This is a genomic window from Anaerosolibacter sp. (genome assembly GCF_029240175.1).
GTDB lineage: Bacteria > Bacillota > Clostridia > Peptostreptococcales > Thermotaleaceae > Anaerosolibacter.
Genome location: NZ_JARBTM010000021.1, coordinates 1 through 44,586 on the forward strand (window position 1 = coordinate 1; position 44,586 = coordinate 44,586).

Here is a 44,586-nt window from a genome sequence, read left to right on the forward strand (position 1 = left end):
GGGTCACACCTGTTCCCATACCGAACACAGAAGTTAAGCCCTTCAGCGCTGATGGTACTTAGGGGGTAGCCCCTTGGGAGAGTAGGTCGTCGCTGGTTACAGAAGTACATAAAGAACGCAAGACGAAGAAGAGTCGTCTTGCGTTCTTTCTTTTTTGATAAAGGATACGGCATAAATGTCGCAGATCAAGATCGAGATCGAGATTAAGATTAAGATAAGAACCGTACGGGCGGGGAAACCCGCGCCCCTACCGCCTTTACTCGATCTCAGTCTTGATCTCGATCTTGCTACGTAGTAATTATCTTTTTCGTAGTTTCCCAGGTATTTTGTACTTTTGATAAAAATAAGATATAATGTAGAAATAACAAGAATGCATAAAAGGAAGTATAATATGAGGAAAACGATACAAGGTAAAAAAGTATTGGAAGCACCCCTATTGTTTAATCGGTATGTGTGTCCAGGGTGTATGGAGGACACAGGGTTTCGGATCATTAAGAATGAATCTGTGAATGAAGATTATGAAGATATGGCTTGCCCCATTCGATTCTATGCCCTTTGCAGCAAATGTAAGGTGATTGTATCCTATGTAAAAGACTTGAGTGCAAAGAAAAAATAGTTGATGGACTAAAATTTGGTCCATCAACTATTTTTTGCATAATACACAAAAGAATATTCTGAAAAATACACATAAGTATGATAAACTAGATAAACATAAGGGGATATTTCCACAAAGGGGATGGTTTTTTTGGAACATAGAAAGAGAATCACGATTGCACATAACAGAGGTATTCATGCAAGGGTAGCAGCTGCATTGACTTATAAGGGAAGTGAAATCAATAGAAAATATGATGTATATATATGGATACAGAAGACAAATGAGGATATAAAAATCCCTATTACCAGTATGGTGGCATTAACAAGCTTAAGCATAAGGAAGGGTGATGAGATTGTCCTTATTTGTGAAGGAGAAAGGGGACAAGAGGCCCTAGAAGAAATATCAGAATATCTGATAGATCAAATCGACCTTAGCCATGTCAGTGCTGATGAAGTAGATAAGGTAATTGACAAGACCACACTGACCAGCGAAAAAATCTTTGAAAGTTTATCTAACGGTATTATGGTTGTGGATGAAAATAATGTAATTACCATATTTAATAAGGCAGCGGAAAGAATTACGGGGTTAAAGCGGGAAAGTATGATTGGCCATCAAGCCCATAAAGTATTGGAGGATTCAAAACTCCACAGGGTACTTCAAACAGGAGAGGAAATGAAAAGTGATCGACAAGTGATTGGAAAAACGATGATTATCACCAATCGATCTCCTATCATTGTGGAGGGTAAAATCATAGGTGCTGTTGCTGTATTTCAAGATATATCTGAAGTAGAAAGACTATCCCATGAACTGGAGTCCGTAAAGGAAATAAAGGAGAGATTCGGTACCATTTTAGCGCATACCCATGATGCTATTTCTATGATTGATGAGCACGGAAAGATTACCTATGTTAACCCGACATTTGAAAGAATATGGCATGTTGAGAAAGGCTGTATTTTGGGAAAGAATATGGTCGATGTATTGCCCGCGGATGTGACAGGAAGGGTACTAAAGAGCGGAAAAAAGGAATTAGGGGTACCTATTCAAACAGCACACCATACAAAAATTATTACCAATGCCACCCCTATATTTATTGATGGAAAAATGAAAGGGGTCATATCTACAGGGAAAGAAATCACTGAGCTTCAACAAATGATGAAAAAGCTTGAGGAAGCAGAGGAAAAAATAGAGTATTTTCAACAGGAGCTTTCACGAAATCAAAGAATTGAAGAGGCTTTTCATAGCATTATTGGGAGCAGCGGGACATTAAGGGAAGTTTTGACCATGGCTTCAAAGGCAGCCAAAACATCGTCTACCATCTTAATTCGCGGGGAGAGTGGTACAGGAAAAGAACTATTGGCCAGAGCAATACATCAGGCTAGTGAAAAAAAGAATAGGCCATTTATCCGGGTGAACTGTGCAGCTATCCCTGAAAATCTGCTGGAAAGTGAATTGTTTGGTCATGAAAAGGGCGCTTTTACCGGGGCGATAAAAACAAAACTAGGTAAGTTTGAATTGGCCAATCAAGGTACAATTTTCTTGGATGAAATTGGGGATATGAATCGGGATTTACAGGTAAAGCTGCTGCGTGTACTACAGGAACGGGAATTCGAAAGAGTAGGCGGTCTTGAGGTCATCAGAGTAAATGTAAGAGTCATTGCGGCAACCAATAAAAAGTTGGAGGAAATGTTAGCCAAGGGAACATTTCGAGAAGATTTATATTATCGATTGAACGTAATCCCGATCACATTACCGCCCCTGAGGGAAAGAAAAGGGGATATTCCTTTACTGGCAGAGCATTTTATTGAAAAGATTTGTAGTAGAGAAGATGCAGCATTAAAGGAAATTACAAGGGAAGCACTAAATGCTTTAGAGGTCTATGATTGGCCAGGGAATATTAGAGAATTAGAGAACATTATTGAGAGAGGCTTGGCTTTAGGTGAAGGGCCAAAGTTATGTGTGGATACTTTACCTAGCTATATTCGGGGAAAAGAAAGCATCCAATCTCAAGAATTGATTCACCTTATTCATGATGATGTCGTACCTCTGGAGGTGTATGAGAAACAAATCATTCAGCGGGCACTAGAAAAACATAAAACCTTTAATCGAGCAGCAAAGGCATTGGGTATTACCCATAGAACCGTTGCCTTAAAAGCGAGAAAATATCAGTTAATCAAGGAGAGTTGATAAAATTTATCAACTCTTTTCTAATTGTTGATAAAAAATGCTAGGGCGTTGTGAGGGGTCTTCAGCAGGCAAAAACAAATTTAAAAAGACAATGGGAGTATTGGGAATATATCCAAGCCAAAAGAACGCTTAATCTTTTATTTTGGCATAAAGATTGCTTATTTCTAGATTCAGGTATTAGGCTAGGGGGATAAGCATATATTTTTCCAGACAAAGAAATTGTCATACTAACTTACCATGAGGTAAGTAGAATAGAAAAGGGGGATTTTTCTATGAAAAAAATTATTAACCATCCAGAGGCAGTCGTAGAGGAAATGTTGGAAGGCGTTGTAAAAGCACATCCACAGTATGTAAGAAAATTAGAAGGCTTTAATGTCCTTGTCCGTGCCAATGGGCCTGTTAATGGTAAGGTTGCTTTGGTTAGCGGTGGTGGAAGCGGTCATGAACCATCCCATGGTGGTTTTGTAGGTAGAGGTATGCTGGACGGTGCTGTGGCAGGGGCTGTATTTACATCACCTACACCAGATCAGGTTTTTGAAGCTGTAAAGGCTGTGGATGGCGGTGCAGGTGTGCTATTGGTTATTAAGAACTATACTGGTGATATTATGAACTTTGAGATGGCAGCAGAAATGGCAGACATGGAAAGCATTAAGGTGGCTAGTGTCGTTGTAAATGATGACGTGGCTGTAGAGAACAGTACTTGGACCACGGGGCGCAGAGGAATTGCAGGAACAGTTTTTATTCATAAAATTGCAGGAGCTGCAGCTGAAAAGGGAATGGATTTAGATGAGGTAAAAAGAGTAGCAGAGAAAACCATCGCCAATGTTCGTTCCATGGGGATGTCATTAACACCTTGTACAGTACCAGCAGCAGGAAAGCCAAGCTTTGAACTGGCTGAAAATGAAATGGAAGTAGGTTTAGGGATCCATGGAGAACCAGGAACCCATAGAGATGAGATCAAAACTGCTGATGAAATAACAACGCATCTTGTAGAAAAAATCCTAGAAGATATAGACTATTCACAAAGTGAAGTGGCTCTATTAATCAATGGCTTGGGTGGCACACCATTAATGGAATTATATATCATGAATAGAAAAGTAAGTAGCATCTTAGCGGAAAAAGGTATCAAGGTTTATAAAACTTTGGTAGGAAACTTCATGACCTCCCTTGAGATGGCCGGCGCTTCTGTTTCAATACTAAAACTTGATGAAGAATTAAAAGAATTATTGGATGCTACAGCAGATACCCCTGCATTTACACAATTATAATATGTTCATGGATTTAGGAACAGGAGAAATCCCTGTTCCTAAATCCTATCTATTCTAGAATTCTGTAGGCAGGAAGGAGATATATGATGATGACAAGAGATCAATTGCTGAAAGTTATAGAGGAAATTACTATTGTTATTGAAGAAAATAAGGTTCATTTAACGGATTTAGACCAGGCCATAGGGGATGGAGATCACGGAATTAACTTAAACAGAGGCTTTAGAGCTGTAAAGGAAAAGTTAGAGTCTCTAAGAGACAAGGATTGTGGGACCATATTAAAGACTGCTGCCATGAGCTTAATCTCTACTGTAGGAGGTGCATCTGGTCCTCTCTATGGAACGGCATTTATGAAGGCAGGGGCAGTGGTTGCAGGAAAAGAGTACATCTCTGTAGAAGACAGTATCAAAATGTTTGATGAGGCAATTCAAGGAATTATTGCCAGGGGTAAGGCAAGCCGTGGAGATAAGACCATGCTGGATGTGCTGGTTCCGGCCTTTGAGGCATGGAAAGTAGCCTTTGAAGAAGGAGAAAGTACGGAAAAAGCAAGTGAAAAAATGTTAGGGGCAGCCTATCAAGGGCTGGAATATACCAAGACCATCATTGCAAAAAAAGGAAGAGCCAACTACTTAGGGGAAAGAAGTATTGGACATCAGGACCCCGGTGCTACCTCCAGCTGCATCATATTAAAGACGATTGTTGATGTGATGGCAAAGGGGGAATAGGGATGGTAGGAATCGTAATCGTTTCCCATAGCAATAAGGCAGCCCAGGGAATCAAAGAGCTTAGTATTCAGATGATCCAATCACCAGTACAGGTAATTGATGCGGGCGGCATGGTCGATGGAGATATCGGAACAGATGCAAATAGAATTAAAGATGCCATTGAAAAAGCCGATGATGGAGATGGTGTTGTGGTATTGGTAGATTTAGGCAGCGCCATCATGAGTACAGAAATGGCCATAGAGTTTTTAGATAGGGAGCAGAGAGAAAGGGTTGTTATTGCCGATGGACCTATTTTAGAAGGTGCCATTGCAGCTTCCCTTCAGGCGTCTATAGGCGGCACCTTAGTTCAAGTAAAAGGAGCTGCAGAGGAATGCAGAGAGGTTAGCAAGCTATAGAAAGGATGAAATTATGCTGGAGAGAACCATTGAGATACAGAACAGAGAAGGTTTCCATGCTAGACCAGCCACAGTATTAATCAAAGAGGCTAGTAAATATGGCAGCAATATTGAAATTGAGCACAATGGCAGGCTTGTAAGCTGTAAAAGCATTATTTCATTAATGACTTTAAAGGCCAAACAAGGGGATACGGTTAAAGTTTATGTCTATGGAGATGACGAGGGTGAAGCCATGGATAGTATCACCAGTCTATTTAATAATAGGTTTGGAGAAGAGTAGAAAGAAAATTAACAAATAATTATTATTGATACTTTTTACCAAGGGATATTAAACCGAAAAGAAGTAATGGAAAAAAGTATCAAAAGATAGAATGGTGAACATGAAAAATACTGAAAATTACTACAATTAAATATTGGCATGTAAATTGCATCATAAAAGATCAAAGGGGAGGATAGGCATGGGCAATAAATTTTATAGCAAGGTACAAGAAAGTCCTGTGATCGCAGCAGTAAATCATCCAGAGAAATTAGAACCAGCGATCCAATCACCCTGTGAAATCATATTTTTAATGGCAGGTAATATTTTTAATTTAAAAAATATTGTTGATAGGGTTAAACAAAAGAACATGTACATATATATACATATAGACTTAATGGAAGGCTTCTCAAAGGATGCCACAGCCCTAAAATATATCCATGACAATATTCAGCCTGATGGGATCATTACCACAAAGAGTAACCTCATAAAGATTGCCAAGGATATGAATATGTTTGCTATACAAAGGCTGTTCATTTTAGATTCTCTTTCTTTGGAGACGGGAATCAAATCTATTCACCATACAAAGCCTGATGCCATAGAGATTTTACCAGGTATTATGCCCAAGATTATCAAAACCATCCATCAAGAGACGCGAATACCCGTCATTGCAGGGGGCCTTATACAGGATAAGGATGACGTGATAGAAAGCTTAAAGGCTGGTGCCATGGGCATTTCTACAAGCAAAGAAGAAATATGGGCTTTATAGAAAAATTTTTTTAAAAAAGGTAAACGTTTACCTTTTAGATATTCCATTTTATTTTAAGGAGGTGAAAAAAATGAAAAACTTTAGAACTATGGTTGGCGGTGCCATCGCAGGTATGTTTGTCATGAGTGTATGGGGTGCATTTGCTGGGGCATATGGTATTGCTGGTGGTTGGTTTGCAGGTTTTGCCATCATCGGTACTATGTGGTTTATGAATCACTACGTGGGCGTGCTACACAACCCTGACGGAGGCGCATGGGTTGACATGGCATTAGCGATTGGTGTATGTGGTACATTAAGACCAGTATTTTCAGCAGGATCTATTACTCCTCTAGTGGAGTCAATCCCAACATTGGTGATTGTTATCCTAGGTGGTATGGCAGGAGGTATTGTTGCTGCAATGTTCCAAAAAGATTTAGCGAAGAAGGAAGTTGAAGCGAAGGAAGAAGCTTAACCATTTGAAAAAGTAGAAGTCATATAATTTGAAAGGGGGGTAAAAGATGACAGCAGGATTGATGATTTCAACATTTGTGGGAGCGTTCATATTTCCATTCCTAATCAGCATGTGTTGGGGCAAAATGGTAGAGACATGGGGCGCCATAGGCGGGTGGATGGCAGCTGGCTTTATAGTTGGAACAACATGGGCTCTTAACCACGGAGTAGGAATGATATTCCAAACTGGTGGTGCGTGGATTGATATGGCATGGGCAGCAGGATTTGGATTATTAGCAGGAGGTATTTATTCAGGAGCAAGTCTTTCAAAAGCAATGCCAACGATTATTTCTTCAATTGTTGGTGGTACTATAGGAGCTTTTGTATTGGCAACTTTCCTATAAGACAGTTTAATAACGTACAACTATATCTTTGATATTCTGATAAACATCAGTACAATGAATAAAGGGGGCAGAACAAATGGGTAAGTATGTTTTAGCTTTAGACCAAGGAACCACAAGTTCAAGAGCAATTATATTTGATAATAATGGTAAGAGTGTAGGTGTAGCACAAAAAGAATTTACACAGATTTATCCTAAGCCAGGCTGGGTTGAGCATGATCCAATGGAAATCTGGGGAACCCAAAGTGGTGTGGCTAGAGAAGTTTTAGAAACAACAGGAATCAGACCTCAAGATGTTGCTGCCATCGGTATTACCAATCAAAGAGAAACAACAGTTGTTTGGGATAAGAATACTGGAAAGCCTGTTTACAATGCTATCGTATGGCAATGTAGAAGAACCGCTGCCATTTGCGATGATTTAAAAGCAAGAGGCTTAGAGCCTTATATCCGTGAGAATACAGGACTCGTTGTAGATGCTTATTTCTCTGGAACAAAGGTAAAATGGATCCTTGATAATGTAGAGGGTGCAAGAGAAAAGGCTGAGAATGGCGAATTATTATTTGGTAACGTGGACACTTGGTTAATCTGGAACTTGACAAGGGGTAAAGTGCATGTAACAGATTACTCAAATGCTTCTAGAACCATGTTATTTAATATCAAAGAATTAAAGTGGGATGAGAAGATTTTAGCTGAGCTTGGTATTCCAGCAGCTATGTTGCCAGATGTGAAGCCATCTAGTTATCAATATGGCGTGACAGATCCACAAACCTTTGGCGGAGCTGAAATTCCAATCGCAGGAGATGCTGGAGACCAGCAGGCAGCTCTATTTGGTCAGGCGTGTTTTGAGCCAGGTATGGCGAAGAACACTTATGGTACTGGCTGCTTCATGTTGATGAATACAGGTGACAAACTTGTTCCATCTAACAACGGTCTATTGACAACGATTGCTTGGGGAATTGATAACAAGGTTGAATATGCCTTAGAGGGAAGTATCTTCGTTGCAGGAGCTTCTGTTCAATGGCTAAGAGATGAATTAAAACTAATTGATAGCGCAGCTGCCAGTGAAGAGGTAGCCACAGCTGTTGAAGATACAAATGGTGTTTATATGGTTCCAGGCTTTGTTGGAATGGGTGCACCATATTGGGATATGTATGCAAGAGGAACAATTGTAGGATTAACTCGTGGTGCTAACAGAAACCATATCGTTAGAGCTACATTGGAGTCTATTGCATATCAAACAAGAGACGTACTTCAAGCAATGCAAGAAGATTCTGGTATTAATCTTCAAGCATTAAAGGTAGACGGTGGTGCTGTTGCCAATAACTTCTTAATGCAGTTCCAATCTGACATTCTTGGCGTACCAGTAGATCGCCCAGAAGTAACAGAAACAACTGCCCTTGGTGCAGCATATCTTGCTGGATTGGCAGTAGGTTTCTGGAATGATAAGGAAGAGATCGCGAAAAAATGGAATGTGGATAGATCATTCAATCCTGGTATGGAAGAAGAGCTGAAGGAAGGCAAGTATAAAGGTTGGAAGAAGGCTGTTAATAGAGCGCTTAAGTGGGAATTAGAAGATTAATTTTCATCCATCTTGGTGGATGATGGATGCGGGGTTCAGGCCCGTTGTAAAATAGAGGCCTGAATTCCGCAATCCCTAAGATAAGGCTGAGGTTAAGGTTAAGGTTGAAGTGCTTAGGGTATCGTATAGGGAAAACATACGAGGATAACCCTAGCTCTATTAGCCTCAACCTCAACCTTAACCTCATTCCAAAATGCTATTTATATCTTTGTGTAAATATAGTATAATGTATATATAACTTCATATTTGAGGGCTTGAGATCTGGAGAGCCGCATAAATTAACCTATGGAAAGATAGGTCTTAATTTGTGCGGCCTTTTTTATTATATAAGAAAGAATATTAGATTATGATAACGTATTAAATTTTAATAAAGGGGGGCGTTTTGTGTACGATGTAGCGATTATTGGTGCTGGCGTCATCGGGTGTGCAGTGGCCAGGGAGTTATCTCGATATGACTTGAAGGTGGTTTTGATTGAAAAAGATACGGATATCGCAAATGGCACAACAAAAGCAAATAGTGCCATTGTCCATGGAGGTTATGACGCAAAGCCGGGAAGTTTAAAAGCAAGATTTAATGTGGAAGGCAATGCCATGTTTGATGAGATTTGTAAAGAATTAGATGTACCTTTTCAAAGAATAGGTTCTTTGGTATTGGCCTTTGATCATGAGGACGTTCAGGCGATACAGGAATTGTATGACAGAGGTGTAATAAACGGTGTACCTAACATGGAAATGTTAGACAGAGAGCAGATTTTGGCGTTAGAACCAAATCTAAATAAGGATATCATAGCTGCTCTCCATGCGCCAACGGCAGGGATCGTAGGGCCATGGGAGCTGGCTATAGCCATGGCAGAGAATGCTATAGAAAATGGGGTAGAGCTGAAGCTGGAACACAAGGTAACACAGATCGAAAAGCTGGAAAATGGTTATGGGATTTCTACGGACAAGGGAAAGCTGAAAGCTGCTTATGTCATTAACTGTGCAGGGTTATATGCCGATGAGGTGCACAACATGGTGGCTGACCCTAGTTTTCGTATCATACCAAGGAGAGGCCAGTACAATGTATTTGATAGAAGTGTAGGGGATTTTGTAAAGAAAGTGATTTTCCAATGTCCCACAAAAAAAGGAAAAGGCGTATTAATTGCACCAACGGTCCATGGGAATCTGATCGTTGGACCAGATGCAGAGGAGCTTGACTGCAAAGAGAGTATAGAAACCACCATGGAAGGCCTTGGGTTCATTCGAGAGCAGGGGAAGAAATCTACGGAAAAAGTACCTTCCCACGCTATCATCACAGCCTTTGCTGGCCTAAGGGCTACGCCTAGTACGGGGGATTTTATCATTGAAGAGTTGACTGAAGCCAAAGGGTTTATCGATGTTGCTGGTATTGAATCACCAGGCTTGACAGCTGCACCTGCCATAGGGATATATGTTTTAGAATTGCTAAAGAATTCCGGTGTCATACTCAAAGAGAAAGAGTCTTTTAATCCCATTCGAAGAAAGGCGATACGGTTTATGGAGCTTACTGATGAAGAAAAGACAGAGCTCATTAAAAGAGATCCAAGGTTTGGAAGAATCATATGCCGATGTGAGAGTATCACAGAAGGAGAAATTGTAGATATCATTGGAAGAAAAGCAGGGGCATTGACTGTGGACGGCGTAAAAAGAAGGGCAAGGCCTGGAACAGGCAGGTGTCAAGGCGGTTTCTGTGGGCCAAGGGTAATGGAGATTCTTGCTAGGGAGCTCGAAATGGATATTACAGAGGTGCTCAAGGATCGTAGAGGCTCCTATCTATTAACAGGGCCAACAAAGGTAGATACAGGAATTGAAGAGAGCTTCGATGCTGTGGCAGCAGCAAAAGAACTGTAAGGGGGGATGGGTATGTTAAATTATGATATCGTTGTTATTGGAGGAGGCCCTGCAGGCTTAGCAGCAGCCATTGAAGCGAAGAAGAACGGCGTAGACAGTATTCTTGTTATAGAAAGGGATCGGGAACTTGGTGGAATTCTTCAGCAGTGTATACACAATGGGTTTGGGCTTCATATCTTTAAAGAGGAGCTGACAGGACCGGAATATGCCCAACGATTTATCGAACAATTGGAGGACATGGGAATTTCTTATAAATTGGATACCATGGTATTAGATATTAGCGAAGACAAGTCGTTGATGGTGATGAATCGTACCGATGGACTGCTAAAAATACGGGGAAAAGCCATTATTTTAGCCATGGGCTGCAGGGAGAGAACAAGAGGTGCGATTAATATCCCGGGCACAAGACCTGCAGGGGTATTTACTGCAGGGACAGCCCAAAGATTCGTAAATATGGAAGGGTACATGGTAGGTAAGAAGGTGGTGATTCTTGGCTCAGGAGATATCGGCTTGATCATGGCCAGAAGACTTACCTTAGAGGGTGCAGAGGTTAAAGCTGTGGCAGAGTTGATGCCTTACTCTGGCGGCTTAACCAGAAATATTGTACAATGCTTAGATGATTTTGATATTCCTTTGTTTTTGAGTCATACATTGATAGATATAAAGGGGCGGGACAGAGTAGAAGGAATTACCATTGCCAAGGTAGATGAGAACAGAAAGCCTATACCTGGTACAGAACAGCACTATGAATGTGATACCCTTCTGTTATCAGTAGGCCTTATACCAGAGAATGAACTTTCTAAGAGTGCAGGCATTCAGTTGGATTCGATTACAGGGGGACCTGTGGTCAATGAGGCCATGGAGACATCGGTAAAAGGAATCTTTGCCTGTGGCAATGTGGTTCATGTTCACGACTTGGTAGACTGGGTAACAGAGGAAAGCAGAAGAGCTGGAAGAAATGCTGCGAAGTTTATCAAGGATGAATTATGGGATGGGGGCCCTTCCTTTAGAACGGCGGCAGAAAAAGGAATTCGCTATATTGTTCCCCACATGGTAAGGGTAGAAAATGTTGAACAAACAGTGGATTTATTTATGCGGGTAGATGATGTGTATACCAATGTGAATATGGTGGTTAAATTGGATGGTGTAAGGATACGGACCATTACGAAGAAGCATCTTGCCCCAGGTGAAATGGAAAGTATTAAAATTCCAACCAAGTTTCTAAAGGAAAAGAGTGGTGGGCTGCTTACAGTTTGTCTAGAGAAGGAGGGGGCTTAAATGAATAAAAAAGAAATGATTTGTATTGTCTGTCCTATGGGATGCCGCCTGACCTTACAAGAGGATGTAAATGAGGAAAAGGGTTATAAGGTCTCCGGGAACCAATGCCATAGGGGAATCGAATATGGAATTATGGAGCAGGTAAATCCAACGAGAGCCCTTACGTCTACAGTAAAGATCAAGGATTCATCCTTAAATCGATTGCCTGTCCGTACGGATCATCCGATTCCTAAGGCAATGCTTTTTGAATGTATGAAGCTTTTAAATCACATAGAGATTCAAGCACCTATAAAGATGGGAGATATCGTGGTGGAAAATGTTTTAAACACCGGTGCGAATATCATTGCATCAAGAAGTATGGCTTGAGGGGGGAATATGGGTGAAAATAGCAGCGATCACAAACATTGGAACAAAAAAGAAGATAGGACAGAGGGAATTGACAGAGTGGAGATATAATCAATTATTTGACGATATGCTAGACGGTATTTGTATTATCAACGAATTTGGTCATATTGAGTATGTGAATCGATCCTATGAAAGGCTTTTACGGGTAAATCATAGGGGGGAGATGGGTAAAAGCATATTTCATACCCAAAATGATGAAGTGATTCTGACTTCCTATAGGGAAAAGAGGCCGACAAAAGGGAATCTAAATAATTATATCGGTGCCAATCAAATTAGTGTTGCTGCATCCCCAATTTTTCATCATGAAATATTTCGAGGTGTTATTGCCATATATCGTGAATTATGGCCAATGGACAAACTGAAGAAAAAGGATACTTTGATTGAGTTCTCTGTATCCAATGAGGCTCCTGGTGCTGACCTCAATCCGAACTTTAGAGAGATTGTTGGAAAAAGTAAAGTAATGGAAAAGGCATTGCTCATGGCCCAGAAAGCTGCAAAGACATCTGCTACTGTATTGGTAAGAGGCGAAAGCGGTACGGGAAAAGAACTCGTTGCGAGAGCGATCCATTACTCTAGTGAAAGGGTGAGCAAGCCCTTTGTGAAGGTGAACTGTGGTGCCATTCCAGGAACCTTATTAGAATCTGAGCTTTTTGGCCATGAGCAGGGAGCTTTTACAGGTGCGATTCGTAGAAAAAAGGGAAAGTTTGAGCAGGCTGACGGGGGGACAATTTTTCTAGATGAGATTGGAGATATGCCCATGGAAATGCAGGTAAAACTGCTAAGGGTTCTCCAAGAGCGGGAGTTTGAAAGAGTTGGCGGGGAAGAAACCATAAAGTGTGATGTAAGAATTATTGCAGCTACCAATCGTCCTTTAGAGGATCTCATGGAGAAGGGTGAATTTCGAGAGGACTTATATTATCGATTGAATGTGGTGCCTATCCACCTACCGGCCCTAAAGGAAAGAAAGGATGATATTCCTTTACTGATTCAGCACTTCATCGAAAAAATATGCAGGCGGCTTGATAAAGAATCTGTAGGGCTCACAGAAGATACGGAGATTTGTCTATGTAACTATGATTGGCCGGGAAATATTCGTGAATTAGAGAATCTTATGGAACGGCTGATTGTTCTAACAGAAAGAGATGAAATTGACATGGGAGACTTGCCGTCCTATATATCCAATGTTTATCAAAGCAGTTATATTCCTGGGGGCATAAAACCATTGATTGATTTTGATCAAAATGGAGAGGTGGCAACCTTGGAAGAATATGAAAAAGAAATCATTCGTTATGCAATTAGAAAGTTTGGCAGTTTTAATGCAGCAGGGAAAGCCCTGGGTGTGACCCATAAAACAGTGGCCTTCAAGGCGAGAAAATATAATATTATCGAAGAATAAGCATAGAGAATATAAGCCTATCAAAGAATTGATGGGCTTATTTTATTGTCTAAGAAAGTATAGATTCTAATTAGGATCAACCTTAGTAAGAACGAGCAGTATAAGGATCTTGAAATATTCTACAATAAAAAATCAGGGGTGCAGGGGAAGTATTCCCATGCCGTAGTCAGAGGGGTACTCAGGCTGCTTAGCAGCCGTCGAAGGGGAACTAGGTTCCCCTAGCGAAGGCGTCGTTAGATGCATTTTTTATGGGAAAAAACACCAAAATATTATAAAAAAAACCAATGAATTGGGAAAAAATATCAAAACTGCTGGGAACAAAGGAACAAATACACAAAGAAACATAGGCATATACGCAGTAGAAAAAGAGGAAAGTGGCATCTTATGGGTCTAATAATCAGTTTTTGTCAAAAAATCGATAGACTATAAAAGAGATTGCGGGTATTTGGCATATACATTGCTATAGACAAAAGTAACCACAAGGAAGGAGGGAATATATGAATAAGAGAATAATTGTCTTAGTAGCTACGGTTGTTTTAAATATATTTTTATCTTGGGCAATAGAGGGGATAGGATTATCCTCAAAAATGCCCACAATTCTCCTGATTTTGTTGTTGGGACAAAGTATTTTTTATGGGTTATTTTCCTTTGTACAAAGACCTTTGAGACAAACAGAAGGACAAATAAATAATCTAAAGGCTTCCAGTATTGGGAAAGAAGAAAAAACGGATAACAACATCCTGGAGGTTTCTGAAAAAGTAGCAATGAATGCACAAAACCTGATTAATTTATCCCATAAGAATACAGAGGACGCATGTCACCTAGAAAACCTTGCCAAAAATATGCTGGGAAATATTCAACAAATGGTAAAGGTGACAAATGATGTGAATGCTAGTATTCAACAATGGGCAGCAGCATCTCAGATAGGTACAAATCAAGCACAAAATATGTTGATCTCCTCAAATGCCTCCATGAAATTAATTCAAAAAAGCAAGGATACCATCCAGCATTCAAATCATTTTCTTCTGGAGATGGCCAAGGAAATAAGATTATCTGCCATAAATATGGAGGTACTCCAGCCGATTACAAAACAAATGGGTATTTTCCTTGGAAATATAGAGAATATTGCGAAGCAGACGAATTTGTTGGCACTGAATGCTGCCATTGAAGCTGCCAGGGCTGGAGACACTGGAAAAGGATTCTCTGTGGTAGCAGATGAAATTAGGAAGTTATCCGATGAGAGTACGCAACTGACCAATGAAATGAAAGCAGGGGTAGGTTCTATCACAAATACCATTGAAAGTATCAATAAAAGCTTTGAGGGGAATCTAAATAAAATATCAGGTGTGGAAGAAGTTTCTAAAAGGGCAGCTGAAGCCATGGATGAGATTGAACATCAGCTTAAGGATATTTGCCATGCCCTAGAGGTGGTTTTTGAATCTACCGATGGACAGGGAAAGATGGGAGAGCAGATTGCTGTATCCATCAAAGAAGTCTCTGATGCCGCCAGTGACTCCATGGGTGTTAGTAATAAAACCATGGAATCTATCGTAAATCAACTAAAGAATAATAAGGAAATAGCGATCTTGGCACAAGAATTGGGCATCTGCTCCTATGATTTGCAGAAAACGGCTGTCCAATATAAGAGTGATAAGGAAGTTTTTTTTGGAATCAATCCCATTGCTTCTCCAGAGCTGCGTAAGCAATACTTTGATATTATTAACGAAGCTGCCAGGCAGGCAGGATTAAAGGCTAGAACTATTATTGTACAGGATTATAATGCACTGGCAGAGGCTATGGCTAACAATATTATTGATGTAGGCTGGTTTTCCCCTTTCGCCTATGTAAATGCCCGAGGAAAAACCAAAGCAGAGCCCATTGCTATGGCAGTCATCAATGGACAACCCTTCTATCATGGGTGTATTGTTACAAAGAAGAACAATGGTATTCTCAATCTAAAAGATTTAAGCAGTAAGATTTTTGGTTATGTGGATGAAAAATCCACATCAGGGTATGTTTACCCAAGATATATATTAAAAGAAAATCATTTGAATGCTGATAGGATGTTCAAGCAGGTGCAGTATTTAGGAAGTCATAATAAAGTCATTGAAGCGGTATTGCATGGAGATGTGGATGGAGGCGCCACCTACGATGTGGGAATCCAGGTTGCTAAAAATGCAGGTCTACCTACTCAGCAGCTACATATCCTGGCAAAAACAGAGCCTATACCAGCCGATGCAATTGCTGTGAATTCCAAAATGGATAGCCATAAGAAGCAGCAATTAAAAGAAGCATTTTTGAACCTTAAAAACACGGAGAAGGGAAAAACGTTATTTGTCAATTCTATCTTTACAGATTTTATTGAAAACAACGATGGGTATTATGATGTGATTCGAAAGGTGTCTGGCTAATATCATGAAATGAATGACCATGAAGTTAGAGATAGCAAAAAAGGGGCAAGGGTACAGAAACGTCTGTACCCTTGTTTTGGGGAAGAAACATTATATATCGGAAAGAAAATCCTCTGCTTGCTGAATCATGGTATCAATGCTTCCTTTGGCTGTAGAGCCGTAAGATACTTTGGAGGCAATGCAGTTTTCAATCTTTATGATTTCTAGAATATCTTCAGTAAATACAGGGGAAAAGCTAATGAATTCATCTAAGGATAAATCATCTATGGCTTTTCCGTGCTGAATACAGTGGAGCACCATTTTGCCCACAATTTCATGGGAGCTTCGGAAGGGAACGCCCTTCTTTACCAGGTAGTCAGCCACGTCGGTAGCATTCATAAAGCCTTCTTTTGTTGCCTTCTTCATCTGATCCTTTTGGATGGTCGTGGTTTTTAACATTTCATTGAAAATCACCAGACAATCTTTAAGATTTTCCACAGTATCAAACAAGGGAGGCTTATCTTCCTGCATATCCTTATTATAAGCCAATGGCAGTCCCTTCATGATGGTCAATATGTTCATGAGGTTCCCATAGATTCTACCAGTTTTCCCACGGATCAGCTCGGCCACATCAGGGTTTTTCTTTTGGGGCATGATACTGCTCCCCGTACTATAGGCATCATCCATCTCTATGAAGTGAAACTCCGCAGAGCTCCAAAGGATAAGCTCCTCACAAAATCTGCTGAGGTGCATCATCATGATGGAAGCGTCACTGATAAATTCAATGGCAAAATCTCGATCGCTGACGGCGTCCATGGAATTTTGGCATATATCACTGAATCCCAATTGCTGGGCTAGGAATTGTCGATCTGTTTCATAGGTAGTACCTGCCAAGGCACCAGCGCCAAGGGGCATGATATTTACCCGCTCATAACAGTCATGGAGTCTAGCCAAATCTCGCTTAAAAATTTGAAAATATGCCATCATATGGTATCCAAAAGTAACTGGCTGGGCTCTTTGAAGATGCGTATACCCAGGCATTACAGTATCTTTATGGATAGTACCAAGATCCTTTAAAGTTGTTAACAAGTTCTTGAGTAATCCACAGATTTCTTCAATTTCTTCTCGAAGATAGAGGCGGATATCCACAGCTACTTGGTCATTTCTGCTTCTAGCTGTATGGAGTTTCTTGCCAACATCTCCGATACGATCAATCAGAAGTTTTTCAATGTTCATATGAATATCTTCATATTCGATTTGAAAGGTAACCAACCCGCCCTCGATATCCCCAAGGATGGCTTGAAGACCATCGATAATGAGTTGAGATTCTTCAGTGGTGATAATGTTACATTTGCCCAGCATCTTTGCGTGGGCCATGCTGCCTAGGATATCATGTTTATACAACTTTTGGTCAAATTCGATGGAGGCATTGAAGCTGTCTACAAGGGAAGCGGTGCTTTTGGCAAATCTTCCGCCCCATAGCTTCATATGGCTTTTTTCTCTTTCTTTGCCTTCTTTTCATTTTCGAACTTCATAAGAGATCGAATGGTCAACGGAAGGGCAAATAGATTAATGAAACCCTCAGCATCTTTTTGATTGTAAACATGATCCTCACCGAATGTAACAAACTCTTCGTTGTATAGAGAATATGGCGAAGCTGTGGCTACAGCTTTACATGTACCTTTATATAATTTTAATTTTACTTTACCTGTAACATATTCTTGGGTGCTGTCTACAAACTGATCTAATGCATCTTTAAGGGGTGTGAACCATAGACCATCGTAAACCAATTGGGCATACTTTTCTGATACAGTCTTTTTGAAGCTCATGGTGGATCGGTCCAAAGTTAACTTTTCCAATGATTTGTGGGCTTCATATAGGATGGTACCACCAGGCGTTTCATAAACACCTCTGGACTTCATACCTACCAATCGATTTTCAACAATATCAATAATCCCCACACCATGGGCGCCGCCAATTTTGTTTAAAGCATGGATCATCTCTACAGGATCATAAGCAATGCCATTTACAGCTGTAGGGATGCCTTTTTCAAATTCAACTTCTACGTAAGCGGGTGTATCAGGTGCTTTTTCTGGGGCTACACCCATCATATAAATACTGCTGTCGTGCTCATTCCAAGGACTTTCTAAATTCCCGCCCTCGTGGCTCAAATGCCATATGTTTCGATCACGACTGTACGGATCTTTCTTGGTAACAGGGATCGGAATATTATGCTTCACAGCATAATCAATACAATCCTCTCTGGATTTCAGGTTCCAGATTCTCCAAGGTGCAATGACCTTTAAGAAAGGATTTAACGCCTTAATGGTTGCTTCAAAACGAACTTGATCATTTCCCTTACCTGTTGCGCCGTGGGCAATGGCTACAGCGCCTTCTTTCTCTGCAATTTCAACCAATTTCTTAGCGATCAATGGTCTTGCAAAGGATGTACCCAATAGATAATCATCTTCATAAACAGCGCCAGCCTTTAAGGTTGGGAAAACATAGTCTGTAATAAATTCTTTCGTCACGTCTACCACATAGGCTTTAGAAGCCCCTGTGGAAAGAGCTTTTTTCTCTACTGCTGCTAGATCCTCTTCTTGCCCAACATCCACGCATACCGCGATAACTTCATAGCCATAGTTTTCCTCTAACCATTTAAGTATAACGGAAGTGTCCAGTCCTCCGGAGTATGCCAATACTACTTTTTGTTTTTCCATAATCCTAACCTCCTAAATATGAAAATTTCTTAATTCCTATTATAGCAAAACTGTATGATTATGCAATATAAATATGCAAAATAATTTATAAAAATACAAAAATTTTTTCGGGATAATTTATTTAGTGAGACCTTAGGTTGGATAGATTATACGTACACATAGGATAAACATGGACAAGGATACTAAATGAAGGTAGAATCAAGAAAAATATAAGAAAGGGAAAATTTAAAGAATTATAATAAATATACATATATGCGTATATAAAAACAAAACCCTTAAGTATTTGATCTGTTCCACGTAGAATGACCATTCTTAAGGGTTATTGCAAATAAAATTATTTAATTTCTTTCAACACCGCCAATAGATAATCCCATGTACGTTCAGTAGAAGAGATACTAAGATGCTCATTGGGTGTATGCACATCATACATATTTGGGCCAAAGGAGATCATATCCAAATGCTCCATTTTTTCTTTAAAGAGACCGCACTCTACACCAGCGTGGATTGCGATGATTTTGGCTTCTTTGCCATACTTTTCTTCATATACTTTCTGAAATAGAGGACGAATCTTGGAATCAGGATTGTAGGACCATTCAGGATAATCTGAATCGGCTTTTAATTCACAATCCAGGATTTTGGCAACCATTTTGGCTTCATTTAATATCTTATATTTTAAGCTTTTGACGGAGCTTCGGATTGCGCTTTCAAATCGTATTACCTCTTGATCCGTTGTGACTACGCCTAAGTTGGTGGAGCTTTCCACAAGGCCTGGGATATCCATACTCATTGTTTGAACACCATTGGGAATCAGTACCAATGAGGCAATGGCTTTATAGGTTGTATCAGGAGAGAAAACTCTTTGTATAGCACGATTCAATTCATCTAGTTGTATAAAAACATCAGGATCTGAAGTCCTCAGTTCATTTTTTAGAAGGAGACCCCATTCTTCAACCTTAGCTTTTAATACCTCTTCAGTACCTGGAGCCACAGCGAAAAGTACGTCACATTCTCTAGGGATAGCATTCATTTTTGATCCGCCATTGATATCAATGATTTGAAAGCTGCAAACCGTGGATAAGTCATTTAAAATTCTACCCATAAGCTTGTTGGCATTGCCGCGGCCCTTATCGATCTCCATGCCAGAATGGCCGCCTTTCAAACCTCGGATACGAATGGCATAAATAACTGCATTTTCTTGGATATCTTCCCAGACAATCGGTAGAATATGCTTGGTTCTAACCCCTCCTGCACAGCTTACCAGTAGATGGCCCTCTTCTTCAGAATCAATATTGATGAGGATACTGCCTTTTAGATGGGATGGATCTATGGCCATGGCACCGCCCATGCCAGTTTCCTCTTCGGTAGTAATCAAAACTTCTAAGGCAGGATGAGGAATATCCGTGGCAGCTAAAATAGCCAATGCATAAGCGATGGCGATACCGTTATCCGCACCTAGTGTGGTATTGGTAGCGTAAAGCATATCATCGATGATTCTTAATTGAAGGGGATCATTTTCAAAATCATGGACAGTATCTTTGTTCTTTTCGCACACCATGTCCATATGCCCTTGGATAATTACTGTAGGGGCATTTTCATAGCCAGGGGAAGCTGCTTTTTTTATGATAATGTTCATGGCAGCATCTTGGATTACTTCAAGATGATGTTGTTTTGCAAAAGCCACCAAATAATCACTGATTGCTTTTTCATTGCCAGAGCCATGGGGGATTTTAGATATTTCTTCAAAGTAATAAAAAACAGACTGGGGTTTCAATTGATGAATAGATAGACTCACGAAAATCATCCTTTCCAATGGTATAGGTTTAGAAGCCATACAACGAATATTGTCTTTTAATATGTACAGTTAAATAAAATAATATATGTAAAGTAAATTATGTGCTTCCAACAATAGTCATTCTACAAAATTTTAGCGTTTCCTTCTGTGGAAAAAATATTTGATCGTTAAATTTGCAAGGAAAAGAAAAAAACGAGAGAAATCTGAAGTATACTAGATAAAATGTTTCAATTGTTTTTAGAAAACAACATCTTTAACTGTTACTTTTCTTATGGATAGAAACGTATAGCATTCGTATAAAATGGGAAATATGGATGGTGAGCTGGAGATGAGGGTATTGTGAGGAGATATGCCATAAGATGTCACCTGTGCAAGTGAATGCACTTTGTAATGCAGATTTGAGAATGTATTACAGCACTCTTGTATACATTGACATTACTATGTTTTTATAATAAAATGAGCTTATAAGGAATGCGTTTGCCTACCAGCCTGGATAACACTACTGGTAGGTAAAATATTATGATGTACATGGAGGGTATTATGGGAAGGGATCTGCTGAACGAGGATAATGTAGGGAGATTGTCCTTGACATCGAAGATATTTAACGTCATTAGAGATGATATATTACATGGAAAATATGCTGAGGGAGAAAAGCTGGTTGAAGCAAAATTAGCTGAGGAACTTGGCGTCAGCCGTACGCCGGTAAGAGAAGCATTAAAACAGCTGGAGTTAGACGGGATTGTAGAAAATATTCCAAATCGTGGTGTGATGGTGAAGGGAATTACAAAGCAGGATATACAAGATATTTTTACCATTCGTAGAGCCATTGAAGGAATTGCTGCTACTTGGGCTGTGGATCGAATTACGGATCAAGAGTTGGAGGATTTAAAGGAAATCTATGAATTGATGGAGTTCTATACCTTTAAAAAAGACTTGGATAAATTTGCAGAGCAGAATACGAGGTTTCACGAAACGATCTATAAGGCAACAAAGAGTAGATATCTAGAGCAGGTGCTAAAGGATTTTCAATATTACATGAAGCAGTCTAGGAAAAAGTCTCTTGAGATTGAAGGCAGGATGCAGCATGCATTGCAGGAGCATAAGGAAATTTTAGATGCATTTTTAAGCAGAGATAAGGAAAGAGCTGAAAAAGCCCTTACCATGCATGTAACCAACTCAAAAAGAAATGTAGAAAACATGGCTACATAATAAGATAAACATAAAAAGCGTGTATAGATAGCTTGACTATTTATATACGCTTTTGTTCTGTTTGTGATTGTGGCAAGAATACTGTAAAAATGGTACCTACATCCTCGTAGCTTTCTACCGTGATTTTGGCTTTATTTTTTTCAATGATTTGTTTAACAATGCTCAGGCCATAGCCATGACCATCACCAGCTTTGGTGGTGTATCTAGGTTGGAAAATTTTATCATACATGGATGATGACAAAATGGGATAGGAATTTCCAATGGCAATACAATACATTTGATCATGATCGGAAATATCGATGGTTAGGATTTTTTCCTCCTGCTTACTATGCTCCAGCTCATAGATGGCATTGTCCAAAAGATTGAATAGTATTTTACATAACTCGATGGGATCCATCTTTAGATTTTCTAAGGAGGTGGAGATATCCATCTCTACAATGATGCCTTTGCTTTCTGCAATGGCGCACTTTCTGCTTAAGGTAGCAGCAATCTCGATATTTTTAATTTTGGAAATCGAAAAAACTTCATCTACCCGCTGGGATACATCAAAGACATATTCTAAAGCTCTTTTCGTTTGTCCAACCTGCAGCATTCCTGCAATCAAGTTAAGATGATTATTAAAATCATGTTTTTGTCCATGGAGGGCATCAATAACTTCTTGGGAGTGGTTTAGCTTTATGATAGACTCCCTCTCGATATGAAGAAAACGCAAGATAAAATAAATGGAGAAAAAAGCACTAACTGCCAAAATATTCAAAATAATAGCCACGGGATAAGAGTATTTATCAAAGGCAAGCAGCCCTTCTACCATGTTGATAAACATTTGATTGGTTAGTAAAATTACAGCTAGGCTTTGTATAAGTATGAGAATGATTAAAATGTATGCCTTGGTATATAATTTCATGGTATATCCCTACAATCTATGTACATTTTTAAAGTGATTCATATTGATCACGGTAAACTTTAAAACATAGCAGAGGACAAAAGTAATGATGAGAGGAAGATACACAAAACAACCTAATATAAGGGTACCCCCTGTTTTAGCCATTAATGAAGCAAGGTCTGTATTGAGAAAATTTAATATGGGAAAAAGGAAAAAGCTTTCACCCAATAACATCAGAGATAAACCGATAATCTGTGAAAGGATACTATCCAAGAATTTTTGTTTTCCAAGGAAAACAATAAGAAGGGCAAAAATACCAAGGATGATAAAGGTATGGGTGCCAAATGGAATCTCATATAGCTTATAAAGGGACCGCGTACCATAGGTGACCAATGTGTATAGAAAAGATAATACGCCCATATGCCGTAGGTTAAGCCGAATGCCCAAAGCACCTAGACCCGCTCCTAGGATTAAAAATCCTTCTATGAAAAAGAGAACCAATGTTTCTATTATTGCCATAAAATTTTTCCCTCCAAAATAAAATGTATTAAAGTAATAAACAGAAAAATAGCAAAGTATTCAATAGCTTTGCTATTTTTCTATTTACTACATATCTTTTAGTTGTTCTGGTAGTTCAGGCTGATAGCCTAAAATAGTACATGCAGATGCTGCGCTGGTAAATGCGAAGAAAGTAAGAATGGCTACGGATAATTGTAATAATTTTCTCATCATAAGTAGTTTCCTCCTTTCAAAAATAATCTGCTAAATACTGCATCAAAAGCATTGTAGAGCCTATAGCCAAATTTGGTCAGGGATATACTCTGCCAAAGGATGCCAATGGATGAAGTAAAAATCAGATGGTGAATCGTACCAAAATATAAATACCAGCTTAAATTCATAGCAAACCCAAATATTAATACCCAATAAGAACGAGTTCTTAAACGCTTTCTTTTGGTAACAGAAGTAATAGGCTTAGCAGGTGTATCGGCAGGTGCATAGGTATAAACTGCCCACAAGGCAAAGATAAAGATTCCAAGGGTGATAAGCCCCATACCAATTGGATCAACGGCAAGAAGCTTTGAAAACAAGGCGAGGAAATTGGCTGTAACCGCACTAAAAACAATACAATTAACCATAGATGCACAATGGGCACCGCCAGAAAAATTTCTAAAGGTAGAAATCGCTATAAGAAGTACAAGAACAGACGAAAAAATACCTAGGATTTGAGCAAGAATGAGAGAAGCACAAAAACCCAAAACATAAGTATAGGCCAAATAAATACCATATTTTAAAATAGCTTCTTGGCCTTGGTCAATAGCCAAATTATTCTTATACATATTCAGCGTATGATGAATTATCTTCTCCATAGGTCCAAGTCTCCTTTTGTTTATGAAAGCTTTTACAGAAGGAACAACGGATATGAGAATGACTAAATTTAACATGATACAACTTGCACAATATAATGTTCGACATAGGATGTAAAAAACCTTCTAGGTATTCAGGACTAATTATATAAATAGGGATAAAACAGGACTGGACGAATGCAGGAAATTGACGAATGATGTAGAATTGTAAAGGGTGAATCTACAAACCACAAAAGGAGAAATGTAAATGAGGACACTACGAAGCAAACTCATCATTATTACACTCATCATGATTCTTTTACCATTTGTTGCATCCAATATTATCAGTCATTATTTTATTTCTAAGGATTTTCAGAATTATATTGAGGAAAATGGAAAGACTGTTGCCAATGCCATTGCGGGAAATGTAAACGCTTTCATAGATAAAGCATACAGTACAACCGAGGAAATTGCCCATCACGGCAGTGTAACAAGCTTTGTTGGAGAAGAGCAGGTAAAGGTTCTCACCGATGTGATTCAGAGACATCCCTACTTCGATCTCCTATATATCCAGGGTACCGATGGTATGCAGACTGCCCGCTCAACGGGTAATCTAGGGGACCGTTCAAACCGATGGTGGTTTATTCAGATCATGGAAGATAAAAAACCCTTTGTCAGTAAATCCTATTATTCTCTATCAGGGAATACGGCAGTGACCTCTGTCATTCTGCCCATTTATCAGAATGGTCAATTCATGGGGGTTATGGGTTCCGATATCAAGTTAGATGCCCTCCAAGGGATGGTTGAAAAATTTAGTACGGGGCAAGATCAATATGTGTATGTGATTGATGGGGAAGGAACCGTAATTGCCCACCCAGAGCAAGCCCAAGTAAAGGAACTCTATAATTATAAGACAATGAAAAAGACAGTACAAATGAAAGATAGCAGTGGAAGTGTATTAAAGGATGAGAAAGGGAACGAAAAGACAGAGGAACAGGATATTGAAGTACCGGAAAAATTAAAGGAAATAACGGAAAAAGCATTGGGCGGAGAAACTGGTGTAGAAGAATATGTGGATGGAGCCGGAGATACTGTCATCAGTGCATATCAAACCATTCAGCTTCCTGGGGAATCCGATCCTTGGGCTGTAATCACTGTGCAGAAGAAATCCAGTGCCATGGCATTTGTGAAGGATATCCAGAAAAGAAATATACTTGTTGCAACAGGCCTTATTTTCCTCGTTGTTATAGGGACCTACTTCACATCCGGTGCGATTACCAAGCCGATTCAGCAGTTAATGATATTAATGGATAGTGCTTCCCATGGGGATCTAACAGTACAAAGTCGATATAGCAGTAAAGATGAATTGGGAAAACTAAGCCACAGCTTTAATACCATGATACAAGGAATGACCAACTTGATTCAAAGCATAGGTGTAACCTCTCAACAGGTATCAGCAACCTCTGATATGGTAAGTGCTACAACCAAGGAGACTGCTAGATCTATTGAGGAGGTATCGAGAACCATTTCAGAAGTTGCCAGGGGTGCAAACGATCAGGCAAGGGATGCAGAGGCTGGTGCTATGGCAGCCCATACCCTGTCAAAAGAGCTGGAGATCATGGCGCAGCATATTGAGGAAAGTAAGGATTCTTCCAACCATGTTTATACTGTAAATCATAAGGGGCTAGAGGCTGTTAAAGTATTGGAAGGTAAGACGGAGGAAAGCAATAAAGTATCCAATAAGGTTTCGGATGTGGTTAGCAGTTTGAGCAATAAAGCAAATACGATCGGCAATATTGTAGAGACCATCACGGCAATATCCGAGCAGACCAATCTCTTAGCCCTTAACGCAGCCATAGAAGCCGCTAGGGCGGGAGAAGCAGGAAGAGGTTTTGCCGTCGTAGCAGAGGAAGTGAGAAAGCTGGCAGAAAGTACTGCACAATCCAGCAATAGTGTAAAGGATATCATCTTGACCATTCAGGAAGATGTAAAGCTTGCCCAAGAAACAATGAAGACTGCAGAAATTGTTGTTCACGCACAAAATGAGGCAGTACGCCACACAAAGGAGACCTTCGGTGATATTGACCAGGGAATTGAGCATGTGGTAGATCAGATTAACAAGATTACAGCGAGTCTAGAACGTGTGATGGAAAGCAGAAGCAACGTATTGGCAGTGATTGAAAATGTATCTGCTGTATCGGAAGAAACGGCAGCAGCATCTCAGGAGGTATCAGCAGCCACTGAGGAGCAAAACAATGCTACGGGCCAAATGAGCCTACTGGCTGAAGAAATGAACCAAATGTCTAAAAAATTAGATGATGCCATTAGAGCATTTAAACTAAGCTAAAGTGCAAACTAGCCCGGTGTGACCGGGCTAGTTTATATTTATATAGGAACGGTTAATGGATATAAAACCAAGGTATCCACATACAATATAGATTGTGGTAGAATAAATATAAAATGTTGTACTTCAAGGATAGAAAGGAAGAAGAAAAGACGATGGCAGAGACAAGGCGTCAGCAGATTATCGAAATGCTGAAGAAGCGTGGAGAACCTATAACAGGGTCAGAGCTTTCAAAAAATTTTCAGGTAAGCCGTCAGGTAATCGTCCAAGATATAGCTTTGATTCGAGCCCAAGGATATCAAGTTTTGGCAACTCCTAACGGTTATATGATTCCAGGAGAAAAAGAAAGTACAGGCTACCTAAAAAGTATTCTGTGTAAACATGGTGGGTATGATGAAATGGAACAAGAACTGACCATCATGGTGGATGCAGGTATCAAGATTATCGATGTAATTGTTCATCATCCCCTATATGGAAAGATTCGAAAATCTCTCAATATTGGTTCCCGCATGGATGTGGAGGATTTTATGAGAAACGTACGAAAAGACAAAGCAGAGCCTTTATCGGCATTAACAGGGGGAGAACATATGCATACCTTGGAGATCCCCAGTGACCGCGCTTTTCAACGGATGATAGAGGGATTAAAGGAAAAAGGGTTTTTTGTGAAAGAAATAGAAAAAGAGCTATAAATAAATGTACAAATCTTAATGGTTGCATAAAGCAAAAAGATTTGTTATATTTTTTTTATCAGGTGACAAGACAGATGTAATAACAGGTTAAATGTGTTAAATATCAAACAATATACGTCAAGAAAATACTTTCTTAGGGAAATGGAAAACCTATAAAAGATAAGACGAAATGACAGGAAAAAGGAGAAAGCCATGATGAATGAAAAAGAAATGATTCAAGAAATTGAAAGGCTAAAGAAAGAAAAAAATGCAATTATCCTTGCCCATAATTATCAAATCCCAGAAATCCAAGATATTGCGGATATCGTAGGAGATTCATTAAAACTTAGCCAGGAAGCAGCAAAAACAGATGCGGATATCATTGTTTTCAGTGGTGTTCATTTTATGGCGGAGAGTGCAAAGATACTTTCACCCGATAAGAAGGTACTTTTGCCTGTTTATGATGCTGGCTGTCCCATGGCCGATATGATTGACGCAGACCAGCTCCGGGCTTTTAAAAAAGAATACCCAGAAATCCCTGTTGTGTGCTATGTAAATTCATCGGCGGAAGTTAAGGCCGAGAGCGATATCTGCTGTACCTCAGCCAACGCTGTGAAGATAGTAAAAAATATGAAAGCAGATAAAGTATTGTTTGTGCCTGATCAGAACCTAGGTCACTATATAGGAAAGCAAGTACCGGAAAAAGAAGTGATTTCCTGGGAGGGCTTCTGTATTACCCATCACAGGGTTAGAACCTCTGAGGTAGAAAACGTAAGAAAGCAGCATCCTGAGGCAAAGCTGCTCATTCATCCAGAATGCTCTCCGAATGTGGTGGAGATGGCTGATTTTGTAGGCAGTACTTCAGAGATCATCAACTATGCCAAAACCTCAGAATGTAAAACTTTTGTTATTGGAACAGAGATGGGGGTAATGCACAAGCTGAGAAATGAAAACCCAGACAAGAAGTTTTATCTTCTTTCGCCAGGGCTTACCTGCTTCAATATGAAGAAGACATCCTTACCAGATATTTATAAAGCACTCCTCCATGAGCAGCATGAAATCACAGTGGATGAAGAAATTCGCCAAAGAGCCCTAGGATGTTTGGAAAGAATGTTGGAACTAAGCTAAGGAGAATAGGATCATGAAAGATAAGGTGCAGACAGAGAAACTGGGCAATGTAGTCCGAAGTGATGTGATTATCATAGGAACAGGCATTGCGGGACTATATACGGCTTTAAATATCAACGAAAGCTATAGGGTTACAGTGCTCACTAAGACAGCCCTTGAGATGAACAATAGCAACCTAGCCCAAGGTGGTATTGCTGCCTGTGTGAGTCCTGCCGACGACTTTGAAGCCCACTATGAGGATACTATGAAAGCAGGGGCCTATCATAATCATCGGGAGCATACCCGAATACTGATTGAGGAAGCACCTGTAAATATTGAAAGGCTCCTGCGGTATGGGGTGGATCTTGATCGGGATGAAGAGGGAAAGCTCCTAGTGACCAGGGAGGGCGGCCACAGCAAGCGGAGGGTACTCCATGCGAAAGATGCCACGGGCAGGGAGATCATTCGAGGACTTGGTAAAGAAATTCATCGACGAAGGAATATTCAGGTACAAGAGTATGTATGGGCTACTCGGCTAATGATGTCACCAAAAGGATTGATTGGTATTGCGGCTATAAACAAGGATGAAGAGCAAATAATTTATCAGGCCCATTGTATCGTTTTCGCCACTGGGGGAGTGGGTCAAATTTATAAAAACACTACCAACCCATCGGTGGCTACTGGTGATGGGATTGCCATGGCCTATGAAGCAGGGGCAGAAATCCAGGATATGGAATTTATACAGTTCCATCCCACGGCGATGTACACGGATACACCAGGACAGAAGTTTTTAATCTCTGAGGCTGTTCGAGGTGAAGGAGCAATTCTCAGGAATGTCCAAGGAGAAGCCTTTATGGAAAAGTACCATGAGCTTAAGGATTTGGCACCTCGGGATATTGTGGCCCGAAGTATTTTTGCGGAGATGATCCAAACACATCAATCCCATGTGTATTTAGATATCACCCATAAAGGAGAAGCATTTATCCGACACAGATTTCCAACGATTTATAGCCATTGCTTAAAAGCGGGGATCGATATGACCAAGGAATGGATTCCGGTGGCGCCGGCTGAACACTATATCATGGGTGGAATTCTCACGGATGAGTATGGGAGAACCAATATTGAGGGCTTATATGCCTGTGGTGAGTGTGCTTGTACCGGCGTCCATGGAGCCAATCGATTAGCCAGTAATTCGCTGCTGGAGGGTTTGGTTTTTGGAAAACGAGTGGCGGAGGATATCAATGAAAAGCTAAATCAAAACAGATCTAGAGAAGCTGTATCTATTGGGTGGATAGATACAGGTGTAGAGATAGCAAAGACAGAGGAAGAGCTTTCTGTGTTAAAAAATCGGTTAAAAGACACGATGGATCGACACGTGTCTATTATTCGAACGGAGAGGGGCTTAAAGCAGGCTCAAAATGAGGTAAACAAGATGAAAGAAGTTCTTGAGGAAAACAGGGAAAACTCCATTCCTTATTATGAACTTAAAAATATGATCACGGTTGCCTTATTGATTATCGAAGATGCACTGAAGAGAAAAGAAAGCCTGGGGGGACACTATCGCCAGGATGAGATGGAGGGATAGGTTTGTTGAATCAATTAATGGTTGAAGAAATCATTCGTCATGCATTAAAGGAAGATATGAATTATGGCGATGTGACTAGCGATACCTTGATTCCACTTGAAGCTATGGCAGCGGCAAGAATGACAGCCAAGGAGGATGGTGTAATTGCAGGGCTGGCTGTGGCAGAAATGACTTTTAAAACAGTAGATTCAACACTATCTTTTGTAGCGCTGAAAAAGGATGGAGATACTGTAAAAAAAGGTGACCATATTGCTGAAATCAAGGGATCTATCCGAGGAATTCTGAAGGCGGAGCGCCTCGCCTTAAATTTAATCCAAAGAATGTCAGGGATTGCTACCTTGTCGAAGGCATACGCCGACGAAGTAGAAGGATATACAACAAGGGTAGTGGATACCAGGAAGACGACACCAGGACTAAGGATATTGGAAAAATATGCAGTAAAAGTGGGTGGATGTCATAATCACCGCTTCAATCTATCCGATGCAGTAATGATCAAGGATAATCATATCAAAGCTGTAGGGAGTATTACAAAAGCCATTGAGATGGTTAGACAGAGCATTCCCCACACCATGAAAATTGAGGTAGAGGTAGAATCTTTAGCCCAGCTTCAAGAAGCCTTGGAGGCCAAAGCAGACATTATTATGCTGGACAATATGGATACGGACACGATGAGGGATGCTGTTAAAATCACTGGCGGCAGAGCAATTCTAGAAGCTTCAGGGAATATCACCAAGGAAAGACTTAGAGAAATCGCAGCGATTGGCATCGATGTTATATCTGTAGGCGCACTGACTCACTCTGTAAAGTCTTTAGATATCAGTTTAAACATTATTAAATAGGTCCATAGATATGTAATTCATCCTAAACGTATATGCAGTAGAGGAAATAATCATGTTACTGTTAGCGGTTAGCAGTTAGCGGGTTTTGAGGTTGTGGCGGCTAACAGCTAACTGCTAACCAAAAGGACATTTATTTTGATAAGAGTTATCTATAATAGAAAGAGGTGAGTGATATGAATAAGCATAATAATAGGTTTAGGGATTATATTATACAAGCATTGAATGGTATGGCTCTTGGATTATTTTCTTCTTTGATCATTGGACTGATTCTTAAACAGATTGGAGATTATACCCAGATAACAAGCCTATCTTCCTTCGGAAAAGCAGCACAGCTGTTGATGGGACCAGCCATTGGGGCTGGTGTAGCCTTTAGCGTAAAAGCGCCGCCGTTGGGAATCTTTGCTTCCATCGTAGCCGGGGCCATTGGTGCAGGAACGATTGCACCTACCCCGGAAGGGGCATTCCTTATAAAAACGGGAGAGCCTGTGGGGGCGTTCGTGGCAGCCTTGATAGGGGCTGAGTTTTCCAAACTGATTTCAGGAAAAACAAAGGTAGATATTGTCTTGGTACCTGCAGGAACCATCATTTTAGGTGGATTGGCTGGTGTCTTTGTGGGGCCAGTGATGACCTATGTGATGAAGGGATTGGGAGATGTGATCAATCGTGCCACGGAGCTCCAGCCTATACCCATGGGTATTATTGTAGCTGTATTGATGGGTATGATTCTGACTTTGCCCATCAGTAGTGCGGCGCTAGCTATCTCTTTAGGATTGAGTGGATTGGCAGCAGGTGCTTCCGTTGCAGGGTGTGCAGCTCAGATGGTGGGTTTTGCAGTGGCAAGCTATAGAGAAAATGGGTTAGGGGGACTGATTGCCCAAGGGTTAGGAACGTCTATGCTTCAGGTCCCAAACATCATTAGAAATCCTAAGATATGGATACCACCTACTTTAGCCAGTGCCATCCTGGGACCCATTGCAACCTATGTAATGAAGATGGAAAACAATAGTATTGGTGCAGGAATGGGTACCAGCGGATTGGTGGGTCAGTTTGGAACCGTAGCTGCCATGGCTGGAAAGCAGCCGATGCAGTTGATTATCGGGAAGATCGCACTATTACATTTTATTTTACCAGCAATTCTAACCCTTATCATTTCAGAATATATGCGAAAAAAAGGCTGGATTCAATTTGGAGATATGAAATTGGATCGATAGTTTGAACTATGATTCTCTCGGTAGTATAATAAAGCTAAGGCGGATACTACGGAGAGAATTTTTCTATGCAAAAAATAAGATTGGGGTGAAAGAATGCAAAAAACGAGACGTTGGATTGGAAGTACGCTGATTGCTGCAATAATTATTTTGTTGGCATCCTTCAGTACATTGGTTCATTTTATTACAGATTATCAATGGTTTAAGGAGCTAGGCTTTGATCAAGTGTTTTTGACAAAGCTTATGACCCAGTTAAAGATTGGGTTTCCCTTATTTGTATTGCTAACAATTTTTATTTTTCTATATCTACAAACTATTAAGAAGGATTATTATAAAAAGGTACAGACTGCATATCAAGGGATCGATGAGAAGGTGATCAATCGGATTGCTTTGGGAGGCGCTGCTTTTGTATCCTTTATTACCAGTACTACCTTTACGGGAAACCTGTGGTTTGAGTTGTTGACCTATTTAAATACCACATCCTTTGGGGTGGCAGACCCTATCTTTGGAAAAGATATTTCTTTTTATATGTTCCAATATCCATTGATCAGCCAAATTTATACGACAATTATCTCATTTGTTTTCTTACTGACAGTGATTACTTTGGTGTTTTATTTGGTTATGATGGGACTTAGAAGACCAACGATATTTGAGGTCAATGATTCTCCCGATGAGATCCATCTTCGCCGGGGGTTGAACCTAGAAAACGGAAAGAAGCTTCTTCATATTGCCCTGCGACAGCTATTGGTATTAGGTGTTATTTTCTTCTTGGTCTTGGGATTGGGTTATTATTTAAGAACATTTGAGTTACTGTATTCCCCTAGGGGAGTAGCCTATGGCGCCAGCTTTACAGATATTCATGTAACCCTATGGGTGTACCGTGTTCTAATGGGATTGGCATTTTTATCTGCTATACTTCTGGTTGTAGGTGCAAAAGGAAAAAAAATGAGGTTAGCATTGACAGGACCTGCATTGATGATTGCCTTTGGTATACTAGGTGGTTTTGTTGAGGCGGGTGTCCAGAATTTTATCGTGGCACCGGACGAGATTTCCAAGGAAAGACAGTATTTAGAGTATAATATTCAATATACAAAAATGGCCTATGGCTTAGAATCTATTGAAGAAAAGGAATTTCCTGCGGAACAGGATTTAACAGCCCAGGATTTAGAGGAAAATAGAGAAATCATTGATAATATCCGAATCAATGATTATAGACCTGCCAATCAGTTTTATAATCAGCGGCAAGGGATCCGACCTTACTATCAGTTTAATGATGTGGATATTGATCGTTATATGATTGATGATGAATACCGACAAGTGTTTTTAGCCGCTAGAGAAATAGATATCAACAAAGTGAATGAACAATGGATTAACCGTCATCTGAAATATACCCATGGATACGGTGCCGTATTGTCTCCGGTAAACCAGGTGACCGCAGAAGGTCAGCCTCAACTTTTGATTCAGAATATCCCGCCGGAATCAAAGATAGAAGGAATAGAGATTCAACGACCTGAAATTTACTATGGTGAGTTGACAAATCATTATATCCTTACCAATACCCAGGAAAAGGAGTTTGATTACCCCAAGGGGGATCAAAATGCCGAGACACTCTATGAAGGGACTGGAGGAATCCGTCTTAATGGACTAAACAAGCTGCTATATGCTATACGCAATGGAAGCTTAAAGATGTTGATATCAGGAAATGTAACTGGGGACAGCAAGATCCTGATGCACCGAAATATCAATGATAGAGTGCAAAAAATTGCACCCTTTATCCATTATGATGGGGACCCCTATTTGGTCATTAATGAAGGAAAATTGTTCTGGGTGATTGATGGCTTTACCTTGAGCAGTAATTATCCCTATGCCCAACCCTATATAGAAGAAAGGGCAAACTATATCCGTAATGCGGTAAAAGTAGTGATTGATGCCTATAATGGTACCACCACATACTATTTGGCTGATGAAAAAGATCCTGTAGTGCAAACCTTGAGTAAAATTTTCCCTCAATTGTTTACTCCCATGGCTAAAATGCCCGAGGGAATTAAGGCTCATATGAGATATCCCCAGGAAATATTTGATATTCAGTCTGATGTATATAAGCTGTATCATATGAACAATCCAGAGGTGTTCTATCAAAAGGAAGACGTATGGGAGATTGCCAATCAGCTCTATGAAAGAAAAGAAGAGGTGATGGAATCCAGCTATATGATCATGAAGCTTCCCAATGAGGATCAAGCTGAATTTATCCTATCTATTCCTTATACACCAAAAGGTAAACCCAATATGACGGCCCTTTTGGTTGCAAGAAATGATGGGGAGAATTATGGGAAGCTGGTGACCTACAAGCTACCGAAACAGAAAAATATTTATGGACCAATGCAGATAGAGACGAAGATCAACCAGGATCCCAATATATCTAAGGAGTTTTCGCTTTGGGGACAACAAGGTTCTACCTATCTCCATGGAGATTTGCTCACGATTCCTATCAAAAACTCTTTCATTTATGTGGAGCCGATTTATTTAAAGGCTGACAATGAGAACAGTTTACCAGAGGTAAAACGAGTCATTGTCGCCTATGGAGACAATGTGGCTTACGAGGAAACCTTGGAGCAAGCACTAAACAAGCTATTTGGAACAGTGAAGGAGGAACCGCAGGCTCCGACGGAACCGGTACCAATCATCGAGGGAGAACCTCAGAATATAAATGAATTGATTGTCAAAGCAAACCAGGTGTTTAATCAAGCCCAGGAAGCGCAAAGGGCAGGCAATTGGGCCGATTATGGAAAATATATTGACGAGCTGAAAACTATTTTAGGAAGATTAAATCAGCAGGAAACAGCAGAATAATTGTTTGCAGAAATGGTGACAGAAGAGACTTCCTCAGGAAAATAAATTCCAAAGGATAGGAAACTTTTGTCACCATTTTTTTGTCTATACGGTATGAGGATGCAAATATTTAAGATGGGAGATAGTGACATGAAAAAGATAGGAATCCTTTGTTTGATCATAGCCATTATATTGATAGGGTGCGGGGAAACGGTGGTAAAGAACGATTCGCCTCAGGAGGTGCTGCCAGAAAAAAAGAGGATTGAAAATAGAAGACTAATAGGTATAGAAAGCCTTGAAAATCTTCCTGAAGGGTATATTCCTATAGCGATACACCCAGAGGATAAAGAGATTATTTATTGTATGAGATACACGGATGAAGGAAAAAAAGGCAATGTGATTGTGGGCGATTACTATCGCAAGGTAGCTGTTTTGGAGGTAAATACAAAGGCAGGTACAGAAATAGAGCTGGTTCCTGAGATGGATTTTATTACTTTGGTAAAATGGTCTCCCGACCAACAGTATCTTGGTTTTGTTGGGGGCAATCAGATGTGGCTTTATCACCAAGAGACAGGGGCAGTAGAGAATATGAATAAGGCCATCAATACACCTTCCATCCTGCAATTTGGTTGGTCTCCTGACAGTACGCGCATCTATACGGAGCATGAAAATCTCCCAAATGATGGGGTTTATGATTTGACGACCAAGGAAGGTTTGGCGGCCTACGAAATTACGGATCGAAACCCCTACTTTAAAGATGTATATACAGAAAATCTATATATAGGTACAGCAGAAACTGCAGATGCCTATGGAAACCGTACACCCATTACAGTTCTATTGAACCGAGAAGGAAGTATCGAAAGAATGATTGGAGAAGGACGATATCGAGATCATTTTAAAGAGCAGCTGGTTCAGGTGGGCAAGGAACACTTTGGTCTTACCTATTTTCCAGACATGGAGAATGGGAAGCTGTTGATCGATGCATATATATATCAGACAGCCTTTACGCCCCAAGGGGAGCTGATTTTTACCACAAAGGGAGATATTAGCTGGGTACCCACCTATAAACTGCACATCTACAATGACGGAAAAGTAGTGGCTGTAGCCGATGTTTCAGGGCCCCATTTTGCCATATGGCCCGATGGCAGCTATTTGACCATTGGCGGCTATGACAATGACAAAATAGATTTAAAGGATGTCTCAAAAATTAATGGGAAGATAGAAGGCATCGCGCCTTTGATTGATGGCTGGGAAAGCGTCGATATTGCTGGTATTTTGGTTGCAGGGGCTGATGCCTATGCCGACCTGTATTACAACAAGCCCGCTGCGGAAGAGGAGATAAGAAAGCGGTTATCCCAATACTATATTAACACCGATGAGCCTGTTAAGCAGAGGGCCTTTGACGATTTGTTTGAAGCCTTGAGGCAGAAGGATGAAGGCATGGGGCCAAATAAGAAATACCATATGACAGGAGAAGTTGGGGAGATAAAGATAGACGGGAATCGTGCTTCTGCCACCGTTGGATTTAGTTTACGGGATGATGGGGGAAGTGGCTGGGGCTTTGGTTGCAGCTACGAGCTTGTGCGCAAAGAAGGCAGATGGTATATTACAGGCTTTAGTATTTTTCCGGATTCCAAGGAAAGAGTACAGGTGGAGAAGGTGGCTTTAGACTTTATGAAAAAAGCCATGGAAGGAAAAAAGCATGAATTTTTCAGTGAAAAGGATCAAGAAATTTATGAGGGTTTAAAAGGGAAGTCTTTGAGCTTAGGGCAGATTCAATTTTGGCAGATGAGTATGCCCCATTTGGCTTCATCTGTTGAATATGCCAATCGTGCCAAGGTCTATCTTGAGGGAGAAGATCAGAGCTATACCTTGATTCTTTCAAAAGAATCAGGAAACTGGAAGGTGGAAGTATTGTCGGAAAATCAGGTTTTTGTTCCCTTTGAGTAGAAAAATTCCAAGGATCAATGATCCTTGGAATTTTTACATAGTGCTATCTGCATCGGTCTAGAAGAATAACCCTGCCAATTGTCCGTAAATCATACCGATAGGCGGTCCAATGATATTGCCAGTGGTACGGCTGATAATCATCATCATAAGGATAATCCTGCCGGCAGAGTAAAGCTGATCGTAAATAGGGTGTTCCTTTAGGTTTAAAAGACCAAACAGGATATGGGAACCATCCAAAGGCGGTATGGGCAAGAGGTTAAACACAAACAGAACGATATTCATCCATACAGTGTTGTCGAAAACCTCCATGATTGTATTGAATAGGTTATCTGATATCAAAGACGGTGGTGCGAAGGTGAAAGCCTTCATGAGCAATAGGAAAAAGAAGGCCAGGAAGAGATTCATCATAGGCCCTGCTAGAGAAACCAGAATATCATCTCTGCGTCTATTTTTAAAATTATAAGGATTTACTTCCACAGGCTTTGCCCATCCAAAGCGAGCGATGACAATCATCAAAAAACCAATGGGATCAATATGCGCCATGGGGCTGAGGGTTAATCGACCCTGGTGCTTGGGCGTGTCGTCTCCCAACCAAACTGCTGCTTGAGCATGGGCATACTCATGAAAAGAAAAACCGATTAAAATACCAGGAATGGTGAGTAGTATATCACGAATGTCAAAATTCATTGTTCTCCCCCTTTCATTTGTACATATAAATCTATTATAGCTTAAGATGAGAAAGGAAGGAACCACCAGTTAAAGGGAAGGTTATCCCCAAAGAACAAAGTTGCCTATCGGCAACTTTGTTCTTTGGGGACATATTTATTCAATATATCAATGGAAAGGGGACGCAAATGAGGATTATCTTGCTCGCAAGATTTTCAATTCTTCTATGGTCATGGCATCCAATTGCTGCGCCTTTTGAGAGAATTCCCTACGGGTAATCAGGCCCTTTTCATGTAGGATTTCAATCAAGGTTGCAATGGCCAAGGTATTTCTATAGTCAACTTCCTTTAAATCACCTAATTGTGCATAAATATCAATGTCACACATATCTTTACCCCCTTATCATTCTACTGTCTAAAGGATTGCCTAAAGGGAATAGAAATATACACGCGAATGGAAAATTTTACGAGCCTAGGGGAGGCCAATCCCAGAAATGGCACATATTCTGCACATGGGACAAATATAATGCATAGTATAAAGATATATCTTTTGGTACTGGAGGAAAAGAAATGGAGCACAATTACGAGTTGACAACAGGAAGATACCTTTTCGAACTGACAAAAATATTTTTTCAGTCCGTGGCGGCCCATTATTTTCAAAAAGACCATTTGAAGCTGGAAAAGTTGTACTATGATACCATGGATCTTCATGAACGATATATCGAACAGTACTGTGACGAAGAGGAAAAGGAAGAAAGATATCGAGAAAAAATTTATGAGCTTCTGGATTTGATCTTGCTTAAGGAACAAAAAGATACATTGAAAATGAAAACAGCAGATATAACGTATAAGGGGATAAAAATCAGGGAGAACATCATCAATGATATGTACGTAGAGCTCTGGTTGGTAGATCAGGATCTCTGGTTATATATTTTTGAGGCACGAGGGCATAAGGAGGATTTTATTTACTTTGATATAGAGGACCCATATCTTTTAAGAATAGATCAAGTATATTATGGATTGAAAGGGAAGCGAAGTCCAGGATTGCTGAATCTCCTATATGAAAAAGAAAAAGGAATAAATCATAAAGATATTGCCAAACTATAGGTAATATGTTAGAATATTTTAAAATATAGGAAAGACAATGAAGGGAAGTAGTAAATTCTCAGGCTTTTTCAGAGAGTCGGTGGCTGGTGAGAACCGATAAGACCTGTGATTGAATCCGTCCCAGAGTTATAGGCTGAAAATTTAGTAGGCTTTATCGGGTGCGACCGTTATATCGCAGCTAAGAGGTTTGGAGCAATCCAATCAACTAGGGTGGCAACGCGGGAATACGTCTCTCGTCCCTATTTTCATATGGGGATGATGGGCGTTTTTTATATTTTTGACTTTGTTATCAATACAAAAGAAGCTTTAGAAGATGAACTTAATAAAGGAGGTCAATGGCATGTTAGACATTCGACGAATTAGAGATGATGTGGAAGCGGTAAAAAGACAGCTTATGAAGAGAGGCAAAGGGGACTATGGAATAGATAAGGTGGTGGTCCTTGACGAAAAGCGGAGAGAACTCCTACAAGAAGTGGAGCAGATGAAAAACAGACAAAATGTTGTATCAAAGGATATTCCAAGGCTCAAGAAGGCTGGGGAAGATGTGGCAGCCATCATGGAAGAAATGAAAGGTCTATCTGAGAAAATTAAGGCCATGGATGAAGAAGTGAAGGGAATTGAGCAGGAGATTCAAAACATGCTGCTGACCATCCCTAACACACCCCATGAAAGTGTACCAGAAGGGGCTAGTGATACAGACAATGTGGAGGTTAAGAAATGGGGAGAGCCGCGGGCTTTTGACTTTGAACACAGTGCCCATTGGGATATAGGAACAAACCTAGGGATTCTAGACTTTGAAACAGCGGGTAAAATTACAGGGGCAAGATTTACTGTGTACAGAGGCTTAGGTGCAAAGATGGAGCGGGCGCTTATCAATTTCATGTTAGACTTGCATACCCAGGAGCATAAATGTGTAGAAGTGCTTCCTCCTTTTATGGTAAATAAGGACAGTATGATAGGAACAGGTCAGCTTCCAAAATTTGAGGAAGATATGTTCCATATACCAAGCAAGGACTTCTATCTCATTCCTACTGCAGAGGTTCCTGTAACCAATCTATACATGAATGATATCCTAGAAGGAGATCAATTGCCGATTTATCATACGGCCTATACGCCATGTTTTAGAAAAGAAGCAGGGTCTGCAGGGAGAGATACCAGAGGATTGATCCGTCAGCATCAGTTTAATAAAGTAGAAATTGTAAAGTTCACAAAGCCTGAAGACTCTTATCAGGAGTTAGAAACCCTGCTTCTTGCAGCGGAAGAAGTGCTCAAAAGATTAGAAATCCCTTACCGTGTCATAAAGCTTTGTGCAGGGGATCTAGGTGCCAATTCTGCATGTACCTATGATATCGAGGTATGGATGCCAAGCTACGGAAGATATTTAGAGATTTCTTCTTGCAGTAACTTCCAGGATTTTCAGGCGAGAAGAGCGAATATTAGATTTAGACCGGAGCCAAAGGGCAAGGTAGAATATGTTCATACCCTAAATGGATCAGGTTTGGCTGTGGGAAGAACCTTCGCCGCTATTCTAGAGAATTATCAGCAGGCTGATGGATCTGTGGTAATCCCAGAAGCTCTAAGACCTTATATGGGCGGATTAGAAAGAATTACAAAATAGAAAAGAAACCAGCACTGCAAAGTGTTGGTTTCTTTTCTATTTTGAGATATTATTCTACTTTTCCGATTTTTGAAACAGGTAGAACTCTTACCAAAACCTTGCCTTGGACTTTTTCCATATCCACTAGGCCTAAGTTTCTACTGTCCAAACTGTGACTGCGATTATCTCCCATGACAAAGATTTTTCCTTGGGGAACTTCTTCAATATAGGTATCTCCTGTGGTGTAATCTTCGTTGATATAATCTTCCTGGAGTTCCTCTCCATTCACATATACTTCACCATTTTGAATCAGTATCTGGTCGCCTTCTACCGCGATTACCCGTTTGATTAAATTCTTGGTGCTTACACCCTTTAAACGCTGAATCCAGTTTAATTGACCCAGCTCATCGGGTGCCATGGGAATATCTGTTTCAAAGGAAACGATATCACCCTTTTCAATCTTATGGGTATTTTGCAGCAATAGATAGTCGTGCTCCACAAGGGTAGGATTCATGGATATACTATAAACCTCCAAGGGTGTAATGAAGGATGTAACAACCAAGGAAATCACCACGGCTAGAACGATGGACTTGATCCATTCCCAAACTTCTCTCTGCACCATAACAACTCCTTTGCTTTGAATTTCGACATATTACCTAACTATTATTGTATCATTTTCTCCATGAATTTCTCAAATAAAGTTTTAGAAATAACTTGTTGATATAGGAAATCATGGGTTTTCATGTCTTATATAGGCCTATGAACCATCTCGGTCAATGCTTGAAAGTTCCTTACAAATCTGTCTGACAGCTGTTGAATAAGTTTATTTATGGGGCAAACGTTTCCAAGTTTATCACAGTATTGTTAAGAAATAGGATTGTATGATATGGTAAAAGTATATGAATTTCGATAATTATAAATGGGAGGAGATCAGGATATGTACAAAGGGATAGGCGCTTCTCCTGGAATCGCCGTTGGAAAGGCATTGCTTTTGAAAAAAGAGGACATCATCATTGAACGAAAATCCATCCGTAATGAGATGGAAGAGAATGAGAGATTTCATAAAGCGTTAGATAAAACAAAGGAACAGATTGAGGAAATCAAAAAGAATACAGGCGCAGCGCAACAGGAAATCATGGATGCCCATTTGATGATCTTGGAAGATCCTGAATTGATTGGTGGCGTCGAGGGAGCTGTTAATGCTGAGAAAATCAATGCAGAGGCTGCACTACAGGGCGTTATAGATACCTTTGTGGCTATTTTTGAGAGCATGGACAATGAATATATGCGGGAAAGGGCAGCAGACATCAAGGATGTGGGTCAGCGGATTATGATGAATCTCTTAGGAAAAGAGCACCCAAACTTAGCCAAGCTAAAAGAGCCTGTGGTTATCGTAGCCCATGACCTAACACCGTCTGATACAGCCCAATTAGATCGAGAAAACGTTTTGGGCTTTGTTACAGAGATTGGCGGAAGAACATCCCATAGTGCGATTATGGCAAGAACCATGGAAATCCCTGCTGTGCTTGGTCTAAAGGCGATTACCCAACAGATTAAAAATGGAGATATTCTTGTTTTTGATGGAGAAGAAGGGATTGTATTGGTGAATCCAGAGGAGCCTGTCATCCAGCAATACACAGAAAAAAGAGTAAAATTGGCAGAGGAAAAACAAGCGTTACGAAAGCTCTTAAATAGTAACACCATATCCAAGGACGGCAAAAAGGTAGAGCTAGGCGGTAACATCGGTAATCCAAGGGATGCCCAGAAGGCCCATGAGAGTGGAGCCGAGGGAATTGGACTCTATCGGACAGAGTTTTTATATATGGATAGAACCTCCCTGCCATCGGAGGAGGAACAGTTTGAAGCCTATAAAGCTGTTTTAGAAATCATGGGAGAGCGCCCTGTGGTGATTAGAACCCTTGACATCGGTGGAGATAAGGAACTGCCTTACATGAACCTGCCAAAGGAAATGAATCCATTCCTTGGATATCGGGCCATTCGAATCTGCTTGGATCAAAAAGAAATCTTTAAAACCCAGCTTCGCGCACTGCTAAGGGCCAGTGTTTATGGAAACCTTAAGATTATGTACCCTATGATTTCTTCCCTTGAAGAGGTTAGAGCTGCCAATGGTATCATGGAGGAAGTAAAGCAGGAGTTAAACAATGAAAGAAAAGAGTGGTCATCAGATATTGAAGTGGGCATCATGATAGAAATCCCTGCTGCTGCAGTGATTTCGGATATCCTTGCCATGGAAGTAGACTTCTTCAGCATCGGTACCAATGACCTGATTCAGTATACTACAGCAGTAGACAGAATGAATGAAAAAATTGCCCATCTATATAATCCATTTAACCCAGCCGTATTGAGACTGATCAAGCAGGTAATAGACAATGGTCATAAGGCAGGAAAATGGGTAGGTATGTGTGGGGAAGTGGCTGGAGACAAACGATTGATCCCTGTTCTTCTAGGTATGGGTTTAGATGAATTCAGTATGAGTGCAGGGGCTATCCTGCCTGCCCGAAAGCAGATTCAGGCCCTATCCTATGAAGAAATGAAGGCATTAGCAGATCAAGTACTACAGCTGGGCACAGCGGAAGAGATCGAAAAGCTATTATGTGAATAGATGAATAAAACCCACAAGAGGTTGTAACTTTTTTAGATATAAAAGTAGCACTGAATGGGTAAAATAAACAAAGTCCCTGATAAATTTATCAGGGACTTTGTTTATTTTACAATATATATTGTCTTATTTGAAGGAAACCATAGTACATTTGCACCTAATTTTTCCGATACATACCGTATTGGTACAAGGGTACGATTGTTCACGATCGTCGCAGGTGTATCGAAATCTTCAAGGGGCGCATCGATTACCATGCTTAATATTTTCTCATCTAGATGAATGGAGACTGTCTTTAGCTCTGTATTCCAATCTACATCTGCTCCTATATTTTCTGCGATAAATCTTATAGGAACCATAGCTCTATTATTTATAATAATTGGCGCCACATCATTCGTTTTGACTTTGTTATTTACTTCTGATGTAAGTTGATCAAGTGTTAATCTAATGGTGGTTAGCTCATTTGCTTTCCCTATACCATATAAACTAAATTGATCTGTGTAGAACGTAAATATTTTGGCTGTTTTATCATATATACCACCGAGCTTTATAAGGTCAATATCTCCATTTTCATCTACTTTATACCTTATACCTGTCAAACTTTCTATATTCTCATCTGTTAATGCTAAATCTGATAAATCTAAGGTTATTGCTACTGGTTCAGCGAATGAATCTACTTTTTCTGTAGTGGTAGTGCCATCTGCATTTTTTCTTGTAATTTGTGCAGTTAAGTCAAATATTTTTCCACCTATTTCAAATATACCTGTACTTTCGCCTACGGCTACCTTTTCCAAAGCTATTTTCTTTTCTTTTTCGGTTAATACTTTTACTCCTAGGGATATGTATGAATTTTCTTCTTCGGTAGCCCCTAGTATTTGTGCAGTGTTTAATGAATTAGGGTGAAAAGTTAGTTTAATTCCCATATTTTCTAAGTATAAGGGTTCTTCTTGATCCCTTAGTGTTCGGAGCATATTAAGAGTGATATTTGCCTTAGAATCTTTTATATTCTTTAGTGAAAGTACTGCTTTGCCTGTTTTTGATAAACTTGATGCGATTAATGGATCATTCATTTCTGATATAGTTGAAATCGTATCTGCCTGTACTGTGTCATGGTCATTGTTATCATCATTGTGGTTACTACTACCGTCATCATAATCTGCTCTTGTTACAGTCACGATATATGTTTTTGTGGTGAATGTATCTTCAGCAGTTACCAATATACGAATTTGATTGGCTCCAAGGTGTAGGTTAATCGGCTCCGATGGCGTATTATTTATGACATTATGGCCATTGATCTGAATTGTCCCATTACCATCTTCTAAGGTAGGGGTAATGGTCATGCTGGATATGTCATATGCCACATTGACTTCGTAATCCGTTTTATTTGGTGCAAAGTCTGGTTTTAAGGTCCCGTTACTTAATCGAATATTACTTAAATCTGCATTATTACTTATGGTTGTAAAACGAAAGGTATATGGATTGGACGAGTTATATACAGCGTCTTGTACCGTTCCACTTGGAATTTTTACAGTGTATAGTGTGTTGTAATTCAGACCATTTTTAGGGGTAATGGTTAATAGATTATCTTCTATAGCATAAACACAATCGACTACAGTATCTCCTTCTAAGCTTAGTAGGTTGATATCCTTTGGTTGTATGTCTTCATTAAAGGTAACTTTTATATCTTTATTTACCAAAACACCTGTTTGATTGTTGCTAGGTTCTGTCGTCATAACATAAGGAGCAGAAAGATCTGGTGGATTTTGTGTTGTAAAACGAAAGGTATATGAATTGGAAGAGTTATATAGTGCATCTCTTACCGCTCCCCTTGGAATCGATATTGTATAGGCACTGCTATAATCTAAATTTTCATTAGGATCTATTGTAAGGGTTTTTCCATCTATTTGGTAGGTATAGCCCATCACTGTCTCATCTTTTTTTATGCTGATACTATCTATCCCATCGGAAGCAAAGATATTTTCATCAAAAGTAATTAAAATATTTTGATCAATGGCTACATTTGTTTGATTGTCTAAAGGGTTCGTATCCGTTACATCAGGTCGAAGGATCTCCATAAATTGTATCCGGTGATTATTTGAATCGGCCACATAGATGTTACCATCACCATCTACTGCCACGCCATTTGGAGTATTAAACGCACCAGCATCGCTGCCACTACTACCCCAG

The 44,586-nt window shown here is 40.0% G+C and carries 38 protein-coding genes, 1 rRNA gene and 1 other annotated feature; of the genes, 28 read left to right on the forward strand and 11 right to left on the reverse strand.

Annotation, left to right across the window (positions count from 1 at the left end; translation table 11 throughout):
- From rrf to phnD, 16 genes are all read left to right on the forward strand, one after another.
- Positions 1-98, forward strand: a 5S ribosomal RNA gene (rrf, locus tag K0R93_RS14860); the annotation flags it as partial.
- A gap of 293 nt (positions 99-391) precedes the next feature.
- Positions 392-616: a hypothetical protein gene (locus tag K0R93_RS14865; RefSeq protein ID WP_300302843.1), complete on the forward strand. Its 225-nt coding sequence runs from the start codon at positions 392-394 to the stop codon at positions 614-616.
- 129 nt (positions 617-745) lie between these two features.
- Positions 746-2,779 carry a sigma 54-interacting transcriptional regulator gene (locus K0R93_RS14870; RefSeq protein ID WP_300302844.1) on the forward strand — a complete coding sequence of 678 codons (2,034 nt, stop codon included), beginning with the start codon at positions 746-748 and terminating at the stop codon, positions 2,777-2,779.
- A gap of 272 nt (positions 2,780-3,051) precedes the next feature.
- Entirely contained in the window at positions 3,052-4,047 is a 996-nt protein-coding gene (gene dhaK / locus K0R93_RS14875; RefSeq protein ID WP_300302845.1) for a dihydroxyacetone kinase subunit DhaK, read from the forward strand.
- Positions 4,048-4,130: 83 nt separating this feature from the next.
- Positions 4,131-4,769 carry a dihydroxyacetone kinase subunit DhaL gene (dhaL, locus tag K0R93_RS14880; protein ID WP_330685178.1) on the forward strand — a complete coding sequence of 213 codons (639 nt, stop codon included), beginning with the start codon at positions 4,131-4,133 and terminating at the stop codon, positions 4,767-4,769.
- A gap of 2 nt (positions 4,770-4,771) precedes the next feature.
- Positions 4,772-5,164: a dihydroxyacetone kinase phosphoryl donor subunit DhaM gene (gene dhaM, locus K0R93_RS14885; protein ID WP_300302846.1), complete on the forward strand. Its 393-nt coding sequence runs from the start codon at positions 4,772-4,774 to the stop codon at positions 5,162-5,164.
- Positions 5,165-5,177: 13 nt separating this feature from the next.
- On the forward strand, positions 5,178-5,444 hold the full coding sequence (locus K0R93_RS14890; RefSeq protein WP_300302847.1) for an HPr family phosphocarrier protein: 267 nt from the start codon (positions 5,178-5,180) through the stop codon (positions 5,442-5,444).
- 178 nt (positions 5,445-5,622) lie between these two features.
- Positions 5,623-6,189 (forward strand): glycerol-3-phosphate responsive antiterminator, encoded by a 567-nt coding sequence (locus K0R93_RS14895; protein ID WP_300302848.1) that lies wholly within the window; start codon positions 5,623-5,625, stop codon positions 6,187-6,189.
- A 70-nt stretch (positions 6,190-6,259) separates the two neighbouring features.
- The gene (locus K0R93_RS14900) at positions 6,260-6,640 is read left to right on the forward strand and encodes a Lin0368 family putative glycerol transporter subunit (RefSeq protein WP_300302849.1); all 381 of its coding nucleotides are present in this window, start codon (positions 6,260-6,262) and stop codon (positions 6,638-6,640) included.
- 46 nt (positions 6,641-6,686) lie between these two features.
- Positions 6,687-7,022: a Lin0368 family putative glycerol transporter subunit gene (locus tag K0R93_RS14905; RefSeq protein ID WP_300302850.1), complete on the forward strand. Its 336-nt coding sequence runs from the start codon at positions 6,687-6,689 to the stop codon at positions 7,020-7,022.
- A gap of 76 nt (positions 7,023-7,098) precedes the next feature.
- A complete protein-coding gene (gene glpK, locus K0R93_RS14910) occupies positions 7,099-8,598 on the forward strand; it encodes a glycerol kinase GlpK (protein ID WP_300302851.1) in 1,500 nt (499 codons plus the stop codon).
- A 384-nt stretch (positions 8,599-8,982) separates the two neighbouring features.
- Entirely contained in the window at positions 8,983-10,467 is a 1,485-nt protein-coding gene (locus K0R93_RS14915) for an NAD(P)/FAD-dependent oxidoreductase (protein WP_300302852.1), read from the forward strand.
- Between the two features lie 12 nt (positions 10,468-10,479).
- Positions 10,480-11,745, forward strand: a complete 1,266-nt coding sequence (locus tag K0R93_RS14920) for an NAD(P)/FAD-dependent oxidoreductase (RefSeq protein WP_300302853.1) — start codon at positions 10,480-10,482, stop codon at positions 11,743-11,745.
- Entirely contained in the window at positions 11,746-12,111 is a 366-nt protein-coding gene (locus K0R93_RS14925) for a DUF1667 domain-containing protein (protein ID WP_300302854.1), read from the forward strand.
- A gap of 13 nt (positions 12,112-12,124) precedes the next feature.
- Positions 12,125-13,546: a sigma-54 interaction domain-containing protein gene (locus K0R93_RS14930; protein ID WP_300302855.1), complete on the forward strand. Its 1,422-nt coding sequence runs from the start codon at positions 12,125-12,127 to the stop codon at positions 13,544-13,546.
- A 497-nt stretch (positions 13,547-14,043) separates the two neighbouring features.
- The gene (gene phnD, locus K0R93_RS14935; protein WP_300302856.1) at positions 14,044-15,957 is read left to right on the forward strand and encodes a phosphate/phosphite/phosphonate ABC transporter substrate-binding protein; all 1,914 of its coding nucleotides are present in this window, start codon (positions 14,044-14,046) and stop codon (positions 15,955-15,957) included.
- Positions 15,958-16,047: 90 nt separating this feature from the next.
- Here the strand turns inward: phnD and argH are convergent, their stop codons facing one another.
- The 3 genes from argH to K0R93_RS14950 all read right to left on the reverse strand — a co-directional run bounded on the left by argH (position 16,048) and on the right by K0R93_RS14950 (position 20,448).
- Complete coding sequence (argH, locus tag K0R93_RS14940; protein ID WP_300302857.1) at positions 16,048-17,424, reverse strand: argininosuccinate lyase; 1,377 nt, start codon at positions 17,422-17,424, stop codon at positions 16,048-16,050.
- A complete protein-coding gene (locus K0R93_RS14945) occupies positions 17,421-18,656 on the reverse strand; it encodes an argininosuccinate synthase (protein ID WP_300302859.1) in 1,236 nt (411 codons plus the stop codon). The genes argH and K0R93_RS14945 overlap by 4 nt, the downstream gene beginning before the upstream one ends.
- 334 nt (positions 18,657-18,990) lie before the next feature.
- Positions 18,991-20,448 (reverse strand): aminoacyl-histidine dipeptidase, encoded by a 1,458-nt coding sequence (locus K0R93_RS14950; RefSeq protein WP_300302861.1) that lies wholly within the window; start codon positions 20,446-20,448, stop codon positions 18,991-18,993.
- Between the two features lie 540 nt (positions 20,449-20,988).
- Here K0R93_RS14950 and K0R93_RS14955 point away from each other — a divergent pair.
- A complete protein-coding gene (locus K0R93_RS14955; protein ID WP_300302863.1) occupies positions 20,989-21,657 on the forward strand; it encodes a GntR family transcriptional regulator in 669 nt (222 codons plus the stop codon).
- A 40-nt stretch (positions 21,658-21,697) separates the two neighbouring features.
- Here the strand turns inward: K0R93_RS14955 and K0R93_RS14960 are convergent, their stop codons facing one another.
- The 4 genes from K0R93_RS14960 to K0R93_RS14975 all read right to left on the reverse strand — a co-directional run bounded on the left by K0R93_RS14960 (position 21,698) and on the right by K0R93_RS14975 (position 23,907).
- Complete coding sequence (locus K0R93_RS14960; RefSeq protein ID WP_300302865.1) at positions 21,698-22,561, reverse strand: sensor histidine kinase; 864 nt, start codon at positions 22,559-22,561, stop codon at positions 21,698-21,700.
- A gap of 9 nt (positions 22,562-22,570) precedes the next feature.
- Complete coding sequence (locus K0R93_RS14965; RefSeq protein ID WP_300302867.1) at positions 22,571-23,059, reverse strand: hypothetical protein; 489 nt, start codon at positions 23,057-23,059, stop codon at positions 22,571-22,573.
- Positions 23,060-23,146: 87 nt separating this feature from the next.
- On the reverse strand, positions 23,147-23,272 hold the full coding sequence (locus tag K0R93_RS14970; protein WP_300302869.1) for a cyclic lactone autoinducer peptide: 126 nt from the start codon (positions 23,270-23,272) through the stop codon (positions 23,147-23,149).
- Positions 23,269-23,907: an accessory gene regulator ArgB-like protein gene (locus tag K0R93_RS14975; protein ID WP_300302871.1), complete on the reverse strand. Its 639-nt coding sequence runs from the start codon at positions 23,905-23,907 to the stop codon at positions 23,269-23,271. Before K0R93_RS14975 ends, K0R93_RS14970 begins: the two co-directional genes overlap by 4 nt.
- Before the next feature lie 244 nt (positions 23,908-24,151).
- On the opposite strand from K0R93_RS14975, the gene K0R93_RS14980 reads away from it, so the two are divergent.
- The 8 genes from K0R93_RS14980 (at position 24,152) to K0R93_RS15015 (ending at position 36,413) form a co-directional block, all read left to right on the forward strand.
- Positions 24,152-26,230 (forward strand): methyl-accepting chemotaxis protein, encoded by a 2,079-nt coding sequence (locus K0R93_RS14980; protein WP_300302873.1) that lies wholly within the window; start codon positions 24,152-24,154, stop codon positions 26,228-26,230.
- Between the two features lie 152 nt (positions 26,231-26,382).
- Entirely contained in the window at positions 26,383-26,916 is a 534-nt protein-coding gene (locus K0R93_RS14985; RefSeq protein ID WP_300302875.1) for a transcription repressor NadR, read from the forward strand.
- A 159-nt stretch (positions 26,917-27,075) separates the two neighbouring features.
- Positions 27,076-28,023 carry a quinolinate synthase NadA gene (nadA, locus tag K0R93_RS14990; protein ID WP_300302901.1) on the forward strand — a complete coding sequence of 316 codons (948 nt, stop codon included), beginning with the start codon at positions 27,076-27,078 and terminating at the stop codon, positions 28,021-28,023.
- Positions 28,024-28,036: 13 nt separating this feature from the next.
- Positions 28,037-29,587 carry an L-aspartate oxidase gene (gene nadB / locus K0R93_RS14995; protein WP_300302877.1) on the forward strand — a complete coding sequence of 517 codons (1,551 nt, stop codon included), beginning with the start codon at positions 28,037-28,039 and terminating at the stop codon, positions 29,585-29,587.
- A 2-nt stretch (positions 29,588-29,589) separates the two neighbouring features.
- Positions 29,590-30,426 (forward strand): carboxylating nicotinate-nucleotide diphosphorylase, encoded by an 837-nt coding sequence (gene nadC / locus K0R93_RS15000; RefSeq protein ID WP_330685179.1) that lies wholly within the window; start codon positions 29,590-29,592, stop codon positions 30,424-30,426.
- A 173-nt stretch (positions 30,427-30,599) separates the two neighbouring features.
- Positions 30,600-31,637 carry a PTS transporter subunit IIC gene (locus tag K0R93_RS15005; protein ID WP_300302879.1) on the forward strand — a complete coding sequence of 346 codons (1,038 nt, stop codon included), beginning with the start codon at positions 30,600-30,602 and terminating at the stop codon, positions 31,635-31,637.
- A 93-nt stretch (positions 31,638-31,730) separates the two neighbouring features.
- Complete coding sequence (locus tag K0R93_RS15010) at positions 31,731-34,484, forward strand: UPF0182 family membrane protein (RefSeq protein WP_300302881.1); 2,754 nt, start codon at positions 31,731-31,733, stop codon at positions 34,482-34,484.
- Between the two features lie 129 nt (positions 34,485-34,613).
- Positions 34,614-36,413, forward strand: a complete 1,800-nt coding sequence (locus K0R93_RS15015; protein WP_300302883.1) for a hypothetical protein — start codon at positions 34,614-34,616, stop codon at positions 36,411-36,413.
- Positions 36,414-36,470: 57 nt separating this feature from the next.
- Here K0R93_RS15015 and K0R93_RS15020 read toward each other — a convergent pair whose 3' ends face one another.
- Together K0R93_RS15020 and K0R93_RS15025 are read right to left on the reverse strand one after the other, a co-directional pair.
- Complete coding sequence (locus K0R93_RS15020) at positions 36,471-37,100, reverse strand: site-2 protease family protein (protein ID WP_300302885.1); 630 nt, start codon at positions 37,098-37,100, stop codon at positions 36,471-36,473.
- Positions 37,101-37,274: 174 nt separating this feature from the next.
- Positions 37,275-37,466, reverse strand: a complete 192-nt coding sequence (locus tag K0R93_RS15025; protein ID WP_300302887.1) for a hypothetical protein — start codon at positions 37,464-37,466, stop codon at positions 37,275-37,277.
- 182 nt (positions 37,467-37,648) lie between these two features.
- Between K0R93_RS15025 and K0R93_RS15030 the strand changes: the two genes are divergently transcribed.
- Positions 37,649-38,185, forward strand: coding sequence for a hypothetical protein (locus tag K0R93_RS15030; RefSeq protein ID WP_300302889.1), 537 nt, complete (start codon positions 37,649-37,651; stop codon positions 38,183-38,185).
- 28 nt (positions 38,186-38,213) lie between these two features.
- Positions 38,214-38,429 (forward strand) — a binding site (T-box leader).
- 96 nt (positions 38,430-38,525) lie between these two features.
- Entirely contained in the window at positions 38,526-39,803 is a 1,278-nt protein-coding gene (serS, locus tag K0R93_RS15035; RefSeq protein ID WP_300302891.1) for a serine--tRNA ligase, read from the forward strand.
- Between the two features lie 49 nt (positions 39,804-39,852).
- Here serS and lepB read toward each other — a convergent pair whose 3' ends face one another.
- Entirely contained in the window at positions 39,853-40,401 is a 549-nt protein-coding gene (gene lepB / locus K0R93_RS15040) for a signal peptidase I (RefSeq protein ID WP_330685180.1), read from the reverse strand.
- Between the two features lie 318 nt (positions 40,402-40,719).
- Between lepB and ptsP the strand changes: the two genes are divergently transcribed.
- On the forward strand, positions 40,720-42,405 hold the full coding sequence (ptsP, locus tag K0R93_RS15045) for a phosphoenolpyruvate--protein phosphotransferase (protein WP_300302895.1): 1,686 nt from the start codon (positions 40,720-40,722) through the stop codon (positions 42,403-42,405).
- Positions 42,406-42,506: 101 nt separating this feature from the next.
- Here the strand turns inward: ptsP and K0R93_RS15050 are convergent.
- A partial coding sequence (locus tag K0R93_RS15050) for an Ig-like domain-containing protein (protein ID WP_300302897.1) occupies positions 42,507-44,586 on the reverse strand: 2,080 nt, incomplete at its 5' end.

What these genes read in the sequence shown, in the direction of transcription:
- K0R93_RS14865 (WP_300302843.1), top strand. Translation starts at nt 392, where the DNA reads ATGAGGAAAACGATACAAGGTAAAAAAGTATTGGAAGCACCCCTATTG.
- dhaK (WP_300302845.1), top strand. Translation starts at nt 3,052, where the DNA reads ATGAAAAAAATTATTAACCATCCAGAGGCAGTCGTAGAGGAAATGTTG.
- dhaL (WP_330685178.1), top strand. Translation starts at nt 4,131, where the DNA reads ATGATGATGACAAGAGATCAATTGCTGAAAGTTATAGAGGAAATTACT.
- dhaM (WP_300302846.1), top strand. Translation starts at nt 4,772, where the DNA reads ATGGTAGGAATCGTAATCGTTTCCCATAGCAATAAGGCAGCCCAGGGA.
- K0R93_RS14890 (WP_300302847.1), top strand. Translation starts at nt 5,178, where the DNA reads ATGCTGGAGAGAACCATTGAGATACAGAACAGAGAAGGTTTCCATGCT.
- K0R93_RS14895 (WP_300302848.1), top strand. Translation starts at nt 5,623, where the DNA reads ATGGGCAATAAATTTTATAGCAAGGTACAAGAAAGTCCTGTGATCGCA.
- K0R93_RS14900 (WP_300302849.1), top strand. Translation starts at nt 6,260, where the DNA reads ATGAAAAACTTTAGAACTATGGTTGGCGGTGCCATCGCAGGTATGTTT.
- K0R93_RS14905 (WP_300302850.1), top strand. Translation starts at nt 6,687, where the DNA reads ATGACAGCAGGATTGATGATTTCAACATTTGTGGGAGCGTTCATATTT.
- glpK (WP_300302851.1), top strand. Translation starts at nt 7,099, where the DNA reads ATGGGTAAGTATGTTTTAGCTTTAGACCAAGGAACCACAAGTTCAAGA.
- K0R93_RS14920 (WP_300302853.1), top strand. Translation starts at nt 10,480, where the DNA reads ATGTTAAATTATGATATCGTTGTTATTGGAGGAGGCCCTGCAGGCTTA.
- K0R93_RS14925 (WP_300302854.1), top strand. Translation starts at nt 11,746, where the DNA reads ATGAATAAAAAAGAAATGATTTGTATTGTCTGTCCTATGGGATGCCGC.
- phnD (WP_300302856.1), top strand. Translation starts at nt 14,044, where the DNA reads ATGAATAAGAGAATAATTGTCTTAGTAGCTACGGTTGTTTTAAATATA.
- argH (WP_300302857.1), bottom strand. Translation starts at nt 17,424, where the DNA reads ATGAAGCTATGGGGCGGAAGATTTGCCAAAAGCACCGCTTCCCTTGTA.
- K0R93_RS14945 (WP_300302859.1), bottom strand. Translation starts at nt 18,656, where the DNA reads ATGGAAAAACAAAAAGTAGTATTGGCATACTCCGGAGGACTGGACACT.
- K0R93_RS14955 (WP_300302863.1), top strand. Translation starts at nt 20,989, where the DNA reads ATGGGAAGGGATCTGCTGAACGAGGATAATGTAGGGAGATTGTCCTTG.
- K0R93_RS14960 (WP_300302865.1), bottom strand. Translation starts at nt 22,561, where the DNA reads ATGAAATTATATACCAAGGCATACATTTTAATCATTCTCATACTTATA.
- K0R93_RS14965 (WP_300302867.1), bottom strand. Translation starts at nt 23,059, where the DNA reads ATGGCAATAATAGAAACATTGGTTCTCTTTTTCATAGAAGGATTTTTA.
- K0R93_RS14970 (WP_300302869.1), bottom strand. Translation starts at nt 23,272, where the DNA reads ATGATGAGAAAATTATTACAATTATCCGTAGCCATTCTTACTTTCTTC.
- K0R93_RS14975 (WP_300302871.1), bottom strand. Translation starts at nt 23,907, where the DNA reads ATGGAGAAGATAATTCATCATACGCTGAATATGTATAAGAATAATTTG.
- K0R93_RS14980 (WP_300302873.1), top strand. Translation starts at nt 24,152, where the DNA reads ATGAGGACACTACGAAGCAAACTCATCATTATTACACTCATCATGATT.
- K0R93_RS14985 (WP_300302875.1), top strand. Translation starts at nt 26,383, where the DNA reads ATGGCAGAGACAAGGCGTCAGCAGATTATCGAAATGCTGAAGAAGCGT.
- nadB (WP_300302877.1), top strand. Translation starts at nt 28,037, where the DNA reads ATGAAAGATAAGGTGCAGACAGAGAAACTGGGCAATGTAGTCCGAAGT.
- K0R93_RS15005 (WP_300302879.1), top strand. Translation starts at nt 30,600, where the DNA reads ATGAATAAGCATAATAATAGGTTTAGGGATTATATTATACAAGCATTG.
- K0R93_RS15010 (WP_300302881.1), top strand. Translation starts at nt 31,731, where the DNA reads ATGCAAAAAACGAGACGTTGGATTGGAAGTACGCTGATTGCTGCAATA.
- K0R93_RS15015 (WP_300302883.1), top strand. Translation starts at nt 34,614, where the DNA reads ATGAAAAAGATAGGAATCCTTTGTTTGATCATAGCCATTATATTGATA.
- K0R93_RS15020 (WP_300302885.1), bottom strand. Translation starts at nt 37,100, where the DNA reads ATGAATTTTGACATTCGTGATATACTACTCACCATTCCTGGTATTTTA.
- K0R93_RS15025 (WP_300302887.1), bottom strand. Translation starts at nt 37,466, where the DNA reads ATGTGTGACATTGATATTTATGCACAATTAGGTGATTTAAAGGAAGTT.
- K0R93_RS15030 (WP_300302889.1), top strand. Translation starts at nt 37,649, where the DNA reads ATGGAGCACAATTACGAGTTGACAACAGGAAGATACCTTTTCGAACTG.
- serS (WP_300302891.1), top strand. Translation starts at nt 38,526, where the DNA reads ATGTTAGACATTCGACGAATTAGAGATGATGTGGAAGCGGTAAAAAGA.
- ptsP (WP_300302895.1), top strand. Translation starts at nt 40,720, where the DNA reads ATGTACAAAGGGATAGGCGCTTCTCCTGGAATCGCCGTTGGAAAGGCA.